The sequence below is a fragment of the Parabacteroides sp. AF14-59 genome (assembly GCF_003479515.1).
Lineage (GTDB): Bacteria > Bacteroidota > Bacteroidia > Bacteroidales > Tannerellaceae > Parabacteroides > Parabacteroides faecis.
The window spans coordinates 66,757-124,427 of the sequence record NZ_QUHH01000016.1; the positions used below are offsets into that span (position 1 = coordinate 66,757).

54 protein-coding genes and 1 pseudogene (2 of these 55 only partly in view) are annotated in these 57,671 nt (G+C 46.6%); 21 read left to right on the top strand and 34 right to left on the bottom strand.

Features of this window, described 5'->3' with window-relative positions; all coding sequences use genetic code 11:
- From lpdA to DWW23_RS16965, 5 genes are all read left to right on the top strand, one after another.
- A protein-coding gene (lpdA, locus tag DWW23_RS16945) for a dihydrolipoyl dehydrogenase (RefSeq protein ID WP_122354453.1) crosses the window boundary here: on the top strand, positions 1–302 show its final stretch. 1,048 nt of this gene lie to the left of the window's left edge; the window shows 302 of its 1,350 coding nt (coding positions 1,049–1,350); its start codon lies beyond the left edge, outside the window; it ends in the stop codon at positions 300–302.
- Positions 302–1,045 carry a biotin/lipoate A/B protein ligase family protein gene (locus DWW23_RS16950; RefSeq protein WP_122354454.1) on the top strand — a complete coding sequence of 248 codons (744 nt, stop codon included), beginning with the start codon at positions 302–304 and terminating at the stop codon, positions 1,043–1,045. Before lpdA ends, DWW23_RS16950 begins: the two co-directional genes overlap by 1 nt.
- 113 nt (positions 1,046–1,158) lie before the next feature.
- On the top strand, positions 1,159–2,535 hold the full coding sequence (locus DWW23_RS16955) for a dihydrolipoamide acetyltransferase family protein (protein WP_122354455.1): 1,377 nt from the start codon (positions 1,159–1,161) through the stop codon (positions 2,533–2,535).
- Between the two features lie 18 nt (positions 2,536–2,553).
- Complete coding sequence (locus DWW23_RS16960) at positions 2,554–4,584, top strand: thiamine pyrophosphate-dependent enzyme (protein ID WP_122354456.1); 2,031 nt, start codon at positions 2,554–2,556, stop codon at positions 4,582–4,584.
- A 190-nt stretch (positions 4,585–4,774) separates the two neighbouring features.
- Positions 4,775–5,317 (top strand): flavodoxin, encoded by a 543-nt coding sequence (locus DWW23_RS16965; RefSeq protein ID WP_122354457.1) that lies wholly within the window; start codon positions 4,775–4,777, stop codon positions 5,315–5,317.
- Positions 5,318–5,386: 69 nt separating this feature from the next.
- Here DWW23_RS16965 and DWW23_RS16970 read toward each other — a convergent pair whose 3' ends face one another.
- Together DWW23_RS16970 and DWW23_RS16975 are read right to left on the bottom strand one after the other, a co-directional pair.
- Positions 5,387–6,913, bottom strand: coding sequence for an alpha-L-fucosidase (locus tag DWW23_RS16970; protein ID WP_199664154.1), 1,527 nt, complete (start codon positions 6,911–6,913; stop codon positions 5,387–5,389).
- Between the two features lie 15 nt (positions 6,914–6,928).
- On the bottom strand, positions 6,929–7,936 hold the full coding sequence (locus tag DWW23_RS16975; RefSeq protein WP_147382626.1) for an alpha-L-fucosidase: 1,008 nt from the start codon (positions 7,934–7,936) through the stop codon (positions 6,929–6,931).
- A 108-nt stretch (positions 7,937–8,044) separates the two neighbouring features.
- Here DWW23_RS16975 and DWW23_RS16980 point away from each other — a divergent pair, with 108 nt between their 5' ends.
- Positions 8,045–8,863, top strand: coding sequence for an AraC family transcriptional regulator (locus tag DWW23_RS16980; protein WP_122354459.1), 819 nt, complete (start codon positions 8,045–8,047; stop codon positions 8,861–8,863).
- Positions 8,864–8,945: 82 nt separating this feature from the next.
- Here DWW23_RS16980 and DWW23_RS16985 read toward each other — a convergent pair whose 3' ends face one another.
- Genes DWW23_RS16985 through DWW23_RS17005 form a run of 5 tightly spaced genes read right to left on the bottom strand, consistent with a single transcriptional unit; the run spans position 8,946 to position 14,047 of the window.
- Positions 8,946–9,317, bottom strand: a complete 372-nt coding sequence (locus DWW23_RS16985) for a YbaN family protein (RefSeq protein WP_122354522.1) — start codon at positions 9,315–9,317, stop codon at positions 8,946–8,948.
- 2 nt (positions 9,318–9,319) lie between these two features.
- The gene (gene fmt, locus DWW23_RS16990) at positions 9,320–10,294 is read right to left on the bottom strand and encodes a methionyl-tRNA formyltransferase (protein ID WP_122354460.1); all 975 of its coding nucleotides are present in this window, start codon (positions 10,292–10,294) and stop codon (positions 9,320–9,322) included.
- A 3-nt stretch (positions 10,295–10,297) separates the two neighbouring features.
- Positions 10,298–12,082, bottom strand: coding sequence for a chloride channel protein (locus DWW23_RS16995; RefSeq protein WP_122354461.1), 1,785 nt, complete (start codon positions 12,080–12,082; stop codon positions 10,298–10,300).
- Position 12,083: 1 nt separating this feature from the next.
- Positions 12,084–13,484: a sugar transferase gene (locus DWW23_RS17000; RefSeq protein WP_122354462.1), complete on the bottom strand. Its 1,401-nt coding sequence runs from the start codon at positions 13,482–13,484 to the stop codon at positions 12,084–12,086.
- 2 nt (positions 13,485–13,486) lie between these two features.
- On the bottom strand, positions 13,487–14,047 hold the full coding sequence (locus DWW23_RS17005) for an L-threonylcarbamoyladenylate synthase (protein ID WP_122354463.1): 561 nt from the start codon (positions 14,045–14,047) through the stop codon (positions 13,487–13,489).
- Between the two features lie 328 nt (positions 14,048–14,375).
- On the opposite strand from DWW23_RS17005, the gene recJ reads away from it, so the two are divergent.
- The 4 genes from recJ (at position 14,376) to DWW23_RS17025 (ending at position 20,705) form a co-directional block, all read left to right on the top strand.
- Positions 14,376–16,100, top strand: coding sequence for a single-stranded-DNA-specific exonuclease RecJ (recJ, locus tag DWW23_RS17010; protein WP_122354464.1), 1,725 nt, complete (start codon positions 14,376–14,378; stop codon positions 16,098–16,100).
- A gap of 9 nt (positions 16,101–16,109) precedes the next feature.
- A complete protein-coding gene (locus DWW23_RS17015; RefSeq protein ID WP_122354465.1) occupies positions 16,110–18,065 on the top strand; it encodes an ATP-dependent DNA helicase RecQ in 1,956 nt (651 codons plus the stop codon).
- 67 nt (positions 18,066–18,132) lie between these two features.
- Positions 18,133–19,434 (top strand): ABC transporter permease, encoded by a 1,302-nt coding sequence (locus DWW23_RS17020; protein ID WP_122354466.1) that lies wholly within the window; start codon positions 18,133–18,135, stop codon positions 19,432–19,434.
- Positions 19,435–19,442: 8 nt separating this feature from the next.
- Positions 19,443–20,705, top strand: coding sequence for an ABC transporter permease (locus DWW23_RS17025; protein WP_122354467.1), 1,263 nt, complete (start codon positions 19,443–19,445; stop codon positions 20,703–20,705).
- A gap of 147 nt (positions 20,706–20,852) precedes the next feature.
- On the opposite strand, the gene DWW23_RS17030 is transcribed toward DWW23_RS17025, so the two are convergent.
- A complete protein-coding gene (locus tag DWW23_RS17030) occupies positions 20,853–21,770 on the bottom strand; it encodes a ThuA domain-containing protein (protein ID WP_122354468.1) in 918 nt (305 codons plus the stop codon).
- Positions 21,771–21,962: 192 nt separating this feature from the next.
- On the opposite strand from DWW23_RS17030, the gene DWW23_RS17035 reads away from it, so the two are divergent.
- Together DWW23_RS17035 and DWW23_RS17040 are read left to right on the top strand one after the other, a co-directional pair.
- On the top strand, positions 21,963–22,688 hold the full coding sequence (locus DWW23_RS17035; protein WP_122354469.1) for an SDR family oxidoreductase: 726 nt from the start codon (positions 21,963–21,965) through the stop codon (positions 22,686–22,688).
- Between the two features lie 112 nt (positions 22,689–22,800).
- Positions 22,801–24,453, top strand: coding sequence for an amino acid permease (locus DWW23_RS17040; protein ID WP_122354470.1), 1,653 nt, complete (start codon positions 22,801–22,803; stop codon positions 24,451–24,453).
- A gap of 3 nt (positions 24,454–24,456) precedes the next feature.
- Here DWW23_RS17040 and DWW23_RS17045 read toward each other — a convergent pair whose 3' ends face one another.
- The 16 genes and pseudogenes from DWW23_RS17045 to DWW23_RS17115 form a co-directional block, all read right to left on the bottom strand.
- Positions 24,457–24,846 (bottom strand): GtrA family protein, encoded by a 390-nt coding sequence (locus tag DWW23_RS17045; protein ID WP_122354471.1) that lies wholly within the window; start codon positions 24,844–24,846, stop codon positions 24,457–24,459.
- Between the two features lie 32 nt (positions 24,847–24,878).
- A complete protein-coding gene (locus DWW23_RS17050) occupies positions 24,879–25,262 on the bottom strand; it encodes a DUF3859 domain-containing protein (RefSeq protein ID WP_122354472.1) in 384 nt (127 codons plus the stop codon).
- 61 nt (positions 25,263–25,323) lie between these two features.
- A complete protein-coding gene (locus DWW23_RS17055; RefSeq protein WP_122354473.1) occupies positions 25,324–26,046 on the bottom strand; it encodes a LytTR family DNA-binding domain-containing protein in 723 nt (240 codons plus the stop codon).
- A 7-nt stretch (positions 26,047–26,053) separates the two neighbouring features.
- Complete coding sequence (locus DWW23_RS17060) at positions 26,054–27,100, bottom strand: sensor histidine kinase (protein ID WP_187576727.1); 1,047 nt, start codon at positions 27,098–27,100, stop codon at positions 26,054–26,056.
- Entirely contained in the window at positions 27,097–28,185 is a 1,089-nt protein-coding gene (locus DWW23_RS17065) for a sensor histidine kinase (RefSeq protein WP_122354474.1), read from the bottom strand. The genes DWW23_RS17060 and DWW23_RS17065 overlap by 4 nt, the downstream gene beginning before the upstream one ends.
- A 94-nt stretch (positions 28,186–28,279) precedes the next feature.
- Entirely contained in the window at positions 28,280–29,182 is a 903-nt protein-coding gene (locus DWW23_RS17070) for a DUF6268 family outer membrane beta-barrel protein (protein WP_122354475.1), read from the bottom strand.
- A gap of 127 nt (positions 29,183–29,309) precedes the next feature.
- A complete protein-coding gene (locus DWW23_RS17075; RefSeq protein ID WP_122354476.1) occupies positions 29,310–30,077 on the bottom strand; it encodes a LytTR family DNA-binding domain-containing protein in 768 nt (255 codons plus the stop codon).
- The gene (locus DWW23_RS17080) at positions 30,074–31,111 is read right to left on the bottom strand and encodes a sensor histidine kinase (RefSeq protein WP_122354477.1); all 1,038 of its coding nucleotides are present in this window, start codon (positions 31,109–31,111) and stop codon (positions 30,074–30,076) included. Before DWW23_RS17080 ends, DWW23_RS17075 begins: the two co-directional genes overlap by 4 nt.
- 13 nt (positions 31,112–31,124) lie before the next feature.
- On the bottom strand, positions 31,125–32,042 hold the full coding sequence (locus DWW23_RS17085) for an efflux RND transporter periplasmic adaptor subunit (protein WP_122354478.1): 918 nt from the start codon (positions 32,040–32,042) through the stop codon (positions 31,125–31,127).
- Between the two features lie 135 nt (positions 32,043–32,177).
- Positions 32,178–32,657: a TolC family protein gene (locus DWW23_RS27060; RefSeq protein WP_370449294.1), complete on the bottom strand. Its 480-nt coding sequence runs from the start codon at positions 32,655–32,657 to the stop codon at positions 32,178–32,180.
- Between the two features lie 80 nt (positions 32,658–32,737).
- Positions 32,738–36,545, bottom strand: a pseudogene (locus DWW23_RS17090) (CusA/CzcA family heavy metal efflux RND transporter); the annotation flags it as partial.
- 271 nt (positions 36,546–36,816) lie between these two features.
- A complete protein-coding gene (locus tag DWW23_RS17095; RefSeq protein WP_122354480.1) occupies positions 36,817–36,999 on the bottom strand; it encodes a hypothetical protein in 183 nt (60 codons plus the stop codon).
- Positions 37,000–37,127: 128 nt separating this feature from the next.
- Positions 37,128–37,829, bottom strand: a complete 702-nt coding sequence (gene pgl, locus DWW23_RS17100) for a 6-phosphogluconolactonase (protein ID WP_122354481.1) — start codon at positions 37,827–37,829, stop codon at positions 37,128–37,130.
- A 46-nt stretch (positions 37,830–37,875) separates the two neighbouring features.
- The gene (gene zwf, locus DWW23_RS17105) at positions 37,876–39,345 is read right to left on the bottom strand and encodes a glucose-6-phosphate dehydrogenase (RefSeq protein ID WP_122354482.1); all 1,470 of its coding nucleotides are present in this window, start codon (positions 39,343–39,345) and stop codon (positions 37,876–37,878) included.
- 18 nt (positions 39,346–39,363) lie between these two features.
- Positions 39,364–40,818, bottom strand: a complete 1,455-nt coding sequence (gnd, locus tag DWW23_RS17110; RefSeq protein WP_122354483.1) for a decarboxylating NADP(+)-dependent phosphogluconate dehydrogenase — start codon at positions 40,816–40,818, stop codon at positions 39,364–39,366.
- A gap of 23 nt (positions 40,819–40,841) precedes the next feature.
- Positions 40,842–42,218 carry an FAD-dependent oxidoreductase gene (locus tag DWW23_RS17115; protein WP_122354484.1) on the bottom strand — a complete coding sequence of 459 codons (1,377 nt, stop codon included), beginning with the start codon at positions 42,216–42,218 and terminating at the stop codon, positions 40,842–40,844.
- Between the two features lie 502 nt (positions 42,219–42,720).
- Between DWW23_RS17115 and DWW23_RS17120 the strand changes: the two genes are divergently transcribed.
- Positions 42,721–43,152, top strand: coding sequence for a transposase (locus DWW23_RS17120; RefSeq protein ID WP_122354485.1), 432 nt, complete (start codon positions 42,721–42,723; stop codon positions 43,150–43,152).
- 244 nt (positions 43,153–43,396) lie between these two features.
- Here the strand turns inward: DWW23_RS17120 and DWW23_RS17125 are convergent, their stop codons facing one another.
- The 4 genes from DWW23_RS17125 to DWW23_RS17145 all read right to left on the bottom strand — a co-directional run bounded on the left by DWW23_RS17125 (position 43,397) and on the right by DWW23_RS17145 (position 46,702).
- Positions 43,397–44,242, bottom strand: a complete 846-nt coding sequence (locus DWW23_RS17125) for a helix-turn-helix transcriptional regulator (RefSeq protein ID WP_122354486.1) — start codon at positions 44,240–44,242, stop codon at positions 43,397–43,399.
- Positions 44,243–44,257: 15 nt separating this feature from the next.
- Positions 44,258–45,070 (bottom strand): helix-turn-helix domain-containing protein, encoded by an 813-nt coding sequence (locus tag DWW23_RS17130; RefSeq protein ID WP_122354487.1) that lies wholly within the window; start codon positions 45,068–45,070, stop codon positions 44,258–44,260.
- 681 nt (positions 45,071–45,751) lie between these two features.
- Positions 45,752–46,219 (bottom strand): glucosaminidase domain-containing protein, encoded by a 468-nt coding sequence (locus tag DWW23_RS17140; protein WP_122354524.1) that lies wholly within the window; start codon positions 46,217–46,219, stop codon positions 45,752–45,754.
- Positions 46,220–46,243: 24 nt separating this feature from the next.
- Positions 46,244–46,702, bottom strand: coding sequence for an HU family DNA-binding protein (locus tag DWW23_RS17145; protein ID WP_122354489.1), 459 nt, complete (start codon positions 46,700–46,702; stop codon positions 46,244–46,246).
- Positions 46,703–46,905: 203 nt separating this feature from the next.
- On the opposite strand from DWW23_RS17145, the gene DWW23_RS17150 reads away from it, so the two are divergent.
- The 5 genes from DWW23_RS17150 to DWW23_RS17170 all read left to right on the top strand — a co-directional run bounded on the left by DWW23_RS17150 (position 46,906) and on the right by DWW23_RS17170 (position 51,418).
- Positions 46,906–47,130: a DUF4248 domain-containing protein gene (locus tag DWW23_RS17150; RefSeq protein ID WP_122354490.1), complete on the top strand. Its 225-nt coding sequence runs from the start codon at positions 46,906–46,908 to the stop codon at positions 47,128–47,130.
- 33 nt (positions 47,131–47,163) lie between these two features.
- On the top strand, positions 47,164–49,548 hold the full coding sequence (locus DWW23_RS17155) for a DUF3987 domain-containing protein (protein ID WP_122354491.1): 2,385 nt from the start codon (positions 47,164–47,166) through the stop codon (positions 49,546–49,548).
- Positions 49,549–49,715: 167 nt separating this feature from the next.
- Positions 49,716–50,030 (top strand): nucleotidyltransferase domain-containing protein, encoded by a 315-nt coding sequence (locus tag DWW23_RS17160; protein ID WP_122354492.1) that lies wholly within the window; start codon positions 49,716–49,718, stop codon positions 50,028–50,030.
- Positions 50,027–50,431: a HEPN domain-containing protein gene (locus DWW23_RS17165; protein ID WP_122354493.1), complete on the top strand. Its 405-nt coding sequence runs from the start codon at positions 50,027–50,029 to the stop codon at positions 50,429–50,431. The genes DWW23_RS17160 and DWW23_RS17165 overlap by 4 nt, the downstream gene beginning before the upstream one ends.
- A gap of 111 nt (positions 50,432–50,542) precedes the next feature.
- The gene (locus tag DWW23_RS17170; protein ID WP_122354494.1) at positions 50,543–51,418 is read left to right on the top strand and encodes an arginase family protein; all 876 of its coding nucleotides are present in this window, start codon (positions 50,543–50,545) and stop codon (positions 51,416–51,418) included.
- A gap of 83 nt (positions 51,419–51,501) precedes the next feature.
- On the opposite strand, the gene DWW23_RS17175 is transcribed toward DWW23_RS17170, so the two are convergent.
- The 3 genes from DWW23_RS17175 to DWW23_RS17185 form a co-directional block, all read right to left on the bottom strand.
- The gene (locus DWW23_RS17175) at positions 51,502–52,461 is read right to left on the bottom strand and encodes a ketopantoate reductase family protein (RefSeq protein WP_122354495.1); all 960 of its coding nucleotides are present in this window, start codon (positions 52,459–52,461) and stop codon (positions 51,502–51,504) included.
- A 22-nt stretch (positions 52,462–52,483) separates the two neighbouring features.
- Positions 52,484–53,317 (bottom strand): helix-turn-helix domain-containing protein, encoded by an 834-nt coding sequence (locus tag DWW23_RS17180; protein WP_122354496.1) that lies wholly within the window; start codon positions 53,315–53,317, stop codon positions 52,484–52,486.
- Between the two features lie 100 nt (positions 53,318–53,417).
- The gene (locus tag DWW23_RS17185) at positions 53,418–53,798 is read right to left on the bottom strand and encodes a DUF6463 family protein (protein WP_122354497.1); all 381 of its coding nucleotides are present in this window, start codon (positions 53,796–53,798) and stop codon (positions 53,418–53,420) included.
- A gap of 77 nt (positions 53,799–53,875) precedes the next feature.
- Here DWW23_RS17185 and DWW23_RS17190 point away from each other — a divergent pair, with 77 nt between their 5' ends.
- Positions 53,876–54,148 (top strand): helix-turn-helix transcriptional regulator, encoded by a 273-nt coding sequence (locus tag DWW23_RS17190; protein WP_233564373.1) that lies wholly within the window; start codon positions 53,876–53,878, stop codon positions 54,146–54,148.
- Between the two features lie 37 nt (positions 54,149–54,185).
- Here the strand turns inward: DWW23_RS17190 and DWW23_RS17195 are convergent, their stop codons facing one another.
- Positions 54,186–54,404: a hypothetical protein gene (locus DWW23_RS17195; protein WP_122354525.1), complete on the bottom strand. Its 219-nt coding sequence runs from the start codon at positions 54,402–54,404 to the stop codon at positions 54,186–54,188.
- Positions 54,405–54,671: 267 nt separating this feature from the next.
- On the opposite strand from DWW23_RS17195, the gene DWW23_RS17200 reads away from it, so the two are divergent.
- Complete coding sequence (locus tag DWW23_RS17200; RefSeq protein WP_122354526.1) at positions 54,672–55,373, top strand: carboxylesterase; 702 nt, start codon at positions 54,672–54,674, stop codon at positions 55,371–55,373.
- Between the two features lie 15 nt (positions 55,374–55,388).
- Positions 55,389–56,126 carry a carbon-nitrogen hydrolase family protein gene (locus DWW23_RS17205; RefSeq protein WP_122354498.1) on the top strand — a complete coding sequence of 246 codons (738 nt, stop codon included), beginning with the start codon at positions 55,389–55,391 and terminating at the stop codon, positions 56,124–56,126.
- A 235-nt stretch (positions 56,127–56,361) separates the two neighbouring features.
- On the opposite strand, the gene DWW23_RS17210 is transcribed toward DWW23_RS17205, so the two are convergent.
- Both DWW23_RS17210 and DWW23_RS17215 read right to left on the bottom strand, forming a co-directional pair.
- Positions 56,362–57,357, bottom strand: a complete 996-nt coding sequence (locus DWW23_RS17210) for a BF3164 family lipoprotein (RefSeq protein ID WP_122354499.1) — start codon at positions 57,355–57,357, stop codon at positions 56,362–56,364.
- 29 nt (positions 57,358–57,386) lie between these two features.
- Positions 57,387–57,671: the end of a slipin family protein gene (locus DWW23_RS17215; RefSeq protein ID WP_122354500.1), read on the bottom strand. 606 nt of this gene lie beyond the right edge of the window; only the last 285 of its 891 coding nucleotides appear in the window; the start codon falls outside the window, past its right edge — the gene reads right to left on this strand; it ends in the stop codon at positions 57,387–57,389.

Here is a 57,671-nt window from a genome sequence, read left to right on the forward strand (position 1 = left end):
GTGTCGGGAAAACGGAAGAAGAGTTGCAGGCTACCGGCAGTATATATAATGTAGTAAAGATACCGATGACCTATTCCGGCCGTTTTATGGCAGAGAACGAAGGAATCACCGGTTTATGCAAACTGATCACCGATACGGACGACCGTATCATCGGTTGCCAACTGCTGGGAAACCCGGCTTCCGAAATCATTATTATAGCCGGTATCGCTATCGAAAACGGTTTCACGACGGAAGAGTTCAAAAAGAATATCTTTCCCCATCCGACAGTCGGGGAAGTCATTCACGAAAGTTTATATATGTAATGCTCTGCATTCACAACACCCATACAGACGCCTGGTTCAATCTGGCAGCAGAAGAGTATCTTCTGAAGAATTTCTCTGAAGACATTTTCATGTTATGGCAGAATGAACCGGCCGTCGTTATCGGTAAATATCAAAATATATGGGCGGAAGCAGATCTTGAATATGCCGGACAAAAGCAAATCAAACTGGCGCGCCGTTACTCCGGCGGAGGTGCCGTATATCACGACATGGGCAATCTGAACCTTTCTTTTATCGAAAACAGCAGTCAGATCCGCCCGACCGGATTTACCAACAACATCATAGATTTCCTGGAGACTTACGGTTTGCATGCCTACTCCGACGAAAGACAGGGCTTGACTATCGACGGTCTGAAAGTATCCGGTAGCGCACAAGCCATCCATAAACGGAGGATGCTGCACCATGCCACTCTTTTGTTTTCCACCGATCTGGAAACGCTCGAACATGTGCTTTGTCCATCGATAGAATATACTACCGGACATGATACGGCAGCCCGTCCCTATTTCGTTCCGTCGGTAAAAAGTCCGGTGACCAATCTGTGCGGCAAACTGCCTGTCCCCATCACCATCGACAAATTCAAGCAGTCTTTGCTGGCTTATTTCTCTGCGCGCAGCACAGCCTTCCGACCATACAAATTCACAGACCAGGACCTGGAGGAGATTCGGTTGTTAAGGAATAAAAAATATGCTGACGAAAACTGGATATTCAATACTTACACCCTGTAATATAGAACTTTCCGTATCTCTTCCTTGTTCCATTATAACAATAGAACAGACCGAAATATTCACGGTCGATTTATTTATCCGGCGATAACAAAAAGAAATAAATTAATTATACTATGGCTACATTCGAAATAAAAATGCCCAAACTGGGCGAAAGTATTACAGAAGGAACCATTATTTCCTGGTCTGTAAAAACAGGTGATTTCATCAAAGAAGACGATGTACTTTTCGAAGTAAGTACGGCAAAGGTCAGTGCGGAAATACCTTCCCCCGTTGCCGGAAAAGTACTTGAAATATTATTCCAGGAAGGCGACACGGTTGCAGTAGGTACAACAGTCGCAGTAATCCTGCTGGAAGGTTCGGAAGAAGAGGAAGCACCCGATCATACAGCTTCAGAACAAAAAGTTGAAAAAGAAACGACAGCCGCTGCTCCTGCCGGGAATAGCAACACGATATCTTCGGCACCGGTGCCTAAAGCACAAGCCGCCCAGGAAGACGGGAGATGGTATTCGCCTGTCGTACTCCAAATGGCCCGCGAAGCCAATTTGTCGCAAGAGGAACTGGATCAGATTCCCGGAACAGGTTACATGGGACGTTTGAGCAAAAAAGATATGAAAGATTACCTCTCCGGAAAGAAAAATACCGCTTCGGGAACGAAAGTGCAGCAGCCCTCACAGGCAGTATCGGCCAGCAAACCGGAACCTGCTCCACAAAGCAAAGCAGCTTCTGCAACTCCGGTTACTTCTGCCCCATCCGCTCCGGCTTCTGCTCCGTCAATACCCGTATCGGCAAACGGCGAGGACAAAATAGTCGAGATGGATCGTGTCGGCCGGATCATTGCTGATCATATGGTCATGTCGAAGAACGTCTCACCTCATGTCACAACGGTTGTGGAAGTAGATGTAACCAAACTGGTTCAATGGCGCTCCCGCACAAAGGATGTATTCCGGAAACGCGAAGGTATCAGTCTGACCTATATGCCGGCCATCACGGAAGCGACAGCTAAAGCTCTAGCCGAATTTCCGCAGGTTAACGCCTCTGTCAACGGCTATCAGATCATTCTGAAAAAGCATATCAATGTAGGAATAGCAGTTTCACTGGATGACGGCAATCTGATTGTCCCGGTCGTACGTGATGCCGACAAGCTGAATCTGAACGGCCTTGCCGTTGCCATCGATTCTCTGGCCAATAAAGCACGTGCCAATAAACTTGCGCCGGATGATATACAAGGAGGAACTTTCACGATCACTAACTTCGGTACATTCAAGAACCTGTTTGCCACTCCGATCATCAATCAACCGCAGGTGGCCATCCTGGGTGTCGGTTATATAGAAAAGAAACCGGCTGTCATTGAAACACCTGAAGGCGACACGATCGGAATACGCCATAAGATGTATCTGTCCCTGTCATACGACCATCGTCTTATCAACGGTGCTTTGGGCGGTGCTTTCCTGCGCTACATTGCCGATTATCTGGAAAACTGGAATCTTTAATAATTAAATTACTCAAACATGAAAAAGTACGATATAAAGACTACGGATAAAGAAACCCTGAAAAAGTGGTTCTATCTGATGACACTTGGCCGGGCTCTCGACGAAAAGGCCCCTGCCTACCTGCTACAATCGTTAGGTTGGTCATATCATGCTCCATACGCCGGACATGACGGGATTCAACTTGCGATCGGGCAGGTTTTCAAAAAGGGAGAAGATTTCCTGTTCCCCTATTACCGGGACATGCTCACGGTATTATCGGCCGGAATGACTCCTGAAGAAATTATACTGAACGGTATCTCTAAGGCGACCGACCTGACTGGTGCCGGACGGCATATGTCGAACCACTTCGCCAAAACGGAGTGGAATATAGAAAATATCTCTTCCGCAACAGGTACACACGACCTGCATGCGGCTGGTGTCGGACGTGCGATGGTTTACTACAAACACAAAGGAGTTGCTATCACTTCCCACGGTGAATCCGCCACTTCCGAAGGTTTCGTGTATGAAGCGATAAACGGTGCCAGCACGGAACGCCTGCCGGTTATCTTTGTTATTCAGGACAACGGGTACGGCATTTCTGTTCCGAAGGAGGATCAGACAGCTAATCGAAAGGTGGCTGATAACTTCTCCGGTTTCAAAAACCTGAGGATTATCCATTGTAACGGTAAGGACGTATTCGACTCCATGAATGCCATGACGGAAGCAAAAGAATATGCCCTGAACCGTACACCGGTAATCGTACAGGCAAACTGTGTCCGTATCGGTTCACATTCCAATTCGGATAAACATACTTTATACCGCGATGAAAACGAGCTGAACTATGTAAAGGCAGCCGACCCTTTGTACAAATTCCGCCGTATGCTTCTCCGTTACAAACGATTTACGGAAGAAGAATTGAAGGAGATAGAAGACAAAGCAAAGAAAGACCTGAGCGCAGCCAACCGGAAAGCATTGGCCGCACCCGATCCGGATCCTGTCACCGTCACTGACTTTGTTTTGCCCGAGCCTTATATCCCTACCAAATATACGAACGGCATACACGATGAAAACGGAGAAAAAGAAACATTGGTCACCGCCATCAACAAAACACTGAAAGCAGAATTCCGTCACAACCCGGACACGTTCATCTGGGGACAGGATATTGCCAACAAAGAGAAAGGCGGCGTTTTCAATATCTCAAAAGGAATGCAGCAAGAGTTCGGCGATGCCCGTGTCTTCAATGCCCCGATTGCCGAAGACTATATCGTCGGTACGGCCAATGGTATGTGCCGCTTCGATCCTAAAATCCATGTTGTAATAGAAGGGGCCGAATTTGCCGATTACTTCTGGCCCGCAGTAGAACAGTATGTGGAATGTACCCACGAATACTGGAGAAGCTACGGACGGTTCACTCCCAACATCACGCTTCGTCTGGCTTCCGGAGGTTATATCGGAGGAGGTTTATATCACTCCCAGACTATCGAAGGGGCGCTGACTACGTTGCCCGGTGCACGGATCGTCTATCCTTCTTTTGCCGATGATGCTGCCGGTTTACTCCGGACGAGCATGCGGTCGAAAGGCTTCACCTTGTTTCTCGAACCGAAAGCTTTATATAATGCAGTTGAAGCATCTGCCGTCGTTCCCGATGATTTTGAAGTCCCATTCGGCAAGGCACGCATCCGCCGGGCAGGCGACGATATGAGTATCATTACATATGGTAATACCACTCATCTCTGCCTGAATGTTGCCGAACGGTTACAGAAAGAGCATAACAGGAATGTCGAAGTGATCGATCTCCGTTCGCTTATTCCGTTGGATAAAGAGACTATTTTTGAATCCGTTAAAAAGACCAGTAAAGTACTGATCGTACATGAAGACAAAGTGTTCTCCGGTTTTGGAGCCGAAATTGCCAGTATGATCGGTGCCGAGTTGTTCCAATATCTGGATGCCCCGATACAGCGTGTCGGTTCGATCTTTACCCCCGTCGGATTCAATCCGATACTCGAGAAGGCTATCCTTCCCAATGAGGAGAAGATATATAAGGCGGCTAAAGAACTATTGGAGTATTAAGATAACAGAAAGGCAGTGTCTGGTAATGCCACTATTATGGCACGACTCTGCCAAGGTAATGGCATAACTCTGCCATAGGTATGGCACAACTCTGCCAATACAGTGGCAGAGTCTTTTGGTCAGGACAAAACCAATCCTTTGTTACGGGTTCAGGTCTGATAAGATTAGAAACAATTAATAAAAACAAGCAATGAAAAAGATAGGATTATTTTACGGGACTGCTACAGCTAAGACTGCTGCAGTTGCCCAAAAGATAAAGGAAGCGTTCGGAGAAGATATTGTCGATATAATTCCGGTAGAACGTTCCGATGAAAAGGAGTTTAATGCATACGACCATATCATTGCAGGCTCATCCACTTGGTTTGACGGAGAACTGCCGACATACTGGGACGAGACCCTCCCCGAACTGGCAACGCTCGACCTGCAAGGGAAGAAAGTCGCCCTCTTCGGACTGGGTGACCAAAAGAAATATCCGGATAATTTTGCCGATGGAATCGGTATTCTGGCAAGAGCATTTACCGAACGAGGGGCTACCCTGATCGGTAAAACATCGACAGATGGTTATCATTTCAGCCGTTCCGAAGCCGTCGAGAACGGACAATTCCTCGGCCTGGTGATAGATATAGAAAACCAATCCGATAAAACGAACGAAAGGATACGGAAATGGGTGAAACAAATAAAGACAGAGTTCGAGAAAGGCGCACCTTCTTCCGATGAAGAATTTAATTGTTGAGCCGATAAAATAAATCTCCCGGTGAATGTTCTCTTTACGGGAACAATCAACCGGGAGATCATTATTTAATTATTCTTGTTCTTCTTCAGAAGCCTTATAGAATCCGATCTCCGATAACTGAGGAAGATCTCTCGACTCCGAAACCACAATCCGGACTTTATTGCATCGGACAGGGGCAAACCGTAGAATCCGTTTATATCCGACAGTTGTCCCTTCTGTTATCATTTGCCAGGTATCGCCTACCTGACATTCCAGTGTAAAGCGTTCGATCCGTTGACCTTCCGTTATATTTTCCTGTAAAAGAAGGCGGTCGAACTCCTCTTCCCCTTCAAAGGATATTTCTATCGTATTTGTTTTTCCGGAACCTTGCCAATAGGTTTCCAGCCTGCCATCAGTTAAATCTCCGATTTCACCGATAGACGAAACAGCATTCTCCAACAGATTTTTTTCAAATGTCTTTCCCAGTATCCGCTTCATATTCATTAATGAAGAAATGTCATTCTCATGGATCAATCCCCGTTTGTCAGGAGGCAGGTTCAATAGCAGCAATGAGTTCTTCCCTATCGAACTGTAATAGATATCGATCAACTTTTGAGGTGTTTTCACCGAAGTATCTTCCGATGCATGGTAATACCAGCCCGGACGGATCGAAACGTCTACTTCGGATGGATACCAGATCACTCCCCTGGCGTCAGCCAATAAAGTACGGCTTCCCAAATCCTGTGCCATCTTATCTCCTTCCGGCAGGAAAGTACCGCTGCCGGTTTCTTGCTGGGACGACTCCGCAATAGCTGTCAGGCTGGATACTGCTGCCGGCAATACACTCCACTCCGTATCACGTCCGTAACCGCTTTCCGTTCCTACCCATCTCACATCCGGCCCCATAACAGCAATGACAGCCTGAGGTTGCAAGCGACGGATCAGTTCATAATAACGCATGAAATCATATTCCTGTTTTTTCCCGTTCGGCCCTTCACCACAGGCTCCGTCAAACCATACTTCGTCAACACGGCCATATTGCGTCAACAACTCTGTAAGCTGGTTGACAAAATAATCATTATATTGCTCCGTTCCATAATCCGGATGATTCATATCCCAGGGAGAAAGATAAACGGCAAACTTCAGGCCGTATTCCTTACAGGCATCAGCTACTTCACGAACCAGGTCACCCTGCCCGTCTTTCCAGGGAGTAGATGCTACCGAGAAATCGGTATATGCCGAAGGCCATAGACAGAAACCATCGTGATGCTTGCAGGTTAGCAGAATCATTTTCATGCCCGCATCTTTCGCTGTCCGTGCCCATTGCCTGGCATCGAGTTCTGTCGGATTGAAGACAGACGGATCTTCTTTCCCCGTTCCCCACTCTGCATCGGTAAAGGTATTTACACCATAGCAGATGAAACAGGTAAACTCCATCTGCTGCCATTCCAGCTGACGTTCGGAAGGTACGACATGAGCTGCTAAACGGGCCTTTTCATCCGCCGTAACTCCTTCCGGGAACAGGCAGGAGGTGACATATATTTCTTTCTGTTGGTTCCCGCAGGATAATAAAGAACAGAAAGCAAGTCCCAATAATAAGTTATTCAAATTCTTCATATAGTAATTTCCGGTTCATTTGTTATTCCTGATCATCTCTCCTACTTCCTGAAGTACCTTCCGGTCTGTTTCTCGGATATTACCATTATAATCCGGTCCCACATTCAGGGAAAAGATATTGCCGTATTTGACTGCTTCCTTATAATCATCATATATCTTTTCTGCCGGATAACACAAGGAATCGTGTTCAGGCAACGAATAGAACCAGTCTGCTCCCCCTTTATGAGGCGGTAACAGCGGATAAGTAAATTCAGCCACCAGATAGCCATCATACGACTTCTCATTCTTTCCGGCATCTTCTACCCATGTCAGGTCGTCGCCTCCCAACGGACCGGCACATCCTCGTTCACGTAAACTCAAACGTCCCGAAGGAGCACCATGATTGTAACCAGCAAAACAATCCGGCTGGAACTGATGTACCCATTCAGTCGTTTCCTCATGTGATAAACCTCCGTCCCCTACAGCATGGTCGAACCATATAAACTCGATCGGACCATAACGGGTCAGCAATTCTTTCAGTTGAGCTTTTTTCATTTCCGGGTCACTTCCGCCTTTCTGACTTTGTCCCCGTTCGGCTCCCGGCCAGTTCCAGTCTCCTTCAGAGAAATAAAGAGCCAGTTTGATCCCATATTTATCGCAGGAAGCACGCAGTTGTTGTAAAACATCTGTCTTTAACGGAGCATTGGTCACTTTCAGTTCGGTTGTTTGTGTATCCCAAAGACAAAAGCCGTCGTGATGCTTGGTCAGAAATAGGATATAATTCATTCCGGCCTCTTTTGCCGTCCTGGCCCACTGGTCCGTATTGCAGGATGTGGCTCTGAAGAATGAGACATCATGGGGTTCGCCCGTCCATTCTTTTCCGGAAAACGTACTGTACGACCAACAGATAAACATACCGAAACGGAGTTCCGATACTTCTTTTGCCCGGACAGAATCGGGCAAGGCTTTCTTCCGGCCACAACCACTGAACAGTAAAGACAAGATCATACACCAGAGATACAGATTCCCAACTATTGTTTTCATGATGTTAGAATTAGAATTTAGTACCGGCAAAAATAAATAATCCGTTTTATATACTCATTGTATAATTTTTGGCTATTATTGTAGAATCTTATTCCAGACTATAACATTATGATCCATTTAAACCATACAATCGATGTGCTTACCGGAGGAACTTATTCAGGCAACAGTTCATGGAATAAAAAGCATTCGGACATAGATAACTGTTTCAAGCTATACCAGATCACAGACGGAGAACTGTTCCTTACCGATGAAAACGAGGAATTTCTACTGGAAAGCGGAAATCTATACTTTATTAACGGTAGTAAACTGGTATCGCAACAATGCAGGAAATCGTTCTCTACGCATTGGCTGCATTTTATTCCCAAAGATATAATTCTTCATCATAGTCTGCTGGCAATGCCTTTAGTCGTTAATTTCGCGGATACATTGGAAATGGTTGCCGGGGCATTACCCCATATAGAAATACTGATCTCCTCCGCACATACCTCCGGCAGAGAATATCTTCTGGAATCATTACGCATGCAAACCGGTATTCAGGCAATGATCGTATCTTTGCTGGAGCAGCATTCATGGACTTCTCCCCGCGAGATTTATTCTATCCATACGATAGAACCGGCCATTTCATATATCAAGGAACATTTCACCGAACCAATTCGCTTAAAGCAACTGGCCAATTGTTGTAATATCTCACCGAACTACTTCCATAAGATATTTTCAAAGGCATTGCAGACGACTCCGGCAAACTATATTTCTTTATTACGGATGAATGCGGCACTCCCTCTGTTGCTCAACAATGAATATAATATAAAAGAGATCGCTTACCGGTTAGGATTCTATGACGATGCTTACTTCTCACGTGTGTTCAAAAATCATTATGGCATAACACCCGGTGAATACAGGAAAAGAAGAAAAGAATTATTATTCTGAAACAACGGTATGATGTCCGTTCTGAAAACATATATGGTTTGAAGGCAAAACACCTATGTTTTAGAAGCGAATCATATATGTTTTATTTCTTGGTAGGGAATGACAGGATATGCCAACTGACTCCGATACTGATCAGGATCAGCAGGATCTTCACCCAAAGAATATCGACGAGAAAAAGAGAGGTAAAAATAGCAGACAGCCACATCACTGCTACGGAAATGATCTTTGAACGTAACGGGATTGCCTTATCTACCATATAATTCCGGATGTAAGGTCCGAAATGGCGGTTGCTCATCACCCTGTTGTATAACTTCTCGGAACTCCGGATATAAAACCAACAAGTGAGCAACCAGAAAGGAGTAGTCGGGAGCAACGGAACGAATATGCCTATTGCTCCCAGTATCAGGAAAAAAGAACCCAGTATTATATAGATAATGCGTCTGGTTCCTTTCATCATTATTCTACGGTATAATCCCCGATTTGTTTGAATCCGTTCAGGAAGTCTTTTACTTCCATCCGTTTTTTACCCGCTAATTGCACCGCCAACAGACGGATGTAACCATCTTCTACGGCGACATCGATATAGCTTTTGGCATCCGTATGTATCGTACCGGTGACCAGATCGTGCGAAGCCGGATGCTTTTCAGTCTTATAAACTTTCAATGCCATACGGCTTCCATCGGGAGCTACCAGCTCTGTCCATGCTGCAGGATACGGAGAAAGACCACGGATAAAATCATATATCTTCTTCAACGGCTGGTTCCAATTGATCCGGCAGGTATCCTTGAATATCTTCGGGGCCGGGCGCAGTTCGGCTGCATCCTTAAAGAACTCTTCCTGGGGAACGGCATCTACTTTCCCTTCCAGCAGCAGATCTACCGTTTCTGTTACCAGGCCGGCACCTATGGCCATCAAAGCATCGTGTACGACATCGACATCATCCGTATCGGCAATCGGCAGATGTTTCTGGCGGATGATTTTTCCTGTATCTATTTCATGCGTCAGGAAAAAAGTTGTCACACCTGTTTCCGTATCGCCGTTAATCACAGCCCAGTTGATCGGAGCCGCCCCGCGGTATTGCGGCAGCAAAGAAGCATGCAGATTGAATGTGCCGAAACGAGGCATATCCCAAACAACTTCCGGCAACATACGGAAAGCTACCACGATCTGCAAATCTGCATTCAATGCACGCAGCGCATCGAGAAAAGCTTCATCTTTCAGTTTCTCCGGTTGTAACACGGGAAGATTCTGCGACAAAGCATATTCTTTCACCGGACTTGCCTGCAGGACACTTCCATGACGTCCGACCGGTTTATCCGGCATAGTGATTACTCCTACTACATTATATCCGCCTTCCACCAAGGCACGCAGGCTCTCCACGGCGAAATCGGGAGTGCCCATATACACAATCCGTAACTCTTTTTTTTCCATCTTTTAATCTCCTGAAAAGTTTTCTACCAATACTTCGCGGTATGAATTAAATATCTTTGATTTCGACATAAAGCCGACATAACGTCCTTCTTCATCCACTACCGGCAAGTTCCATGCTTTCGTATCGTCAAAGATACCCATGATTTGTTCCATCGGTGTCCCGATCTGTATCTTTGCCGGAGCCGATACCATGAACTTAGAGACATGAAATCTGTTATATAACTCCGGACGGAACATAATGTTGCGAATGTTATCCAATAATACAATTCCCAGCAAAACACCCTTTTCATCGACAACCGGGAATGTATTTCGTCCGCTCTTTGCAATCACCTTGACCATATCACCCAATGACATCTCCGGTGAAACGACCTGAAAGTCTTTCTCTATTACACTGTCCGTATTCAATAAAGTCAGGACGGCACGGTCTTTATGATGGGTAAGCAATTCGCCCTTTTGTGCCAGACGCATTGAATAGATACTATGAGGTTCAAACATGAGAATTGTCAGATACGAGCTGATAGAAACGATCATTAACGGAAGAAAAAGATCGTATCCACCGGTAAGTTCCGCAATCAGGAACACACCTGTTAGCGGAGCATGCATGACTCCCGACATGATTCCGGCCATCCCCAGCAGGGCAAAATTCTTTTCTGAAATATACATGGTGAACGGAAAGTAATTGGAGGTATGTGCAAAGAGAAAACCGGAAATACATCCCAGGTACAAGCTAGGTGCAAAAATACCACCACATCCGCCACCGGCATTAGTCGCACTGGAGGCGAACACCTTTGTCAGCAGGATCAGGAACAGAAACACGATAATTCCCCAATAAGTATCATTCAGGTCATAAAACAAACTTTTGTCCATGATATGGGAAAATTGTCCGTTCAGCAGTGAACCGATCGTATCGTACCCTTCACCGTATAACGGCGGGAACAGGAAGATAAGTACGCTCAGCATGACACCGCCCAGCAGGAACTTCTTCCAGTAAACACCCAGTTTACGGTACATACCTTCCACCCGGTTCATCACCCGTGTAAAATACAAAGAAACCAATCCACAGAAAACTCCCAGTAACAATACATACGGAATACGTTCTATCTCAAACACTTCTGTCTGCGAGAATTTAAACATGGCCTCCGTACCTGTAAAGATATAGGAAACCGTAGCCGCTGTCACTGAAGAGATCAGCAAAGGCAACACCGATGTCATGGTCAGGTCGAGCAATAACACCTCGATCACAAATACCAATCCCGCGATCGGGGCCTTAAAGATACCGGCAATCGCACCGGCTGCTCCACAACCGACCAACAGCATCAACGTCTTCTGCTCCATACGGAACAGACGCCCCAGATTGGAACCGATAGCCGCTCCCGTCAATACGATCGGGGCCTCCGCTCCTACTGATCCACCGAAACCGATCGTGACCGAACTGGCTACAATGGAAGTCCAGGTGTTATGTGGCTTGATGCGGCTCTTACGCTGCGAAATGGCATACAGGATCTTTGTCACCCCATGACTGATATCGTCACGTACGATGTATTTTACGAATAATCCTGCCAGCAATATACCGATCACCGGATAAAGCAGATACAGGTAGTTCACTCCGCTCACATCGAAATTGCCGGTAAGAAGATGTTGTATCAGATGAATTAACTGTTTCAGGATAATTGCGGACGCAGCCGTACATATCCCGACCAGAAAACTGATCACCAAAATAAAATGCTTTTCTTTTATATGCTTGTCCCGCCAGAGCAGGAACCTGTAAAATAAACCTTCTTTTGCCATTTCAAATACCTTTACCTGTAAACACCGTTTTCACCGTATAAATCAAAATTGTTATATCCAGCACTAACGACATATTTTCGTAATATAATATATCATATCTTAAACGTTCTATCATCTTATCGACATCATTGGCATAACCGTATTTCACCATTCCCAACGAGGTAATACCTGGCTTTACGTTATGCAACAAATAGTAATAAGGCGCTTTTTTCACGATTTGATCGATAAAATACTTTCTCTCCGGACGCGGACCGACAATCGACATATCGCCTTTCAGTACATTCCAGAACTGGGGGAACTCATCCAACCGATATTTCCTTAAAAGATGACCGAACGGAGTGATCCGTTTGTCTTTTTCCGATGAAAGCAAAGGGCCGTTATCTTCCGCATCGGTATACATTGTCCGGAATTTATAGATATAAAAAGGCTTCCCCATATATCCGATCCGTTCCTGCCGGAAGAACACCGGTCCTGGTGAATCTTTCTTCACCCGCCAGGCTATGTAAAGATACATCGGCGAGAGTATCAACAGTACCAATACAGACAATACTTTGTCCATCACAAACTTAATGTTCTTTTCAACCGACGACAGGTTATTCTCTGTCACGTTCACCAACGGGATGCCTCTGATCGTCTTTATCTTCACTTGCGACAACATGCTCAACTTATCTGCCAGCACCTTGATCGGCAATTTGTAATGATAAAGCGAATACAGGATCGTAAGTTGCTTTTTGTCGTCTTCCGTTTCAGCAGCCAGTACCAGTTCATCGATCTTTTTGTCGGTTACGACCGACGGCAAATCAGATAACTCTCCGGCAATCTCATTCTTTTCCACAAGTACAGGAGTCGTATCGTCTTCGGGGATAAAACCTGATATATGGTATCCCAACCGATAAAGATCACCCGCAATATGGGCCGCTCTCTTTCCTGCACCGATAATCAAAACTTTCGTTGCCCATTTCCGGCTATTTATCTTTCGTATGCCACTTTGTGTAATTACCAGACGTGGTATATAGGTCATCAGAAACTGTAATCCGAAGAGAGAGAAAAACAGTTCATAATAAACATGGAAAGAACGCGGTAGGTCATTCAACACCACCACAAAGAAAATAAATACCACCCCGATCAGCACTGTCACAAAAGTCGAGAACAACTCTGTTAATCTTGACTTGGCCAGCCATTTATTGTAATAACCCGAGAAATAATACAAAGCCAGCCAAAAGAACGGAATGATCAACTGTCCTTTTATAACCGGAGTATAACTCAGATAGTTAGCAAAAGAGGTTGCCCCCTCATACACAGCCATCTCTTCATAGCGAAGCCAGTTAAATAAAAACCAGGCGACCGCTGCCGATACAAAATCCGATAATATGTATTTTGCTGCCTGTCTGCTTCTTTTCATTATTACCTGATCACCTGAATAAGACCTCCGGCACCCAACTTAAGTATGTTCGACGGTTGCGCCTTGCTCATATCATCCTGACGGTAAGAAACGATGTAATCGACGCCATTCTTTACCACCTCGGACACTTCAGAGAAATTAGCTGGAGAAAGATCTCCGCTCACATTGGCAGAAGTAGAGACCAACGGTTTACGGAAGCGTTCACATAACTGACGCGAAAAATCTTCATTAGTTATACGTATGCCGACACTGCCGTCATCTGCCAACAGGTTTTTTGCCAGATTCTTCGCATTGGAATAAATGATTGTCAGCGGCTTATCTGCCACTTCGATCAGATCCCAGGCAATATCCGGAATATCGTTCACGTACATATTTAATTTGGCTGAACTATCCATCAGGACCAGCATAGCCTTATTGTCTGCTCTTTTCTTTAATTCGTACACACGTTGCACGGCCTTCTCATTGGTCGCATCGCAACCAATTCCCCAGATTGTATCTGTCGGATAGAGAATTATCCCTCCCGCCTGCATTACTTCACAGGCTTTTTTAATATCTTCCGTCATTGTTTTTTAAAATATTGTGACAAATATACAGGTTTATTTTCCAACTAACGATATAAACCGAAAATAATTATATATCACCTTCACTGCTTTCTGTTTATCACAGAGACGGTACGAATCTACGGAAGAAAACATAAACCTGCCATTCTTCATATCCTGAAAGGAAAGTCAGTTTTTTTATTGTTAATATTTCATCGTACCCACCGATATTCTCCATTTTAATTTCTAACTTTACGGGTTCAAAAGAAACAGGGAGTTAACCCCGATGATAATGTGATTCAATCGACACATTATCTGTGATAAGAGAGAAAAAAGAAAAAAACAATATATAATGATTAACAGATGGAATTTTCAAACCCCTACAGAAGAAGAATTACGTAAGAGAGATGCACTGGCAGCCGAAATCGGCTTCAGCCCGGTCATCTGCCTGCTGCTTGTTCAGAGAGGGATCACGACGGCTGAAGAGGCCAGAAAATTCTTTAAACCCAGCTTGAACGACCTGCACGACCCGTTCCTTATGCCGGATATGGATAAGGCGGTGAAACGGTTGAACAGGGCATTGGGAAATAAAGAGAAGATTCTGATTTACGGCGATTATGATGTGGACGGTACAACAGCCGTATCACTTGTGTACAAGTATCTAAGACCCTATTCTTCGTCCCTGGATTATTATATCCCGGACCGTTACGATGAAGGATACGGCATTTCTTACAAGGGGATCGATTATGCCTCCGAAAACGGAGTCTCATTAATTATTTCACTCGATTGCGGAATCAAGGCAATCGAAAAGATTGAATATGCCAAAGGCAAAGGTATCGATTTTATCATCTGCGACCACCATATGCCAGATGATACACTGCCGGATGCTGTGGCTGTGCTGGATGCAAAACGGGTGGATTCGATCTATCCGTATGATCATCTGTCGGGTTGCGGCGTAGGTTTCAAATTCATGCAGGCTTTTGCCAAAAGCAATAATTTCCCTTTCTCGGAACTGGAAAAACTACTGGAGTTGACAGCTGTCAGCATAGCCTCCGATATCGTGCCTATCACCGGCGAAAATCGTATCCTGGCTTATTACGGACTAAAGCAACTGAACAGTAATCCGAGCCTGGGACTGAAAGGTATCATCGATATCTGCGGACTTACCGGAAAAGATATAACGATCAGCGACATCGTTTTCAAGATCGGCCCACGTATCAACGCATCCGGACGCATGATGAACGGAAAGGAAGCTGTAGACCTGTTACTGGCGAAAGATGTGGAATCGGCCCGTGAAAAGAGCGAAAACATCAATCAATACAATGACGAACGCCGGGAACTGGATAAAAAGATTACCGACGAAGCGAATGCTATCATCGATGATTTCGCCAATATGGAAGACCGGAAGGCAATCGTCGTTTATAATCGCGGTTGGCATAAAGGCGTGATCGGTATCGTCGCTTCCCGCCTGACGGAAAAATACTACCGCCCGGCAGTCGTTCTGACCAAATCATCCGAACTGATCACCGGTTCCGCCCGTTCGGTTACGGGTTTCGATATCTACAAGGCTATTGAGAATTGCCGTGACCTGCTGGAGAATTTCGGAGGACACACATACGCCGCCGGTCTTTCCCTGAAAGAGGAAAACCTGGATGCCTTTACCGAACGTTTCCTGAAACTGGCTGCCGATGAAATCATTCCGGAACAGATGACACCGCAAATCGATATCGATGCGGTACTGGACCTGAAAGATATCAATACCAAGTTTATGAGTGAACTAAAGAAAATGAATCCTTTCGGTCCGGACAACCAGAAACCGGTGTTTTGCTCGCTGAACGTGAAAGATTACGGAACAAGCAAACTGGTCGGAAAGGAACTGGAGCACATCAAACTGGAACTGATAGACGACAAGTCGAACACACCGATCCACGGTATCGCTTTCGGAATGCATCAACACAGTACCCATATTAAAGGAATGAAGCCTTTCAATATCTGCTACACGATCGAGGAAAATACGTATAACGGTAACACGACCTTACAACTCATGGTTAAAGACATAAAGGTCGATGACATATGAAGGAAACCGGTGGACGTCTACCATAAGATATTAGAGAAGTATTGGGGATACCCTGCTTTTCGTCCTTTACAGGAAGATATTATTCACTCCGTTTGCGAGGGAAAGGATACCCTTGGACTCATGCCGACAGGTGGAGGTAAGTCGATTACCTTCCAGGTGCCGGCATTGGTCATGGAAGGGATATGCATTGTCGTGACTCCTTTGATCGCCCTGATGAAAGACCAGGTCGACAATCTTCGCAGGCTGGGGATCAAAGCGACTGCCGTTTATTCGGGAATGACGCGACAGGAGATTATCGCCCAACTGGAGAATTGTATCTTCGGCGATTATAAGTTCCTGTATGTCTCTCCCGAACGGTTAGGTACCGATATATTCAAAAGTAAACTTCAGGCGATGAATGTCAACCTGTTGGTCATCGACGAAAGTCATTGTATCTCACAATGGGGATATGACTTCCGTCCCTCCTACCTGAGTATTGCCGATATTCGTGAAGAACTTCCCGGAGTACCGGTACTAGCCCTGACAGCAACAGCAACTCCGGAGGTAGTTAACGACATTCAGGAACGGCTGCATTTTAAAGAAAAGAATGTATTCCGAAAAAGTTTCGTGCGTAAAAATCTATCATACATCGTACGGCAGACAGAGGATAAGTTGAACTCTCTGATTTACATTCTGGGGAAAGTGCCCGGAACGGCAATCGTTTATGTGCGTAACCGGAAACGGACCAAAGAAGTGGCAGTCATGCTCCAACAAGCAGGTATTTCGGCAGACTTCTTCCATGCCGGACTCAACCGGGATGAAAAGAACCTGCGTCAAAGCCGTTGGAAAAACAATGAATGCCGGGTAATCGTATCGACAAACGCATTCGGTATGGGTATCGATAAACCGGACGTACGCCTGGTAGTCCATCTGGATATGCCCGGATCGCTGGAGGAATATTACCAGGAAGCGGGACGCGCCGGACGGGATGAACAAAGGGCTTATGCAGTCGCATTATGTTCTAATATAGATTGTACGAAACTAAAGAAACGGCTGGCCGACGAGTTCCCCGACAGGGATTTTATAAGCCGGGTCTATGATGCTTTAGGTAATTATTACCAGATAGCGATGGGCTTCGGACTGGATACGGTACACGACTTCTCGCTCGTCGATTTCTGCACGGCTTATAAGTTCTCGCATTTACAGGCACACCATGCTTTAAAAATACTGGAACTGGCCGGTTATATAGAATACACGGAAGAACAGGAGAATGCTTCGCGCCTTGTATTTACGGCTACACGTGACGAGCTTTACAGATATCTGCATCAGGATAAGAAAACGGACGAAGTAATACAATGTATCCTCCGTTCCTATACCGGGCTATTTTCTGATTATGTCTATATCAATGAGGGACTGATCTCTACGCGTACCGGATTGAGTCAACAGGATATTTACGATGTACTGGTCGGACTATCCAAATACAGGATCGTAAATTATATCCCGCACAAGAAAACGCCGCTAATCATTTATACCCGGACCCGTGAAGAGGTCAAATACCTCTCCATCCCCCGGTCGGCTTATGAAGAGCGAAAGGAACGTTTTGAGAGCCGTATCAGCCGGGTTATGGCGTATATCAATGAAAACCGGATCTGCCGGAGCCGGATGCTGATCTCCTACTTCGGTGAAGAGGACCCTTCTGATTGCGGTTGTTGCGATGTCTGCCTGGCTAAAAACGATTCCGGCCTGAACAATCATACATTCAATGCCATTCGTGATGCCTTACTGGAAGCTTTGGCTGACGGCCCGGCAGAAGCCAAAAAGTTGATGGAAAACATCTCTTTTCCTTCTGACAAGATTATAACCGTAATTCGTTTCCTGGCTGACCATGATGATCGTTTTTCGCTGGAAGACGGTATATTAAGCCTTACGAAAATGAACACTCTGTCCGATAACGAACACTACGAAGCACAGCCTGAAGCTGAATAACAAGCTTTTATCTTTATGGCACAAACTTTGCTATTATGGATCGAGAACAATAATAACAAAGTCTTTTATGTATAAAGTCTATTTCAGGCAGGCAATGCAGATGCTAAGGCAAAACAAGTTCTTCAGCATCGTTTATATAACCGGTACCGGCCTGGCCATTACAATGGTCATGGTACTGGCTATTTTATATTATTTCCGCACAGCCGATATTGCCCCGGAAACCAATCGTGACCGGATGATGATCGTACAGCACGGAAAAGTAAATAATAAAAAAGGCCAGGGATACGGAAGCAGCAAACTGTCTTACCCGACCATTAAAGAATGCTTTTACCGGATGCAGACACCGGAAGCTGTCACCGCCATTCTTCCTATAGGCGAACAAAGTGAATTCATACAGGTACAAGGAAACAATGATGTTTACAACGGACTTGTTATGGGTACGGATGCTGCTTTCTGGAAAGTTTTCCAGTTTAGCTTCTTGTCAGGGACACCCTACACGGAAGAAGAGTTCATCTCCGGAATTAAAAAGGCAGTGTTGAATGAATCACTTGCACGCAGACTGTTCAACACCTCCGACGCGGCAGGGAAAACATTTATGCTGAACTTTGAAGAATATATAGTCTCCGGCGTAGTAAAAGACATACCCTCCATCGCAAAATACAGTTACGCTGAGATGTGGATACCTTTTACTACCCGACCTTTACAAATTCAGGGAGGTAGTTGGTGCGATTATATATTGGGACATATGAAAGTTTGCATACTGGCAAAAAAGCCCGGTGACTTCGATGCCATCCGGCAGGAAGCCAAAGAACTTTGCCGCCGTTACAATACCACTACGGTTCAATACGACTTTGTTTTAAACAATCAGCCGGATACCGTATTCCATGCCTGGATGAGTGAAGGAGACTCCTTTAACAGTCCGGAATTATTGAAGATCTACCTGCAAATCATACTGATCATACTTCTGTTGTTGTTAGTGCCCTCCATTAACCTGACGGGCATGACTGCCTCACGGATGAAAAAGCGCATGGAAGAACTGGGTATCCGTAAGGCTTTCGGAGCTGAAAACAGAACATTACTTATGCAGATATTATATGAGAACCTGCTGCTTACTTTCCTGGGAGGACTGGCAGGGTTATTGGGATCTTATAGCCTGATCTATTTATTGAAAGGATGGTTGCTCGGCAATTATAACTGGGACGGCAGCTCGCTGACCGCTTCTATCGACCTTTCTCCCGGCATGTTGATCAATCCGGCTATTTTCGGATACACATTGATCTTCTGCCTGGTCTTAAACCTGATGTCGGCCCTTGTCCCGGCCTGGCGTGCACTCAGACGACCGATTGTTGATGCTATAAACGATAAATAAACAGAACCATGATACAGCACCTTTTTAAACTAATATGGAAACAGCGCAGGCAAAACGCCTGGATCGCTGCCGAATTATTCCTGGTATTCATGTTACTATGGTATATCATGGATTACTTCATTACAATCGGATATACAGCATCCATTGAGAATGCCTACCATATCGAAGATACATATCAGGTACAACTTGCAACAGTTCCGGCAAGCAGTCCGAAATACATTCATTATGAAGAAGGAGAACAGATTGCTGCCGAACAGTATCTTTCCATTATCGAACGTATCCGGCAATATCCCCAGGTAGAAGCCGTCTGCCTGGGGAATATGAGTGTTCCTTACTGTCCGAGCTACAGAAATTTACCGATGGGGCCAGACACGACAAGTTTAAAGAACTGTCAATACCTGCAAGTCACCCCATCTTATTTCGAAGTATTCCGCATCGAACCTTTGAACGGAGGGGAACCATCTTCCCTGAAAGATGCCCTGACAGAAAAGAGCATCGTCATATCCCGTTTGATGGCAGAAAAAGTATTTCCAAAAGAACAAAATCCTAAAGGCAAGTCTGTTTTATGCGGAGGAAACGACGAATATTACCAGATAGGAGGCGTCTGCGGAGCAGTAAAACGAGATGACTACAGCCGGGAAGAAAGAGCCAATTACTTCTTATTATCAAACTCCGATATTGTCGACTGGGGAGAAATGGCACTGGCAGACCTGGAGATAAGCATACGGGTTAAACCGGGATTGAACAAGCATAATTTCATCGAGAACTTCCAAAAGGATATGCGGGAACAACTGAATACCGGGAATTTCGTATTATACAAGGTTTCATCGTTTGAAGATTTGAGAGATACGCTCTATCTGACCAATGGGGTTACTGATGCCATTCGGTACCGGATAGCATTTATGGCATTCCTTATCTTTAATATATTCCTGGGGATCATCGGAACGTTCTGGTTCCGCAACGAATACAGAAAGCCGGAAATAGGTTTGCGTATAGCGATCGGTTCCACACGTCGTCAGATATTACAAATGATGATCGGCGAAGGATGGCTGTTAGTAAGCCTGGTGGGTATTCCGGCTGCCATCATCTGCATCAATATAGCAAAGATGGAGTTTATCGGTACGAATATCATGCCGGTCACTTTCTTCCGCATCTTTGCCAGTCTGATATCAACCTATCTCATCATGGTCGTCTTTATCACACTGGGAGCCTGGTATCCGGCCTACCTGTCGTCAAGAATAGCTCCGGCGGATACGCTACGGAGCGAATAAAGGATAAGATATTTTACCTGCCGGTCACCATCGTTTACCTTAACGATGACGGTCGGCAGGTTTTATAAAAAACGTCGGCAGATTTTCCGAAAAACATCGGCAGTTTGAACAAGCACCGACACAAAGCTCTACAGTAGGGTATCTATCTTATTTCTTTTCTTTATAATCTTTCCGGTAACTGCATTGCGTTTCAGTCGGGAAATCTTTCGGGACTTTCTGGGTCACTTTTCCTGTTGCTGCCCATTCAGCCCCCCGTAGTAACAAGACCTGAAAACCTGTGCATTGCATAGCGGTATTATCTTCTACAGTAGCACCGGCATGTCCGAGCATCGTATGGAAGATACGGGCATTTCCATAATCGACGGTAAAGATCAACGGTTCCTCACGTCCCGAACCACCTGTTTCCTTATCGGAATAAGCCGTATAAAGCAAATCGCCTATATTACCGGGACCACGCATACGGTCGTACAATTCATCTTGTGTATGACGCCATTTTAACGGTAATCCCTTCATTATAGGATTCTCTTTATTACGTCCGTTCAATACATATTCATGCTGACGGCCATGCGAACCGCCGGGACCCGCCGAACTGTCTTTGATCAGCTTTCCATCCTGCCAGTAGACATAGGGACCGGAATCTTCATTGCGTCCTTCCCATCCGCCCAGGGCACAGATCTTATTAAATTCCGGCCATTTGGAGAAAGCATTATCTGCTGCATGGTAAACAACCACTCCTCCGCCGTTCTGTACAAATTCCAGAAAACGCTTGTTTGTTTCTTCCGGCCATGAATCGCCGTTATAATCCAGCACGACCAATTCGTACGGGGTAAAATCCAGTACAAACCCCGACATGTCCTTCCCTTGAGAAGGCGACACAGCAAAATCAACGGAGAAACGACCGGAGTTTTCCAGTATCTGTTTTAACACGACATGGCTCACCTGCCAGTTATGATTGTTCTGCCCGGTGATCAGCAACGTTTTGATTGGTTTGCGTGCAGACACTGAACAAACACAGAAAAAGGAGAGCAACACAACCAATAACTTTCCTAAGAATAAATGTTTCATGGTATAAAAATGGTTTAAAGATTTAGAACACAAATATAGTAATTATTGTATTAATGCCAATAAGTAATAGTTACTGATAACGAATGTATTTATTCTTTCAACAGGATAATCCCCTGCTATAAATAAAGAATGACTTTGAATTAATAAAGTTTTAGTTACATTTGTCTATCTATTATTTAAATAAAAGAAATCGTGAAAAGGATTGTGATCATCGGGGCAACTTCCGGTATCGGTTATGAAGTGGCAAAGATATACCGTCAGCTGGGTTGGCGTGTCGGAGTGGCAGGCCGTCGTTTGGAACTGCTTGAGAAATTTAAAGAACAGGCACCCGAACAGATAGAAATACAAGAACTTGATGTGACCCGGGCCGACGCTGTGGACAAGCTCCGTCAATTGATCGTAAAGTTGGGAGGCATGGACTTATTCCTTCTCAGCACGGGCATTGGAAGTCAGAATAGAGCATTAAATCCGGAGATAGAACTGGCAACCGTAAACACCAACGCCATCGGTTTCACCCGTATGGTCACTGCCGCTTTCAATTATTTCCGGGAAGAAGGCAAAGGGCATCTGGCTGTGATCAGCTCTATTGCCGGGACGAAAGGTCTGGGCGCCGCTCCTGCCTATTCTGCTACCAAACGTTTTCAGAATACCTATATCGATGCCCTGGCACAATTGGCAAAGATGGAGAAACTGCAGATCGATTTCACCGACATACGCCCCGGTTTTGTCAAAACAGATCTATTGAAGAACGATAAATATCCTCTATTGATGCGCCCGGAACGGGTAGCCCGGCGGATAGTACGGGCCTTGCAGCGGAAAAAACGTAGTGCTATTATCGACTGGCGATATGTAGTCCTCGTCTTTTTCTGGAAGATGATCCCCGAGTCTATCTGGGAACGTTTGTCCATTCAGAACTGAATTTGTATATTTTTCCTGTAATCCCTACCTTTGTCGCCAATTATCAAAAACAGAAGGAGAGCATTTCTTAATACATACTTTTGATATATCTTCTTATTAAACAAATTGAAAAATGGGATTATTTATAAAGAAACCGTTAGCCGCCTTGCAGGCGGAAGCCAACGAATCGGGTAGTAAAACACTTAAACGTGTACTAGGCCCCTGGAGCCTGGTTGCCCTGGGCGTTGGGGTTATTATCGGAGCCGGGCTATTCTCTATTACCGGGACCGTTGCTGCCGGATATACCGGACCTGCCATCACCTTATCATTCGCTATAGCTGCTCTAGGCTGCTGTTTTGCCGGATTATGCTATGCAGAATTTGCCTCCATGATTCCGGTTGCAGGAAGTGCCTACACCTATTCATATGCCACTATGGGAGAATTGATCGCCTGGATCATCGGCTGGGACCTGGTACTAGAATATACGGTAGCGGCCACAACGGTCAGCATCAGTTGGAGCCGCTATCTGGTTGTATTCCTCGAAGGACTGGGGATTCATCTGCCGCATGCTTTAACGGCTTGTCCGTGGGATGGCGGTATTGTCAATATCCCGGCTTTCCTGATCGTTGTCCTGATGAGCATTTTCCTGATCCGGGGAACGGAAGGAAGTTCTATCTTCAATGGGATTATCGTATTTCTGAAAGTATCGGTCGTGTTGGTCTTTGTCGCTTTAGGATGGAAGTATATTCAGACAGACAATTACGTTCCTTATATTCCGGCCAATACCGGCACTTTGGGAGAATATGGATTTTCAGGAGTTCTGCGTGGAGCTGCTATCGTATTCTTTGCCTTCCTCGGCTTCGATGCCGTATCGACTGCTGCACAGGAAGCTAAAAATCCGAAACGGGATATGCCTATCGGTATTCTTGTTTCGTTACTGGTCTGTACGATCCTTTACATGCTCTTTGCACATGTGATGACCGGAGTGGCGCACTACAGCCAGTTCAGCGGGCAGGAAGGTATCGCACCTGTTGCCGTAGCGATCTCTCACATGGGACATGCGGACGCTGCCGGAGTGATACAGCCGGATTATCCGTGGTTGAATAAGGCGATCGTACTGGCTATCCTGTTCGGTTACTGTTCGGTTATCATGGTTACGTTATTGGGGCAAAGCCGTGTATTCCTGAGTATGAGCCGCGACGGGTTGTTACCTCCGTTCTTCTCGCATATCAATGAAAAATTCCGCACTCCGGCACGCAGTAATTTTCTGTTTATGCTGCTGGTCGGATTGCTTGCCGCATTCGTTCCTGCACAGGTTGCTGGAGAAATGACAAGTATCGGAACATTGTTCGCTTTTACTTTGGTTTGTGCCGGTGTATTAGTGGTAAGAAAGACGATGCCGGATGTGCAGCGGGCTTTCAAGACACCGCTCGTACCGTTCGTGCCGGTAGCGGGTATCGTCACCTGTCTTTGTATGATGCTTTTCCTGCCTGCCGATACCTGGATACGTTTGGTGTTATGGATGCTTATCGGACTTGACATCTATGCTTGCTACGGTATCAAGCATAGCAAACTGGAATATATGCAACAGCATCGTAAAGGGAATCTGTCACTTAATATGATTGGGATAACATTGTCGGTATTATGCGTGATTACCGGGTTATGGCATCAGCAGACCGTCGGTTGGAATGAAAGCAAGGTTTTGCTGATCATTTCATTTGTCTTTGCTTTTACCCATTTGCCATTCTATATGATCAGGATATGGAAAGGGACGACACAAGCGTAAGACTTATTTCTCTTTTTTTCTAAAGGTAAGCCGTCTGTTCATCGTGAAATTGACGGCTCCGTAAACAAACATGCCCAGGAATTGTGCCAGGTATTCATTCATGTCTCCGATCTCTACCATCAACAGCAGAGACAGGAACTGAAGGCCATAGGCACATCCGAAAGCAACGAGGAAAAGAGGAATCTCCCGCTCGAACTTTCCGCTACGGGAAGAGAATATCCAGTACTTACTCCAGCAAAAGTTATTGATCAATGCAGCTACATATCCGGCAATGTTCGACCATAAGTAATTACAGCCGATACCACTCATCAGCACCCAGATAACCAAGGCGGTAATAAGTGCATTCAGTGTCCCCACAATGATAAAACGAAATATCCGTACCGATTCTTTCATATCAATTTCCCACAGGCCAGTTCAGCCATCTATCAGAATATATTAAAACATTTACGAGCTACTTCCTTCCCCTTATAACTGACCACAAGCGTCCAGGTCCCCCGTTTATCATCGGCAGGTTCCCAGATCGTATCTCCCAGAAAAAACTCGAAATCGTTACTGTTCACAAAATAAGTACCCACAAACGGGGGCATCACCTTCCCATCTTCATCACAAAAAGGCGGATGATCTATACAATATTCCAGTATTTCACCTTTACCCTTTTTCACAGAAAGAATAAAACCAAACTCGACACCAAGCTCTGCCGGAATATCCAAAGTGTGTTTGATAATCTTAGGTAAATCCTTCGATCCACGATCCCAGGCTGTGTATAATCCATAACTCTTAATGGAGAAGACAGGAGCTATTTTAGGCATCTTACGTTAATTTTATTCATTTTTCCACCACAAATATACGTGATTTTAAAGAGAACGAAGCCTAATCCGCGGAATTATTCTTCATAAAAAACTTCTCGAAAAAGGCATCCCGGTAACTGTTGCCTATCGAAATTTCATACTTTCCGATGAACACGTCATTATTATCAAACGAATCAATATGGTCGGAATTAACGATATACGACTTGTTTGTCCGTAGAAAAACATCCTTCGGGAGCATCTCATGGATCGACTTCAGATTCATTTTCGTCACGATCCGCTGTTCGGGTGTCTGTATCACGACATAATCTTTCAGACCTTCGATGAACAGGATATTTTTCAGTTGTATCCTGAAATAACGCCGCTCCGCTTTCACAAAGATATAATCGGCAGAGACCGATTCCACCTGGTTTTTGCTGTTGTCCGTTTTCAATAAAGAATGATAGGCATGGGCTTTCTGTACTGCCCGTTTGAAACGTTCGATCTCGATCGGCTTCACCAAATAGTCGATCGCATCCACTTCATAACTGTCGAGGGCATATTCCGCATAGGCGGTAATGAAGATCACGAGTGTTTCAGACGGGATTGTTCGGGCAAACTCCAAGCCGTTCACGCCGGGCATCTTGATATCGAGAAAGACTAGGTCGACCGGGCTCGCCTGCATAAACTTACCCGCAGAAACAGCATCCCCGAAACTCCCGCACAAAGACAACGCCGGTGTATCCTGTACCAACAGTTGGATGGCCTTGCGACCCAATGGTTCATCATCTACAATGATACAATTCATATAATATCTATTTTAGTTTTAAACGGAGATTTATTGTATATGTTATATCGGTTTCATCTATTTCCAGAGAACAATCCGTATCGTACATAAGTTGCAGGCGACGGCGGATATTGGCAAGCCCTATCCCACCGTCTGCCGCCTTTTCTTTCTGTTCCGCCGGTTTGGAGTTGAGACAGATAAAAATGAGTGTAGCTTCCTCCACCTTGAAATAAAGATGCACATAAGACAGCTTCTCATTATCGTTATTATGTTTCACGGCATTCTCTACAAAGGGGATGAACAATAAAGGAGGAACGGTTATATCCGCAATCTCCCCTTCCGTCGAGATGATAAAGTCGAAATTATCACGCCGTATCTTTTCCAGATTGAGATAATCGTTCAGGAAATGGATGTCATCTGCCAGGAACACCTTCTCTGAAGTGCTGTCCTTTAACTGATATTTCAGCAGATCTTTCAGCTTGGACAGGACATGTACTGCCTCCACCGGGTTTTCCCGGATCAGGACATTCGCATTATTCAGCATATTGAACAGGAAATGCGGATTGATCTGATTCTTCAACTGTTCCAGTTCCGACTGCATCGTCGCATTCTTCAGTTCGTCGATCCGCTGCCCGTATTTCACATAATCCTGGAAGACGATCACAGCCGAAGCACCGGCAATGATCAGGCACAATTGAATAATGGACGAGATGAAAAAGAAAGCAGCCAACCAGAATTGGAACAACTCATATTCTTCCTCAATCGCTTCTTTCCGCAATATATAGGAGAACAAAAGTGCCAAAAGAATCACCAACACAACAGAAATTACATAAGTTCCAACCTTATTTTTCAGCAATAAACGGGGTGTGAGGACAAATACGCTCAAATAGATCGGGACGAGCAACAAAGCACTCTGAATGACATTGCTTACCAGGAAGCGGCTGTCTTCTATTACATCGACATAAAAATTTACGGACAGAATGATTACGCTCAGAGCGAACAGCAGGAAATGCCGGCAAATCCTGTAACGAGGATCGACCAGTAAGCGTAACAGAAAACCAGATGTATTCTTCATAGCTTTATATACAAATTCGTTCTACAAATAGTTCCCTCATCCACCGTATCCAGCGTATAGGATTCTTTAAACAACAAGTCCAAACGATGCCTTATATCTTCCAGCTCCCGACCGTTTTCCGGATCTTTATCCGTTATTCCCGGAGCAAAACAGATACAGGAAAAGAATAGCTCCTTTTCCCCGGCACGGAAAGTGAAATGAATATCCATCGGTGAACTTACCGACGGCAACAGTTTCACATAATAGATAGCAAACGGGATAAATAGCAAAGGCGGCACCAGTTTACGACTAAGTTTCCCCTCCTTCGTCACTGTAAAGTTCAAGCCCGTGTAACGAACCTTCGCCAGATCAAGAAAGTTTTCGATAAATGAAATTTCAGAGATAAGCAGTACCTTCTCCCGCTTTCCGTCATACAGCTGATAACGAAGCAATTTACTCAATTTCATCAATACCATAGATGCCCGTTCAGGGTCATTGGGTGTTTGCTCCCCAGCTTCGTCAAGCATATTGAAAAGGAACTCCGGATTTATCTGATCCTTCAAAGATTCCAGTTCCGTCTTCAGGTTCTCCTTCTCCAGTTCGTTCTTCCGTTTGCTGAACTGCATCCAACGGCGCAGCAGAATCGTAATGGATGTCCCGGCAATCAGAAGTGCATACAGGAAAAAGTTTCCAGCTATTTCTATCGCCGGTATCCGGTCTTTATAGAAATAAGAATAATGTGTCGGTTCCTGGTCGTAATACCGTGTTACTCCATAATCAGCCCCCAAGGAGATCAGTATCATCAGGAAGATGAGCAGAGAGACAGTAATCGTGTAAAGCACATACCGGTTCTTCAACAGCAGCTCCGGCAACAAAACATACAAATGCAGATAAACTCCTCCCAGATAAGAAACAAGTAATGCCAGACTAATATACCAAACCATATGATCCACCTGATCCAGAAAAACCGCGCAGGTAAGAAAAGGCAGATTGAACGACACGAAAACGAAAAACAGTATAAGCAGCAAATGTCTCGCTACCCTGTATTTCCTGTCGATCAGAAAATTGATCATAAAACTATTATAGGTCCCTTCCGACTTCGGCATAACACGAACTTAATTTATATATGAGAAGTAAAGGTGGTACATTTCCCGGTAATAACAAAACGATCCCACCCGGTTTATCAGAAACGTCATCGACTTAGAAACCATATTTCAAGGCTACACTTGCATAAAAAGAAGGCATGAAATGTGGATCATATTCATCTCCTTTGAAGAATGCTTTCAATGTCCGGTCGCTATAATAAGCGGCACGGTAAGCCGATACTCCGACCGTCAGCGGGATGGAGAACGATTTCGACAAGACCAGTTCGGGTTGAAGTCCGCAGACGACATACTGCTGCGTAAATATCTGATCTTTCCCGCCATGCTCCACCAAAGCCATCATTCCGCCCATCGAAGCGACCAGCTTCAGGCGCATCAACTTATGCAGCTGGATACCACCCGATAGCTCGATCCCGTCCATCATCGAGACATTCACCATATAACGTCCCTCGATCCGCCAATCCACGAAAGCTGCCGGAAAGACCATCGGATAACCGAACGTCGTATTCAACGCCAGTCCCATCCCCACATCGAGGTTCTCCCGCAGATGCCAGATCGCAGCAGCCATGCCTATTCCCATAAGATTATTGAAACGGATATACGACAGGTTGGGCGTATCCATGAATGTCCCCACCCCGACACTTGCCAGCAGCGACCATTTTTTATTCAACGGGCGGATATACGACACTGCCAGTTGGGCATTGAATATCTCTTTTAGATCGACATACCCCGCCAGGTTCTTGTTATTCATCGATGCGTACGTTGCGCCCACTCCCACCATCCAGGCGGTCGGGTGGTTATTTTCATCCATCTTCATAGACAGGGGAATATTCACGCCTCCCTGTATCACTTTCATATCCCCTTTGCCGCCAACTTTTTGGTTATCCGCATCGCGGAAGCCGGAAGAGCCGATATACTCAGTCTTCAGCCAAACCTGGGCATTTACACCCTGACATACAGAAACAAACAGTAAAATCATCCACAACCATGCAGTCTTCATACCTTATTCACTTTAAGTTTACAGTTTAATACGCTGCAAAACTATTCGAACAAAGCATGCCGCTAGAGATTAATAGACAAACACGGGGATAATAATAGACCAAACGCAGGTTTCAGTATATAACAGACTACAAACGACCCGTAAACCACTCCTTAAACTCGGACACACGCGCTTTGCTGACCAGTATCTTGTCCTGTACAGGGAATTTGAGGTTCACAGACAGGCGTCCGTTAAACCAAAGGTCGATATCTAATATGGCTTTCCGGGAAATAAGATACTGGCGGTTCACCCGGAAGAAGAGATTCGGATTCAGGCAATCGGACAACTCATCGAGCGTTTGGGTAAAAGTATATTCCTTGCTGTCGCCGACTACCGCTTTCACAAGTCCGTCGTTGATATAAAAGAACAAGATCATATCGACCGATAAAGGGAATAACTTATCTCCTTTCACCGGAACCAGAAAATGCGTCTTATAACTCTCCTGGCGTTTCAGGAGATGGACGAGGCGGCTATAGTCGAACTCTTTCGCCGGAGTTTCCGAACGTAAAAGTTTTAGCTTTCCGATCGCTTTCCGGATATCGCTCTGCCCGATCGGCTTCAGCAGGTAATCGATACTGTTCACTTTAAATGCGCGCAAAGCATACTCGTCGTAGGCTGTCGTGAAAATGATCGGACAGGAAATATCCACCTGCTCGAATATCTCGAAAGAAGAGCCGTCCGCCAGATGAATATCCAGGAATACCAGGTTGGGAGCCTCATGGATACGGAACCAGTTGACGCTCTCCGCGATACTGTCCAATACTGCCACGACCTCTATATCCGGAGCCACCTCCGAAAGCAACGCCACCAGATTGCGTACGGCAGCCTTTTCGTCTTCTATGATCACTGCATTCATATCAATGGAATAGTTACGATAAATGTATTATTGTCTTCACGCACCTCTATCTCCTCTTTGAACAGGAGGCTGTAGCGTTTGGCCAGGTTGGCCAGTCCGATCTGCAAACCGCCGCTTGCCGTCTTCTTGCGCTGGATCGGATTGCTGACTGTCAGTTGTTTCCCTGTAGTACAGACCCGGATGACCAGCGGATGCCGGTTACTGATCTCATTATGCTTGACCGCGTTCTCTATCAACAACTGGACAGACATCGGGGGAAGCTGAAGCGTCTCCGCCTCTTCTTCTATCCGGATATCGAACTCCAGATTCTCTTCATAACGCATCTTCAACAGGAAGTTGTAAGCATTGACAAACTCCATTTCCTCCCGCAAAGTCACGCTCATGCACTCGTTTCCCTGCAAGGTATAGCGAAGGACGCGTGACAGCTCCTGCAAATAATCCTGTGCATTGTCCGGTGTTTCGCGGATCAGCGAGCGCAAGGTATTCAGCGAGTTGAACAACATGTGCGGATTCAGCTGGTTCTTCAGTGCCTCAAACTGATTGACCAGATTCTCGCTGCGGAGTTGCTCGTTCTCGACCGACACTAGCTGGCTTTTTCGGATCAAATGGATCATATAGCAACTTCCCGTAACGATACAGGTGATGATGAAATCGCGCAACGGATGCAGATAATGATGTACCATCGCATCGATGGCGGGAATATCGAACTGATGGTGCAGAAAGACAAAACCCTGTCCCATCAGATTGCTGGCAAAGCCCGTCAGGACAAACGACAAGATCATCTTCCCCCACGTGATCCGTGCCGTCGGACGGTTGAAGCCGAACAGAACCGTATTCATGGCAAACAGGATCAGCAACGAGACGAAAGTAAAAAAAATCTCGTTGGCCACATCTGCCATGCTCATTCCCGAAAACAAACTGTTCTGCCCCGAATGGTCGAATAAAGAGATCAGTTCCGGGAAATGAGTCAGGAACGCCACCACAACGGAGATGACGACGACTGCCAATACATATTTATCTATATTTACTTTCATGCCACAAAGATACTTATTTCTTTTCTACACGCGCCGTTACATACATGCCCGGACGGAAACGTTCGTTATTTCCTTTTACCCTTGCATAGATTTCGAGGGAACGGTTGACTGCATCCACCTCCTGCCCGATCGACAGCAGAGTTGCATCGAACGTCTTTTCTCCCATACCGTTCACACGGAACCGGACACGGCTGCCGGGAGTCAGGTCGTCCAGATCTTTCTCATAAGCGGTCAGGCAAAGAAGCGTTTCTCCTTTGTCGATCACTTCGCAAACAGGCTCACCGGCAGGGATGTATTTCCCCAGATTCACCGGCATTCCGGCAATATAGCCGTTCAGTGGCGATTGGATCTCCAGATAGGGACGGATACCGTTTTTGAGCAGGTCTTCGGGCACGACTTTCAACAGAGTCAGTTGCGCCGCGGCAGCTTCCAGGCGGCTTTTCATGGAGAGATAATCGGCCTTGCTCTGCTGGAACCGTTTCTGTGAAGCGGCTTCCTGCGAACTCAGCCGTTCTTGGCGATGATATTCGGCTGCCAGATATTCCGTCTGTGCGTGCGCATCCAAATACGTTTGCTGCAAGAGGATAAAGTCCGGATTTTCGAGCGTGACCAGGACAGTTCCTTTCTTTACATAATCACCCGGCAGCAACGAGGTCGCGTGTACAGTACCTCCCATAGTCAGGGTGACGGTGGCATGGCGCTGGGGAGGGACGATCATTTTTCCGTTGAAAGAAGAATGGTTCGCCATGGCCGTAGCCGACGTGACGGCATCCACTCCTGTGGAATCTTCAGTAACCGGAGTGGTTTCCTCTACAGATTCAATGGCAACCGGATGAACGCCTTCATCCGGCTCTACGTTTTCATTGTTTTTGACTGGTGCATTGCAGGCCACCAACAATAAGGTTGTTATCGGTATTAAGATTGTTTTCATTTTGTCTGTTTATCTATCTAATTGTATTATTTATTTCATCACCTATAAATACATCCGAATAAGATTTATTTTTCTTTCGGAAGGAATCCGGATTTCTCTCGGAAGAAAATATAATTTCTCCTGGAAGGAATTTTTTCAACGAGTATAAAGCTCTAGTTCCAATGCGGAGATATTGTAATTATACACTGCTTCGATATACCCTCTCCGAATCTCGCGGGCGCTGTTCAGACTCTGCACGAACTGCATGATATCCGTTTCACTCTCCTTGAATTGTATCTCGGCACTCTTTACCAGCGCATCGGCTTCGGGCAAGGCACCGGTCGTATAATAACGGATGCTTTCCCCCTGGCGGCGAAGCATCGTCTGCAACTCATCCACTTTATTACTTAGCTGACGCGTATTGGCTTCCGCCTCCGTCCGTGCGATATAGGCATCTATCCGTGCCTGTTTCGCACGGCTTTGTTGCGGGAAAAACAAGACAGGGAAAGAGACTCCGACCATCCAGGAGTTCAATCCGGACAGCGGCGCGATCTTCTGCCGGACATAGCCTACCGACAATTCCGGAAAGAAACGGCTGCGCTCCACTTGCAGCACCGCCTTCTTCTCGTCCGCCATGCTCCGGAAATAATCCCGATAGACATCCGCCAATTCCACCTCCGCTGTCTCCGCCGGGAATAACGCCAGCGTACTGTCTTCCGGAACAACCGGACGATCCGCATAACAAGCCCATGTAAAACGACGGACAGCCAGTTGCAGCTCCTCTTCCGCCTGCATCAGCCGGGTACGCAGGTCGGCAGCCAGCGTAGTTGCCATATTCCGCTCCAGCAAAGTGATGTCGCCCTGTTCATACCGGAGCTTTCCCGCCTCCTGCAAACGGAGCGCCCATTCGTTCTGTTCGCGGTAAAGCGAGCAAAGATTGGCGGCATACTGGTAATAAGCCCAGGCACGTTTCACCTCTGCGACGATCTCTTTTTTTACCATTTCACGATAATGTTCACCTGTCGCGATCTGCTTATTGACCAGCGCATTCTTATAGAACGGTGTGAGCAAAGAACCCAGCGATTGGGTCACTTCTATCTGGTTGTCGCTGCGGGTCTCCCCGTTGAGCTGTCCCCAAGAATAATTGACGGAGGTCGCACCCGGCTCCCAGACTTCACCTTTGGAAGCTTTCGAGCGGTCTATGGCTGCGGAGGCTGTCTTCAAACGGGGATGATTTTCCAACGCCACAGAAAGCGCCTCGTTCAATCTCAGGACGGTTGGCTGTGTCGCATCTTCCATCGCAGGATGTCTTGTTGCATTTCCTTCAGCCCAGACAGGCGATGACAGCGCAAAAAGCAAAACGATCAAGAAGACACCTTTTATGGGGCTACTTTTTCTTATTCTCTTCCACATCAGCGGGAAGGCATTGACAATCCAGTAAAATACCGGGATAATCAGTAAAGTCAATATGGTGGAAACAATCAGTCCGCCGATCACGACCGTCGCCAACGGACGCTGCACTTCCGCTCCTGCCGATCTCGCGATCGCCATCGGGACAAATCCCAACGAGGCAACCAACCCGGTCAGAAAGACCGGACGCAGCAGATGCGGACAACCTTTCGCTATAATACGATTCGTAGTCATTCTATAGATGCCCTTTTTACGTAAATCATTAAAGTGATTGATCATCAGGATACCGTTCAGCACCGCCACACCGAACAGGGCAATAAACCCCACTCCCGCCGAGATACTGAAAGGCAAACCGCGCAGCCAAAGCGCCACGATACCGCCTATCAGCGACAGAGGAACCGTCGAGAATACGACCAGCGTATAAGTCACGCTCTTGAAGGCGAAGAACAACAACAGCAGGATCAAAGCCAGTGCCACCGGGATCACGATCAACAACGTATTGATTGCATTCTGCAAATTCTCGAACTGCCCTCCGTATTCAAAATAATAACCGGGCTTCAGCTTGATATGCTTATCCAACGTATCCTGTATCTGCGAAACGACCTGCTGGATATCGGCATCACGCACATTCACACCGATGACGATGCGGCGTTTTGTCGCATCCCGATTGATCTGTAGCGGACCGTTTACCAGTTCGATACTGGCTACTTCGCTTACCGGAATCTGGATGCCTTCGGCCGTCCAGACAAAGAGTTTATCCAGATTAAGGTCGGAGACTTTCTCGTGATCCAGCCGCAGCACCAGTTCAAAACGGCGTTCGTTCTCAAAGATCACGCCTGCCGCCTCACCAGCGTATGCTGTCCGGATGATCGTATTCAGTTCTTCTATGTTCATACCGTAACGGGCTATCTTCCCACGGTTATATTTCACTACCAGCTGCGGAAGTCCCATTGCCTGTTCGACGATCACGTCGGCTGCCCCGGGCACTTTCTCCACATAGGTCGCCACCTCTTTCGCCTTGCTGTAGAGTTCTTCCATATCTTCCCCGTAGAGCTTGATGGCGATATCCGCCTTGGCTCCCGTCATCAGTTCGTTGAAACGGAGTTGGATCGGCTGGCTGAAATTGAACTCTGCTCCAGTGATCGGCTCCAGTGCCTTCTTCATCTTCTCGACCATCTCCGCGCGGTTGCCTGCCGATGTCCATTCCTTGAACGGCTTCATTATGATCATCACGTCGGCATCCTCCACAGCCATCGGGTCTGTCGGGACTTCTGCCGTACCGATCTTGGCAACTACATGTTTGATTTCGGGAAACTGGTCCATCAATGTTTTCTCGGCCTGCCGGGAAAGTTCGATACTCTGCGTCAGCGAGCTTCCTGCGGGAAGCGTCATCTGCATGGCAAAGTCACCTTCATCGAGTGTGGGGATGAACTCCGCACCCAGACGGGTGAAGAGAAGCAAAGAAGCGGCCAGCAGTGCGAAGGCAGAACAAACGGTCGCCCAGATATGGTGCAGGCAAAACGTCAGACAAGATTTATAGAGACGGTTCAACCGCCCGAAGAAACGGTCGGCCAGCGTCGGCTTCGGAGAGATCGTCCGCTTCAGGAACAGTGAAGCCATCATCGGCACATAAGTCAGCGACAAGATCAGGGCACCGATAATACAGAAGACGAGCGTCTTCGCCATCGGTGTAAAATATTTGCCTTCGATGCCGGTCAGCGTCAGGATCGGGAAAAACACGATCAGGATAATCAATACGGCAAAGGTGGCACTGCGCACTACCCTGCTTGCCCCTTTCTCCACCTCGCGGTCCATTTCTTCTTTCGTCAGTGTCCGCCCGGCAAGCCGTTTGGTATATATATGAGCCAGAACCCCTTCCAGGATAACGATCGAACCGTCCACGACGATACCGAAGTCGATCGCCCCCAGGCTCATCAGATTCGCCGACACACTGAACAACCGCATCATAATAAAACCGAACAACATCGCCAACGGAATGACTGAAGCCACGATCAGACCGGCACGCACATTACCCAGGAAGACAATCAGCACCAGAAAGACGATCAAAGCCCCTTCTATCAGGTTGCGGACTACCGTCGAGATATTCCGGTTCACCAGCTCCGAACGGTTCAGGTAAGGTTCCACGCTGATGCCTTCGGGCAACATCTTCTGCACTTTGTCCACCCGCGCTTCCAGTTCTTTGGTCACCACGTTGGCATTCGCCCCTTTCAGCATCATGGCTATACCGCCCACGCATTCGCCCTCACCGTCTTTGGTCATAGCTCCGAAACGTTTCGGAGCACCGAAGCGCACCGTGCCGACATCGCTGATATGTACCGGTATGCCACCGCGGTTCGTTATCACGATGCGTTCGATATCTTTCGTTTCGCTGATCATTCCTTCGGAACGGATATAGTATGCCCGGTCGACTTTCTCTATATAACTGCCTCCCGTATTCTGGTTATTGCTGCTCAAAGCGGCATAGACATCGCCGATCGTAATATTCAGCGAATACAGGGCATCAGGGTCGACCGCCACTTCATACTGTTTCATGTATCCTCCGAAGCTATTGATCTCCACAATTCCCGGAATACCGGAAAGCTGCCGCTTGACGATCCAATCCTGTATCGTGCGCAGCTCCATCGCATCGTATTTATCCTCATAACCGGGAGCCACCTTCAATACATACTGATAAATCTCGCCCAGCCCGGTTGTGATCGGCATCAGCTCGGGCGTCCCCAACTCCGTGGGAATCTCACCGGCTACGGTCTGTATCTGTTCATTGATCAATTGCCGGGCATCCAGTGTCGGTACGCTCTCCTTGAAGACCACCGTCACGAGCGACAACCCGAAACGGGAGACGGAACGTATCTCCTCCACATTCATAATATTACTCATGGCAATTTCGATAGGGAAAGTAATCAGCTGCTCGACTTCCTGCGGGGCAAGGGTCGGCGAGACGGTCACGATCTGTACCTGATTATTGGTGATATCGGGCACGGCATCGATAGGCAACGTCAACATCGCGTAAATCCCTCCGGCAAGCAGGAACAAGGTGGTGAGTGCGACAAACAGCTTTTTGCGGATCGAAAAATGTACTATAGCTTTAAACATCACTTTGTAATTTTAAATAACATTACAAAGCTAACGACCTCAAAAAAGTTTACATATAATAAAAGAGTGAAGCTGACAGATTGGGAGTTGAAGCGTACTTATCAGCCTTTAAAGGAAAAGGGAAAAAGAGATGAAAGGAGCGAATAAAAAAATCCCGGGAAAGATCAGAGCTTCGTTTTTTTAAAAGGGGATACATGTTGTAATTAAAAGGGGTACATGTGTTTGCGTAAGAACAAGCTCTTAGTGCGCGATCTTTCCCGGAATTAGTATGTCAGGGGACGTCATTTTCTTCGTTCAGGTCATCAGCTTCCTGATTGCCGCCCTCTATTGTTTCCGTAACATCTTTGATGTCGCCGGTTGTATATCCGTCAGACAGGACAGAAGCGTCCGAAGCCATCGCTTCGTCAGTCAGTTCTGCACTTTCGTCAAACAAGGTTTTCATTATCTTCGTCATAACCGTTGATTTTATTGTTGATACACTATTCTAACAACTCGCAGACGATAATTGTTGACAGAAACAGGTAAAAGGTTGAAGAAAAAATCCATTTCTCACTGAAGGATCTTTTGAGTCAGCCCAAATAATCAGAGCGTCGTATAAACGATCGAATCTACCGCATGCGACAGGATATACGCAGCCGGCGTCGCATTCGCCAGCGAATACCCCCGCTTCAACTCCTCTATCGCAGCCGCCTTACCTTTACCCAACACAGGGACAAGCAGCGGCGAACCGTTCAGGATAAGCGGCCCCGTCATCGTAATACGGAACTGTCCCGATTCCGGATGCTGCGATACGGCATAATTCCGGCTGTCCGTCAGCAACGGCAGATTATCCGGGAAGATGGATGCCGTATGCGAATCGCCTCCTATCCCCAGGATGATACAATCGAAATACGGGAACTGCCCGTGACGGGGCAGATATTCCTTCACGATACGCGAATAACGCATCGCCTCCGTGCCGGGCTCTCCTTCGCCGTGGATCCGGTGAATATGATCTTTAGGTATCTGCAGGGGTTCGAACAATAACTTGTTCGCATGCCCGAAATTACTCTCCGCATCTGTCGGCGGCACACAACGCTCGTCCACCCAGAAGAAACGCATGTTCTCCCAGTCGATCTTATCTTTATACTCATCCGCCCATAGAGCAAACATCTGTTTGGCCGTCTCGCCACCCGACAAAGCCAGGTTGAACGGCGTCTGCTCTTCTTTACGGGCCATATAATCCATCAATTGGCTGGTCAAAGCCCGCAAAGCCTCCTTGTTGTCTTTGTAATTCTCTATTTTCATATGTTTCTCATTTGAGGGGGCGGTTCACGAACCGCCCCTACGTTGTTCAACCGCAGGAATCGCAGGGAGTCCCCATCGAGTCTGCGCCTAACATCATTCTTTCCAATGGCCCGTTCTGTCCCGGTTCGTAAAAGAAAAGATTCTTCGAACCTTCCTCTTTCCAGTGATGCAGGATCGGGTCGATAAAGCGCCAGCTGGCTTCCAAAGCGTCGCTACGAGCATACAAGGTCGAATCACCCAGCATGGCATCCAGCAACAGACGCTCGTAAGCATCCGGCAAATGGGTCTTTGACAGTGAATCGTAGCGGAACTCCATCCCTACCTGCTTCACTGTGAATCCGGCACCCGGCATCTTCAAGCCGAAACGCAGCGTGATGCTCTCGTCCGGCTGGATACGGATCACCAGCTTGTTACATGAACTGCCCGAGCATTGTCCGGCAAAAAGCTGATGGGGTGTCGATTTGAAATGGATAACGATCTCCGACGACTTCTCCGGCAGTTTCTTCCCCGTAAAGAAGTAGAACGGCACACCGCTCCAACGCCAGTTGTCGATGAAGAACTTCATACCGACATAGGTTTCCGTATTCGAATCCGGCGCGACATTCTTCTCTTCACGATAGCCGTCGTACTGCCCGCGGACCACCTGTTCGTTGATCTCGCGGATCGTATAAGGACGGATGGCACGGAAGACCTTCACGATTTCGTCGCGGATAGGTTCAGGATCGAACACGGCGGGCGATTCCATAGCGGCAAACGCCATCAGCTGCATGAGGTGATTCTGAATCATATCACGCAGAGCCCCTGCCCCGTCATAGTATTTACCGCGGTTCTCCACGCCCAATGTTTCGGATGCGCTGATCTCCACCGAATCGACATAATTACGGTTCCATAACGGTTCGAAAATACCGTTGGAGAAGCGGAGTACCAGGATGTTCTGCACCGTCTCCTTGCCCAGGTAATGGTCGATACGGTAAATCTCGTTCTCGTCGAAGATGCGGCAGAGATGCTTGTTCAGCTCCTGCGCCGTCTCCAGGCTTGTACCGAAAGGCTTCTCGACGATCACGCGACGCCAGCCGTCTTCCGATTCCGCCACGTTCATGCCGTTTTCCTGCAGGTACTTCGGTACCAGCTCGTACATCAGCGGCGGTGTAGCCAGATAATACATGATCCTGTCCGGGATATTCTCCTGTTGCAGCAACAGGTGTACACGGTCTTTCAGTTTCACATATTCGGCGGATTTGGTCGAATCGAATGCCAGGTAGAACAGTATCTGGAGGAATCTATCCAGATCTGCGCTGTTTGTTTCCTTATTTCCCCGTGCTTCCAGGATATGTTTACGTTGTTCGGCACGGAACTCATCATCCGTAAACGCTGTACGTGCAGCTCCCAGTATGGCAAAATGTTCGGGCAACATATCGCCGATGAACAATTCAAAAAGTGCGGGCAGCAACTTGCGGCCCGTCAGGTCGCCCGATGCCCCGAAAATAACAAGTAGTTGATCGTTTGCTCTTTTCATTCTCCGGTCCTCCACTTGTTAAACTGTATAGGTTCCTGAAACCGTATTACCCCCTTCGCCCGTCCAGTTGGTGTGGAAGAAAATACCCCGGTCGCGGTCTGTCCGTTCATACGTGTGAGCACCGAAATAGTCACGCTGCGCCTGTATCAGGTTGGCTGCCGAGCTCTGGGTACGCAACCCGTCGAAATAACTAAGGGCGGAACTCATGGCCGGCAGGGCGACACCGCTCAGGGCACCTTCCGCAACGACTTTACGCCAGGAAGGTAAAGCAGACTGTATCTTGGTGCGGAAGAAATCGTCGAACAACAGGTTTTCGAGTTCCGGATTCTTCCGGTAAGCCTCCGTGATCTTCTGCAGGAAAACGGAGCGGATGATGCAGCCCTTACGCCAGATCTGTGCGATCGTCCCGAAATCCAGTTTCCAGCCATAACGTTCGGAAGCACGGCGGATCAGGGAGAATCCCTGCGCATAAGAGATCAGCTTGGCAGCATACAATGCCTGGCGTATCTCTTCCACATACAGGTTTTCACCCAACTGCACCGGTTCCGGATACAAGCCGGAAGCCTTTTCGCGTTCGTCAGAGAGGGCGGACAGCATACGGGCGTACACGGCCTCGGTAATCAGCGTCAACGGATCGTTCTCGTCCATCGCGGCGATGGCACTCCATTTTCCCGTTCCTTTCTGACCGGCAACGTCGAGTATCTTATCCAGCAACGGCTTGCCGTCTTCGTCGCGGAAGCGGAGTATATTCGTGGTGATCTCGATCAGGAAACTATCCAGTTCGCCCTTGTTCCATTCTTCAAAGACGACGGACATTTCATCATTGTCCAGGCCTTTCCGGTTCTTCAACAGGGAATAGGCTTCGGAGATCAGCTGCATGTCACCGTACTCGATGCCGTTGTGCACCATCTTGACAAAGTGCCCGGCACCGCCTTCGCCGATCCATTGGCAACAAGGCTTACCGTCATCCAGCTTGGCTGCGATACTCTGTAAAATATCCTTTACGATGGGCCATGCTTCGGGAGATCCTCCGGGCATGATAGACGGGCCGTGCAAGGCACCTTCCTCACCTCCCGAAATACCTGATCCGACAAAATACAGACCTTTGGCTTCCACCTCTTTCACACGGCGTTCCGTATCATGGAAGTCGGAGTTGCCGCCGTCGATGATCACGTCGCCGGGCGACATATGAGGCAAGAGCTGTTCGATCATTTCGTCGACCGGAGCACCGGCCTTGATCATCATCATAATGATTCGGGGACTCTTCACGGCATCCACCAGTTCTTCGATCGAATGGGTAGCGATAAAATTCTTTCCTTTTCCACGGCCATTCACGAAGCGGTCCACCACTCCTTCTTCGCCGGGGAAACTACGGTTATATACTGCAACGGTAAAACCTTTGCTTTCCATATTTAGAGCCAGGTTCTCACCCATCACGGCGAGACCAATCAGTCCGATATCAGCTTTCTTCATGTTTTGTTCTATTTTATATTTCGTTATTTTATTAATGCAAACAAATCGTTCAACGATTCACTCATCGACGGGTGCGTATAAATACTGTCCCGAAGGAATGTATAGTCTTTTCCGGCACGTATGGCCAGCGATACGGTGTTGATCACCTCGGTCGACTCGGCACAGAAAAGGGTACATCCCAGTATCTCGCCTGTTTCCGTATCGACGATCGCTTTCAGCAGTCCGTCCGTCTGTTCGAAGGTACGTGTCCGCGGGAATGCAGCAGCCGGCATCCGTGCAATGCTTATTTTCCTTCCGGAACGCAGCGCCTCTTCCTCTCCCATCCCGATGCGTGACAGCGGGGGATCGATGAATACGGAATAGGCAACCGCCACACGGTCATCCTTCGTTCGCCGCCCGTTACCGAACAGCTGGTCTTTTATCACACGATAATCGTCCAGAGAGATGTAGGTAAATTGAAGACCACCCGTCACATCGCCCATTGCCCAGATATTCGGGACATTGGTGCGCAGATGGCCGTCCACGATGACGGCTCCCCGGTCGGAGATCTTTATCCCCGCAGCTTCCGGATGCAGGTCTGTGGTGTTCGGACGGCGTCCGGTTGCCAGCAGCACAGCGTCGGCGGGAAGTTGTACTTCGTTCCCTTCTTTCTCTTTATATGTTATAACAGCTCCGGAGCCATTGTGTTCAATCGACTGTACCGAAGCGTTCAGACGGATGGTGATTCCTTTCTTTTCGAGTACCGTTTTTACCGCATCGGCAATGTCGCGGTCTTCGCGGGCAATGAACTTGTCTCCCCCTTCCAGCACGATCACTTCCGAACCGAAACCGGCAAACATGGAGGCGAATTCCAGGCCGATATAGCCGCCGCCTACAATCACCAGCCGACGGGGTAGTTTGTCCAGTTCCATGATCGAGGTACTGGTGTAGACAAACGGATTTTCTTCTATACCTTTGATGGGCGGGATGATGGTAGATGCTCCCGTATTGATGAATATCTTTTTACCTTCCAGGAGGAGGGTTTCGTTACCTGCTTTTACTTCTATTTCGTAAGGAGAACGGAAAGAGGCGATGCCTGTATAGACAGTCACGGTATCTTTTGAGTCGAGGTTGTCGAAATTCTTTTTACGTAGCAGCGAAGTCAGTTCCCTTTTCCCGGCAATCGCCTGGCGGAACTCTTCGGCATACTGTTCGAAGGAAGAAGGTTTGCGGTAGGAAATGACTTTCGACATATGCACCAGCCTTTTTGTCGGGATACAACCGATATTGATACAGGTTCCTCCGTACATACCGGACGAACGCTCGATAATAGCGACATTCCAGCCTCTGTTTCCCAACTCTGCGGCAAGTGTTTTACCGGCTTTACCAAACCCAATGATAATTGCATCGTACTTTTTCATCCTACAATCCTCCTCTTTTTTTAGACTAAGTTATTAACAGAACAGCTGTTTTAACCTAATTGTTCGTAAAATTTTATCTATATTCTGATAATTGTTATCTATCCCCCGCCCTAATAGCAAAGGTCGACGATACAAAAGTAAAGAATGCAGACGGTTAAGAGGATATCTATTTTTCCTGAAAAGTTGGCGATTTGGCTAAATAAGAAAAAATGTGAAACATTTTTTCAGTTGACAGTTGACAGTTGACAGTTGACAGTTGACAGTTGACAGTTGAGAGTTAGTCTTCGCTATCGAATATAGAAATAATTAGGTCTATCCGAGCATAAGCGATCGTTTATAAACAAGGCTGGCTTAGTTACAGGTTCATTTGCCGTCAGTTTTAACTGACGGATAGTTAATGGATATATTATTCCTGGACTTTAGTCCCATTTCTCTTTAATAATATTACCTTTGTAAAGAATGTCGATTTAACCGGGGAAATCCCCCTTAACAAAAGAAATATATGAGCTATGTAAAAATTATCTTACACTGTGTCTGGAGTACCAGAAACCGTCGACCTTTACTGTCCGACTGCAGTCAGCGTAAAACTCTTTTTGCCCATATCTGTGCCAATGCCAAAGAGAAAGGTATATGGGTTAGTTTGGTTGGAGGTTATGTAGACCATCTACATCTTATACTCTATCTGGGAAAAGATCAAATTCCGTCTAAAGTATTACAACTCATTAAAGGTGAAGCTTCTCACTGGTTTAATAAACAATATGGGCAACGTCTGGAATGGCAGGATGATTATTTTTCTGTCTCCATCGGAGAAAGCCAGCTTGCAGCAGTTAGTAATTATATACTTAATCAGGAAGAACATCATCGTCATAAAAGCTTTCAGGAAGAGTATGAGGAGTTTATGCGTGTATATAAATTCAAGAAGAAATGTGACTAAAGTCAAAGAATAATATACACATTAACTATCCGTCAGTTGAAACTGACGGCAAATAGACCTGTAATAGCTGAGTTACTTTGATTACGGGTAGTTTATTTATTGATAAAATTTGAAGGGACCGTCTAAAAAGTATTTTTGACTCTGTTTTATTCGAATACCTATCTGAGATTGATTTCAAATATTCAATTCTCAAGGAGAATGAGTGACTTTTTAGACAACCTCTTCACATCGGATAAGACATCTACTATTCTTTAATAATCTTATTCTTCTTCCTGTACTCGGTTGCACTCATTCCGGTTGCGTTCTTGAAGAAGCGGCTGAAGGTGGCCTGGTCTTCGAAGCCCAGCATCAGGGCGATCTCTTTGGAGCTTTTGGAGGAGTAGAGTAACAGGCGTTCGGCTTCTGCCTGAATGCGGTTGTGGATGATGCGTATGGCAGAGGGTTGCTGGTAGGTGGAAAGGAGGTTTGCCAACGTCTTCGGCGATTTGTTCAGCATATCGGCATATTCCTGCACCTGCTTCTTTTCCTTGAACCAGGTATCGACCAGGACATAAAACTTACGGATCGTCTCAAACTGCATGCCGTTTTCCGTCCTCACCCCCTGCCGGTTCTCCGCGATGCGTGTACATAATATAATAAAACGTTTCAGTAACACACGGAGCATTTCATCCTGCAGGTGGTCGCGGCTTTCAAACTCCTCGCGCATGATGTCCGTTAAGGTCCGGATCTTCCGCTTCTCGTCGTCGGAGAGATCGAAAATCACCACATGCGAGGAACCATGAAACAACAGTCCGTTGCACGACACCTCATGGTCATTGCCATAGATACAATAGAAATTACCATTGAACAACAGCGAGAGATATTCGCCCTCCACCCGGACAAACTCCAGATGATGCAGATGCGATAAAGTCAGCAGCTGGCCTGCTTCCAGTACGACCGACTGATGATCGACATCCAGCTCCAACCGTCCTGACAGCACCCAGATAAACTTATACAAAGACTTGTCCTTCAACAATGCCGGACTTTCATGCAACGAATCCGATAAAACGACTTTCCCTTTAATCTTGCTGTTCTCAAATGATAAATTCATACTACCCAATTTATATTACCTCCATTCGGTTGGGATCTCGCCCGTATGCCTGCGGAACCAGCGTGAAAAAGTATCGTGGTTGGCAAAGCCCAGCATCGTGGCGATCTGCGAAGGACGCAGACGGGTCTTCGATAACAGGTCTTTTGCTTCCAGCAATACGAACTCGCTGATCCACTCGGCGGCGGATATTCCGGCACCTTGTTTACACCGGATATTCAGTTCCTGCGAGGTGATCCCTAGTTTCTCCGCGTAAAAGTACGCAGGAGAATGGTGATATCTGCTAATTAAGGTCGCAAATTGTTGAAAAAAGAGTGAATTTTCTGTTTTCGGCGCGTCGATGATCGTTTTTCCCTGCTGTAAGTTTATGATTAGAGCCCGGAGCAACGATTCGACCACCTTCGCACGCATCTCTTTCATCTGTTCGATCTGCGATTCGATCAGGCGCAGATAAATGCGTGTTTCCTCGACCTCGTCCGAAGGGATATCGCGGTAGACGAGACGTTGCCGGTTGATCAGCAACTCTTCCGAAACGTAAACGATGATCCCTGTAAACCCGGTATCATGAAAAGGCTTTACCTCCGTCACATCATCGCTCGCCAGCAGAAGGAGTTGCCCGGGAGCCACTTCATACAGGTGATGCAAAGCCTTGCAACGAAAAGTACCTCCGGTACAGATCACGACCAATGTTCCCGAATCCAGCGGTAGTAATTTATCGTCTTCACCCTCTTTCACATAGAGGATCTTCAGCGAACTTTCAAGTTTCAGTTCCGGTGTCGACACGGAATTATAAAGATCCACAGGTAAGATTCTTTCTGTTTTTATCATCATGTTTTTTGTCTGTATTTTAATTTCCGGGTAAACATAAAAAGGTGTCTTTTAGTTTATTATGTTGTGTGATTTTATCTTTAGTTAAAAGAATAAGACATATTCTGTAAACAAAATCCCCGTCATGAAGAACAACGGTTCATTCTTCGTGACGGGGATGGCGGTCAGCGGAAACGTATCCTAAGGGATAGTTTCAAACAGAGGATCAGTCCGTGTTTCAGGAGACCGCACAGCAGGCGGTACAGGAGACGGATACGGGTTGGCCATGTTGGGAGTTTCGTCATCAGGTATAGATTTAAAGTGAAACAAAAAGTTAAGCAGGGCCAGGATAAATTCGATGATTCGTTTGAGTTTGGACATAGATTATTGTTTAATAATTAATTATTTAGGTTCTTATTCACTTTTGATGAATGAATGGAAATAGTATTTCACTATTTATCAGAATTGAGCTATCCCTTTATCAATGTGACTTCGCCATTACAGGTTCATTTGCCGTCAGTTTTAACTGACGGTTTACAAGTTGCTTCTCCTTATTGGCTTCAGCCACATTTCTCTGAAACTGTTTAAATGGGACTAAAGTCCAAATAGATAGAGCATTTACTAATCCGTCGGTTAAAACCGACGGCAAATGGACCTGTAACTATACCAGCCCTATTGATGACTGATGGTTTATAGCTGAATAGTTCAATTCAAAAGCAACACAACCGCCTGGATCGTACGCTCGATACTGATCAGGCTGCATCGGTAAGCCTCCCGGTCGTCTCCGTTCAGTTCGCTGATATACGGGCTGTAAGCGATCTCTTTGGCATAGGCCGCTATGTCATTGCTTACCGACCAGGCCGGGCGATAGCTGTTGCGGATCAGGCGGGCGAAGTCGAGGAAAGAATTTTCAGCCGTATCATACCGGCGGAAATCCAACGAATAGCCCCTGGCCTGCACCGTCGTTCGTCCCCCGTGCCAGTATTCGTTGCTGGCACCGTAGGCCGTCAGACCGAAGAAGTTGCGGCTGTTCATCGACAGGCTACTGGTTCCCCAGCCACTCTCGAAAGCCGCCTGCGAAAGGATGGCCATCGGATTCAGGTGAAAGGCTGCCCCTGCCGCCACTGCGGCCGGCAGGAAACTCTTTACGAATTTGATTTGTTGTGCTGTCATACTCATCTCATTTAATTGTCAATTTTACTCGATTTCGGGACGATCTCCCGAATTGCCGCCACCGGAGTTACCCCCGTCGGCAGAACTGCCCTCCGCATCGATACGCTCGAAACTCACCTTATCGAGGATATCCTTCAGCTCCACGCTCGGACGGAAGACGATGCGGGGCTTGCGGATAAGAGCCGCCTTGAACTCCTTCGCCGTAGCCGTTCCCGTACTGCCGACGTTTATCTGGAAGTTCCCGATCTCGCCCAACTGCACGATCTCGCCGCGCAACAGAGCGTCTTTCATGAAAAACAGCAGTCCGTCGATCACCACATGCACATCGCCCGGAGAAGCCGTCGAATAGGCTGCGATCGACTGGCACATCTGCTTGTAGGGCAACGTTCCGTTGTTGTTGACGGACGCATAATACTTTTGCGCTCCCGAGGGAGCATCTTTCGACAGGTCCTTGCGTAAGACCAATTTGTACCTTACTGACATAATTTTAGATTTTAAGGGTTAGTGATTACGATACAAAGATACGACCGCCCATCCCCTCCATCCGGACCAAAAAAGACAGAAACGGACGAAGTGCGGCATTCAGGGATAAAACGGGATATAAACCATGAATTTCAAGTTATTATTATTTGTTGTTCTCAGCTTTTATACCTACCTTACAGGAACAAATAAACACAGAAACAACCATGGAAGAAAAGCGAAACTATTGCCGGGTATGGGCATTTTACGAGCTGGCACTATGCTATTTCCCCGAATCGACACCTAAGATGGCCAGTGAGAAACTCACGCGATGGATCAGGCTTTCGGGTAACCTCCGCGAGAAACTGATTGCCCTGGACTGGAAACCGGGGCAGAAACTGCTCACTCCCAAACAAGCGATGTGTATAGTCAATCACCTGGGCGAACCTTAACGATCCGCCGGGCATCTACAAATTTTACTGCTTATGATGAATAAGAAAGAACAAGAGTTTTCCTGGTACGGCAGTCTGTTCAAGACCAGGGAAGAGAAAAGAGTGACACTCGGCTGGCTCAGCGGGTACATTCGAAGCGACTGCCTTAAATTTATTACGAAAGAAATCCGCCGACTGACCGCCGAAAAACGCTGTAAAGAAGCCAAACAACTGAAAATGCAACTGCCGGCCATTGCCGTTTCGGTCTTGTTCCCCGGCGAACGGCTGACGGAACAGGCAGGCGGACACACCGGCTATGTGCTGGTGGACGTAGACGGTATGAAGACGCCCGCGACCGAATACATCGGGCGATGCAAAGGTTTCCCCTGGCTGGCACTGGCCTATATCAGCGCACGCGGAGCCGGTGTGCACCTGTTTTTCAGGGTGGAGACCGACACGGAGCAGCACGAGGAAGTCTGCCGCGCGCTGTACGACATTGTCGAAACGACGCTCGGGGAAGCACCCGACAGGATCTGCACCGATATCACGCGGACCAGCTTGATATGCTGGGATGCGGACTGTTATTACAATCCGGACGCGGAGGTGTTCAGGCTCCGCATCGAGCCATCCGGCGGGCAAGCCTCCGCCATACCGCCTGCCCCTTCACGGGAGGGGAAAAGCTTCCCGGCGACTCAACAGCGGGGATATCAGGAGATGACGGAAAGAGAACGGTTGGATCTGTATCTGGATCAGGCGGATCGCGGAACGTGCCGGGTGAAAGGCCAGCGCCATGCCCGGCTGGTCAGCCTCGCCTTCAGCCTGAACCGGGCCGGATTCGGACAGGAGGCGGTGGAAAACGAATGCGTGAGGCGTTATGCCGAGCGTGATTTCGATGCGAAGGAAATTACAAAAACTATCGCTTCGGTATACGCCAAAGCACGGGTGGAACATGGCACGAACCGGTATAGGAAAGATGTTGCGGATGGCCCGAAGTACGCCACTTCCGCCAGTTACGCCACTAAAGTTCCGGAAAAACGACAAACCCGCGAAGAAGAAAACAAGGAGGTTGATAAAGAAGACTTCGACGTTTCCCTCCCCGTTTTCGACCGTGCGTTTATCGATGCCCTCCCGCCGCTTTTACGAGATATGGTGCACCCCACCCTCAAAGATGAGGAGGCCGACATGGCACTGGTAGGCGGACTGACGATGTTATCGACAATAACCCCCAACGTAAGCGGGCGTTATCACAACCGCAGCATCTCCCCGCCTCTCTACCTCTATATCGTGGCACGCGCCGGTTCGGGCAAGGGCATACTCAACAGCATGCGCCCTTCGACGGAACACTGGCACAGGTCTGTGGCCGACCGTTCACGTAACCAGGTAATGGAATATGAGAAGGACGAACTCTACTACCAGGCACAGGTGGCCAAAGCCAAACGGTCAGGCAAAAAACTGACCGAAAATCCGCCTGCCGTGGTGCGTCAGATGAACCTGAACATCCCCGGCAGTATCACGCAGGCCAAGCTGACCGTCCAGCTCTCCACCAACAGGCATTACCCGGCACTGATGCACGAATCGGAGATCGGCGTACTGAGCGAAGCCATCAACCAGGAGCATGGTAAGTATGTGCCGCAGCTCAACAAGATCGCCCATCAGGAGGAGATCGGGCGCGACTCGCTGGCCAACGGCTACGAACATTGTGCGCGTCCGCTGATGGGTATCCTGCTCTCGGGTACTTTCGGACAGTTCACCCGTTTCATCCCTTCGGCCGACGACGGTCTTTTCAGCCGCTTCCTGGCCTACACCGTCGACAAACCGGTGGAATGGAAAGACCTGACCGACGAAGACAATAGTCCGTCGTCGAACAACTACTACCATGATCTGGGCCTGCGCGTGCTCGAGATGGGAAACTTCCTGGATAAGTATCCTACCTTCGTATGCTACACCAAGAAGCAGCGCGACCGCATGAATGCCCGGTTCCGCTACCTTTCGGAAAAGGCGAAGTTGTATGGCGACGAGGACCGGCAGAGCATCGTGAACCGTCTCGGCCGCAGTCATTTCTGTATCTGCATGACACTGGCGGCCATACGCAAGGCGGAGGCGCAATGTACGGACAAGACGGTCGTGGTATCCGATGCCGACTTCGACTTGGCGATGACCTTCATCCTGCTTTTCCACGAGCATGTCCTCCGGCTGAGTACACGTTTGAGGAAGAACGATAGTTATCTCCCCTCGTCCGACCCGAACATTTACGAGCGTCTTTTCCGCGAGTTGCCGCCGCAGTTCCGGACGGCCGAAGCGGTCTCGCTTTCCACCTCGCTCGGACTGCCCGAACGGAGTGTTTCGCGTCGTATAAAGGCGTGGGTCGAACGTGGATTAATCTCCCGTATATCAGCGGGTAAGTATATCAAGAACAAGCCCCCCGAAGAGGTGGTGTAAATTTCAGGAACTTTAGTGGCGCAACTGGCGGAAGTGGCGTACTTTTCCGAAAAAAGGCTTACGTATTTGTTGGAAAATATGTAAGCTTTTTTCGGAAAATACGTAACTGTTTTCCGAATAATTCCGGATATTTTACGTACATTTGTTTACCAATTAAAAAGATTGATATGAATCGTCCGCAAATAGTAGAACGAATACGAACTGCCTTGATGCAGGTAGCTCCGGGAGCACAAGCCATATTATATGGCAGCGAAGCACGGGGAGATGCACGTCCTGACAGCGATATAGACTTGCTGGTATTAGTCGACGGAAATAAACTGACCGTCAAGGAAGAAGACCGTATCATCACCCCGCTTTACGATATCGAAATAGAAACCGGTGTACAGATAAATGCACGCGTTTTGCTAAAGAAGATTTGGGAAAACCGCCCTTTCCAGACTCCCTTTGGAATAAATGTAGCAAAAGAAGGAATTGTATTATGAAAGAGCAGTTGAACCGTGAAAGTATCGAGGCATTGTCGGCTTATCGTTTTCGGCGTGCCGAAGAAACGTTGAAAGAGATACCCTTTCTGAAGGGACAAGGGTATTATAACACAGCAATAAATCGCCTTTATTATGCTTGTTATTATGCTGCGGTTGCTTTGCTCATTAAGTATGAGATAAATCCAGGTACCCATGCAGGTGTGAAGCAGATGTTAGGCTTACATTTCGTTGCTTCCGGTCGTTTGTCACGTGAGTTGGGACGTACTTTTTCTCTGCTTTTCGAGCGTCGACACAGTAGCGATTATGACGATTTCGTCTATTCGAGTAATGAAGATATAGAAGAACTGATGCCTAAAGCGCAGGCTTTTATTGAAGCAATAGGGATTTTGCTGAAAGAATAATGATTTGTATAGTATCCTGAATGATACAACTCTTCCATTTCGATCCTATCACTTCCATGGTGATTTTTATGCTACGCACACGGCGATAAAGTATTTACAAATAATCAGAATATGGAAAATAAAACATCAACACTTCGTTTGATCTACCCGCAATGGCAGGGTGGAATTGTGGATCACTGGATGCCCGATATTCCGGCAGACGATGCTTCAAGAGGGTATTATTTAGGAGCTCAGTTACTGAACTTCCTGGCTCCCGAGAGTTCGCAAAAGACAGTGGAAGTACCGGTTTCACTGGATATAAACGACCGGAAAACGGAAAAAGGGGTCAGTGCCCGAAATGTAATCCTGAAGCAGACGAAAGCCGCCCTCGGAATAATCGGGGAAAACGCTCCGGAAAAGATCGTTACGCTCGGTGGCGAATGTTCGGTGAGTGTCGTGCCGTTTACTTATCTGGCTGCGAAATATCCGGATGATGTGGCGATTGTCTGGATCGATGCCCATCCCGATATAAATCTGCCTTACGATGACTATAAAGGCTATCATGCCATGGCTTTAGCCGCCTGCCTGGGGATGGGTGACGAGGAAATTATCGGCACGCTGCCCGGAAAGGTCGATGCTTCGAAAGCGCTGCTCGTGGGATTGCGCTCATGGGATAAAGGCATGCAGGAACGTCAGAAAGAACTGGGGATAAAGGGCCTTTCACCGGAAGAGGTTGCCAATAACAGCGCGGCGGTCATGGAATGGCTGAAAGGGACCGGCGCCTCGAAGGTCGTTGTTCATTTCGACCTGGACGTGCTGGACCCTGCCGAAATCATTGCCGGTGTCGGTGTCGAACCTGACGGGATGAAAATGGATGAAGTGATCCGTGTGATAAATGATATTGCCTCCGGCTATGACCTGATAAGCCTGACCATAGCCGAACCGATGCCACGCATCGCCATCAAACTAAGAAATATGCTCAACCAATTGCCATTGTTGAAAGAGTAACGGGAATATCTGTTTTTCGTATGTGCATTTATGAACACAGACCGTATCCGCACATACGAAAAACAACTGGAAAGAGAAGCGGGTCAGCTAAAAATATCCTGTTGTAATCCTCTTAATGACACAGTCTTAACCCCTTGCAGCTCTCCTGATAAGAGAATATCGCCCAACATTCTGCTCACGTCTTTTGCCGAATTCCGCAGATAGCCATCGAACATAGCCTGCATCGCTTCATCACTAAAAACTTTCCGTACGATTGGAATGCAAATAAACAAAGGCAGATAATAGAGTTTGTTCACTTTCTCTTTTTTAGGATCGGTTCCCATCGCAGAACAGACATGGAAACCCTCTCTGACAGCCATTATTGCCTCCCTGACAATCTCCCGTTTTTTAAGAAAAGCCTCCATCGTGCCCCCGGCTTTCAGAACTCCGGCCGAAAGCCCGGCTATAAACGCACAATGAGGAAGAAGCCATGTGATGATCTGACCGGATATAAATGGTTTCATGTCGGCATCGTCCATTGCATCCGCTATTTTCCGTACACGCGGCGTTATTTCACCGGATACTTCGCCCAGCATTGTTTTCGAATATCCGGAGCCGGAAATAATCGTATCGAGTCCTTTTTCATTCCGGCCTCCACCAGCCATAAAAGGAAAACCGAAGAAATATTGTCCGGGCGATATGTATTTACTTATTCTCTCCAGATCATCATACCATATATTCTGAAAGAAAAGAATATGGGCCTTCCCCGCAGATTCTTTCAGGACAGACAAGACTTCTTCGGGATGGAGATTATTTGTCGCAACGATGATATACTCAAAATCATTGTCGGCCGAAAGAATATCCAGGACCTTTGGACGGAAAACGGTCTCCGCTTTCACCTTTCCTCCATTCCTGTAATCCGTACAATGGATATGAATACCCTGTTCTTCAATCGGCTTCTTTTTTCCCTTTCTAACCAGAAAACTGATGTCGTGCCCGGCCTCGGCCAGTTGCCAGCCATAGGTGCAGCCAATCACGCCCGCGCCAAAAATAAGAATCTTCATAATAAAATATATTTATTGTTTGCTATTCGGGAGGAAGATCGATAAACGCCGAGCGGAACAATCCGTGATATCCGGAATATACCGGTTCGCAGGCATTGAACAGCTGGGCCGGTGTAAATCCGGAAAAATCTTTCAGTTCCTTTATCAGGTGCGATTTGTCGTAGTAACCACATTCATAAGCCAGTTCTGCCAATGTCATACATGTATGCAACTGCATCAAATGGTGCAGCTTCTGGAAACGCACGATTTGCAGGAAATCTTTCGGGTTTGCTCCGATCTTTTCACTAAAAACACGTTTGAACTGCTTGTAACTCAGGCAGGCGGTTTGCGCCAGACTATCCACATCTGTATTTCCCTGCCGGATAGCGTCTATTACCGCATGAATCCGTTTGTCATCCTGTTTGCCGAGCCGACACATACGGCTGAACAGAAATTTTTCTATAAGGCCGACACAGGCTAAATCATCAGCCGTCTCGTTCAAACGTTGCTCCAACTCAAGCAATTCCGGGTCGTCCAATACATCGAGCGAGGTCTGCCGGTCCTTCAGTTCACCGGGGGGTATTGGGAAGAATCGACAGGTTCCCGCAGGCTGAAAAACAATGCTGATAAAATCAATACAGCCGGAAAAGACAAGGTCTGTATAACCGGCCGTTATGCCATAGAGATGCGACCGGGGCAAGCACCCTTTTTCCTGTGATGAATACGCAAAGTTCCCCCGATGAAAACTTAATGCCACACACTCCAACGGAACAAGGCGCTGTGAACTTCTCACAACGTCTTCCATCCGCAGAAACCAATATTGCTTTACATACGGAGCAAGTAACCCGGAAGGTTGTATAACTTTAAATTTATTCATACCGGTACAAAGTTAAGGTTATTACATGATCCGCCTGGTGTAAAAAAAGGACAAATCGTTTGGTATATCTTACAGGTATAGGCTAATCCTCTCTTTTCTTTTAAGCCTCAGGTTCATTCCCATATCTTTTACCTGAAAATAGTATAATGAATGCCTGGGGAAAGAAAAGCCAGAAACCGGAGACCGGTTCTATAAGACAACCGATTATGCTAATTAACAGAATTGAATAACCGAGAAACATCGGGGCAGGTTTCTGTTCCTTTTTGATATAGTGTTGAAGTGTCTGCCCCCAAAGGATAAGTAAAAATCCGCAGACTAAAAACCAGAGGGCAACACCACGCTCATAACTGTTGCCGATCGAATCGACCAGCCCGTCTTTAAGTATTTCCGCATAAACAGCCTTCCCGGTCAAAACCGCATAAATCGTATGGATGATTCCCGTTAGAGTCAGGAACGTCCCGCTATACTTCCAAAGTTTCATATTCTATTGTTTTTATGTACCGCAAAGATATACATGAAACAGGGCAAAATAACAGCCTGACCAGAACTGTCTACCTTATGCATAGTCTTTCTAATGCCGACCTGTCATTAAAACAGGTTGCAGCAAGATTCAATATGAGTGAACGCAATATTCAGAGAAGACTAAAGGCAGAAGGTACTTCTTATCAAAAGATACTGAATGATCTGCGTATGGAATTATCGCAAAAGTATCTGAAAGAAGAAATACCTTTACCGGAGATCGGCTTCCTGCTTGGTTTCGATAGCCAGAGTGCATTCAACAAATTCTTCAAAAAGCATTTCGGGACACAACCTTCTGCATATAAAAGTTAATAATCAGGTCCTGCAAAACAATCTCTGATATTGAATATCACTCTAATTCTGTTGCATAAATACAGATAGCCTGCAGCGCATCCGAAACATCAGTTGAAGTAATTCCCCGGGACTCTATCCGTAAGACTTTTTCCCAATCGTCAAAATCGACATTCCATTTATGGATCTGGGGGTATTGGGCAAATAACGTTTCTATTCTCTCCATATCTTGCTTCTTCGTTATAGAAGTTCTGAAAATCAAAATATCATCTTGCATTTTATTACTCTTTATACATAAAGCTAAACCCTGAAGCTGTTCCTCGCTTGTTTCATTCTCTTGGGATAAAGGTAGCCTAATTAGACGTTTGCCGAAACGTAAATAGACCAACCTCCCTGTTACAGATGACAAAACAGGGAATATAGTCGATCAACAGACTAATATATTCTTTACAAGGACACAACCGGCACAAAGATAGAACCTCCATATTTTGTCCGATTGAAAATTAAGCCATACTTTTGTCCAAACATGACAAATGTATTCATCATGCAAAAAACAACTCTCAGAATAAGTCATATACCAGCTATCATATGGGGCAGCAAATCCGAAAAAGTCATTATTGCCATTCATGGAAATAGATCGAATAAGGCAGATACTCCTATTGAGATCGTAGCCCAAAATACGCTGCCGAATGATTACCAGGTTTTGAGTTTTGACCTGCCGGAGCATGGGGATAGAATAAACGAAGGCATTCCCTGCAAAGTCCGGTCTTGTGTTAAGGATCTTATTACCGTTATGCAATATGCAAAAACGAACTGGAAGCATATCGATTTATTTGCAAACAGTATAGGAGCCTATTTCAGCTTATTGGCTTATCCGGAGGAGGTAATAGGAAAAGCATGGTTCCTCTCCCCGATCGTCGATATGCGACGCCTTATCGAAAATATGATGACCTGGTTTTCCATAACGGAAGAAGAGCTGAAAAGGCAACAGACCATATCCACGCCTATAGGACAAAAACTCTATTGGGATTATTACAGTTTCGTTAAGGATCATCCGATATCCCATTGGAATACCCCTACCCATATTCTATACGGCAGCAAAGATGAGCTATGCGAAAACGATGTCATATCCCGATTCGCCGAACAGTTTTCCTGCCAATTGGAGATTGTCGAAGGATCGGAACATTATTTCCATACACAAGAACAATTGACTGTTTTCAATGAATGGATAGGACGAACTTTATAAAGACACAGAAAATATATGAAAATAAGTATTGCACAAATAGAGCCGATAAAAGGTGATATCGAAAAAAATCTGAGTAAGCATTTGAAGTTTATTGAAGCCGCATCGTCCGGACGATCGGACCTGATAATGTTTCCCGAACTATCGCTGACGGGCTATGAACCTGAATTGGCAAAAGAGCTGGCGATATATTCACAGGATGAAAGACTGACCCCGTTGCAAGAAATTTGTGATAAAAAGAACCTGATCATAGGTGCAGGTCTGCCTACTAAAAAAGATGATAATTTATTTATCAGTATGGTTATTTTCCAGCCGGGAAAAGAGAGGGTCACCTATTCAAAACAATACCTCTATCCCACCGAGAAAGATATATTCACCCCCGGTAATACCCCTTGTGTAATCCCTTTTGACGAAGCGAATACCATTGCCCCTGCCATCTGCTACGAATTATCCAACGAAGAACATGCAGCCCATGCACATAAGATGAATGCAAACATCTATATGGCAAGTGTCCTCAATTCCGTCAACGGCGTAGATGCTGACATCGAAAAGCTTTCAAAAATAGCTTCAACATATAAAATGATAACGTTCATGTCCAACTATATCGGGACATCAGGCGGTTATGAATGTGCGGGCAAATCCTCTATATGGAACCAGGAGGGTGAATTAATAGCACAGTTCGACAGCCAGACTGAAGGCATACTGGTTTACGATACCTTAAGCAAATCTGTCGACACCATCTGTACGATCGTCTGAGCTTGTTTATCAGCAGTCTATTTGTTAAAAATGCGATTTTGTAAAAAATAATAAGAAAACCATGAGGTAGATAAGAAATAAGTTGTATCTTTACTGGTGAAAAACGTAAATTTTTTCATAGTTAAGGTTTTGGTTTAGAGATGGCCCCCTTGTGAAAGCAGGCCATTTCGTTTTTTTTATTCAACCCGAAACAATTTGTTCTTGTAATCAATGATCACCGGTATCGCTATCCCAATTAGGAAAGTCCTTTTAGTTTATACACCAGCAAATTATCTTCCGGATCTCCGTCCTCTATCGATCCGTAAAGCGTAAAGGTTTCTTCATCGACAGCAAATTGAACAGGCCGTTTGCCATCCAAATGATACCGGATAACCGGATTGCCATCCAGATCGAATACCTCAAGGATCGTTCCCCGCGTATTGTTTGCATTGTGTTCTTTCCATGATGTTCCGAAAAATAATGCGTACAGATAGCGTTTACCCAAATGACCATAAGCATAACTTACTTTTGCGTTTTCACTTGCCAGAACACTTACATCAGAAGCGTCAAAATCAAATGTCACCCTTTTGATAAGGTTAAAATTGACATCCATAAAATCAATCTGCTTCTTATATCCATAGCAAAATACTATACGACTTTCATTTGCATACACATTCCCCATATCCGGATCCAGTGAATAATCCATGATATCCGGACTCCTGTATGTCCATATTTTCCGCGGCAAAGAATCTTTTACAGCCAACACATAAAGGCTGGGGACTAACATATATTTAGGATCTGCAATATATAAGGAGTCATTAATAAAGGCTGCATCATATAAAGCATTGTCATAACCGAATGTTTTTGCATCTTTGAAAACAGGCTGTCCTTCTTTGTCGATAGCAAACCGGCTAATCTGATTCTTACCAAAATCACCAATCAGAAAATCGGAAAGCGGCCCCTGAAATAAGTATGAAGAAACAAACTCATCCGGACCTTGCCCCTCCACTCCAAAGGCACTTTTCAGTTCACGGCTTGTCAGATCATAGATGTGAAATATACTGTCACGACGCTTTACATTCTGAAAAATCAGGTAAGGCGGTTTCACTTCTACTTTCCAGGGATTGGTTATCCCCTGCAAGGGCATCAATTCCTGCACCAATGTCTCTTCACGAGGAAAATCAGGACCGGTAGAGCTACATGCTACAATTAAACCGCAACATAATACCAGCATTAAAGAATATATCCGCATAATCGCTAATTTATTGGGGCCTTAAACTATTACTTCACAGACTCTTCGTTACTTTTAGCCAACGATGCCAATCCTCCTATGGCACCCAGATTCATGGTGTCCAATGCCGAACTGGGAACAATAATCATAGATCCTTTCTCTTTCAATCCCTCAAACAGCATATTCATTCCTCTCAGGTGTAATGCTACAGGATTATCGGTATACTTTTTACTAGCCTGTTCAAACTTATCGGCAATCTCGGTTTCTGCCGTACCCAAAATAACACGGGCTCTTCTTTCACGTTCAGCCTGAGCTTCCTTACTCATCGCATCAGC

What these genes read in the sequence shown, in the direction of transcription:
- DWW23_RS16975 (WP_147382626.1), bottom strand. Translation starts at nt 7,936, where the DNA reads ATGAAAACAATAGTTGGGAATCTGTATCTCTGGTGTATGATCTTGTCT.
- DWW23_RS27060 (WP_370449294.1), bottom strand. Translation starts at nt 32,657, where the DNA reads ATGGCGGACGAGAAGAAGGCGGTGCTGCAAGTGGAGCGCAGCCGTTTC.
- DWW23_RS17030 (WP_122354468.1), bottom strand. Translation starts at nt 21,770, where the DNA reads ATGAAACATTTATTCTTAGGAAAGTTATTGGTTGTGTTGCTCTCCTTT.
- DWW23_RS17125 (WP_122354486.1), bottom strand. Translation starts at nt 44,242, where the DNA reads ATGAATTTATCATTTGAGAACAGCAAGATTAAAGGGAAAGTCGTTTTA.
- DWW23_RS16960 (WP_122354456.1), top strand. Translation starts at nt 2,554, where the DNA reads ATGAAAAAGTACGATATAAAGACTACGGATAAAGAAACCCTGAAAAAG.
- DWW23_RS16965 (WP_122354457.1), top strand. Translation starts at nt 4,775, where the DNA reads ATGAAAAAGATAGGATTATTTTACGGGACTGCTACAGCTAAGACTGCT.
- DWW23_RS17085 (WP_122354478.1), bottom strand. Translation starts at nt 32,042, where the DNA reads ATGAAAACAATCTTAATACCGATAACAACCTTATTGTTGGTGGCCTGC.
- DWW23_RS17185 (WP_122354497.1), bottom strand. Translation starts at nt 53,798, where the DNA reads ATGAAACTTTGGAAGTATAGCGGGACGTTCCTGACTCTAACGGGAATC.
- DWW23_RS17065 (WP_122354474.1), bottom strand. Translation starts at nt 28,185, where the DNA reads ATGCCGAAGTCGGAAGGGACCTATAATAGTTTTATGATCAATTTTCTG.
- DWW23_RS17205 (WP_122354498.1), top strand. Translation starts at nt 55,389, where the DNA reads ATGAAAATAAGTATTGCACAAATAGAGCCGATAAAAGGTGATATCGAA.
- DWW23_RS17050 (WP_122354472.1), bottom strand. Translation starts at nt 25,262, where the DNA reads ATGCCTAAAATAGCTCCTGTCTTCTCCATTAAGAGTTATGGATTATAC.
- DWW23_RS17180 (WP_122354496.1), bottom strand. Translation starts at nt 53,317, where the DNA reads ATGAATAAATTTAAAGTTATACAACCTTCCGGGTTACTTGCTCCGTAT.
- DWW23_RS16955 (WP_122354455.1), top strand. Translation starts at nt 1,159, where the DNA reads ATGGCTACATTCGAAATAAAAATGCCCAAACTGGGCGAAAGTATTACA.
- DWW23_RS17115 (WP_122354484.1), bottom strand. Translation starts at nt 42,218, where the DNA reads ATGAAAAAGTACGATGCAATTATCATTGGGTTTGGTAAAGCCGGTAAA.
- DWW23_RS17145 (WP_122354489.1), bottom strand. Translation starts at nt 46,702, where the DNA reads ATGTCAGTAAGGTACAAATTGGTCTTACGCAAGGACCTGTCGAAAGAT.
- DWW23_RS17165 (WP_122354493.1), top strand. Translation starts at nt 50,027, where the DNA reads ATGAAAGAGCAGTTGAACCGTGAAAGTATCGAGGCATTGTCGGCTTAT.
- DWW23_RS17045 (WP_122354471.1), bottom strand. Translation starts at nt 24,846, where the DNA reads ATGAAAGAATCGGTACGGATATTTCGTTTTATCATTGTGGGGACACTG.
- DWW23_RS17040 (WP_122354470.1), top strand. Translation starts at nt 22,801, where the DNA reads ATGGGATTATTTATAAAGAAACCGTTAGCCGCCTTGCAGGCGGAAGCC.
- DWW23_RS17175 (WP_122354495.1), bottom strand. Translation starts at nt 52,461, where the DNA reads ATGAAGATTCTTATTTTTGGCGCGGGCGTGATTGGCTGCACCTATGGC.
- DWW23_RS17055 (WP_122354473.1), bottom strand. Translation starts at nt 26,046, where the DNA reads ATGAATTGTATCATTGTAGATGATGAACCATTGGGTCGCAAGGCCATC.
- DWW23_RS17195 (WP_122354525.1), bottom strand. Translation starts at nt 54,404, where the DNA reads ATGCAAGATGATATTTTGATTTTCAGAACTTCTATAACGAAGAAGCAA.
- DWW23_RS16970 (WP_199664154.1), bottom strand. Translation starts at nt 6,913, where the DNA reads ATGAAGAATTTGAATAACTTATTATTGGGACTTGCTTTCTGTTCTTTA.
- DWW23_RS17005 (WP_122354463.1), bottom strand. Translation starts at nt 14,047, where the DNA reads ATGACGGAAGATATTAAAAAAGCCTGTGAAGTAATGCAGGCGGGAGGG.
- DWW23_RS17160 (WP_122354492.1), top strand. Translation starts at nt 49,716, where the DNA reads ATGAATCGTCCGCAAATAGTAGAACGAATACGAACTGCCTTGATGCAG.
- DWW23_RS17170 (WP_122354494.1), top strand. Translation starts at nt 50,543, where the DNA reads ATGGAAAATAAAACATCAACACTTCGTTTGATCTACCCGCAATGGCAG.
- DWW23_RS17140 (WP_122354524.1), bottom strand. Translation starts at nt 46,219, where the DNA reads ATGACAGCACAACAAATCAAATTCGTAAAGAGTTTCCTGCCGGCCGCA.
- DWW23_RS17060 (WP_187576727.1), bottom strand. Translation starts at nt 27,100, where the DNA reads ATGAAGAATACATCTGGTTTTCTGTTACGCTTACTGGTCGATCCTCGT.
- DWW23_RS17150 (WP_122354490.1), top strand. Translation starts at nt 46,906, where the DNA reads ATGGAAGAAAAGCGAAACTATTGCCGGGTATGGGCATTTTACGAGCTG.
- DWW23_RS16985 (WP_122354522.1), bottom strand. Translation starts at nt 9,317, where the DNA reads ATGAAAGGAACCAGACGCATTATCTATATAATACTGGGTTCTTTTTTC.
- DWW23_RS16950 (WP_122354454.1), top strand. Translation starts at nt 302, where the DNA reads ATGCTCTGCATTCACAACACCCATACAGACGCCTGGTTCAATCTGGCA.
- DWW23_RS17155 (WP_122354491.1), top strand. Translation starts at nt 47,164, where the DNA reads ATGATGAATAAGAAAGAACAAGAGTTTTCCTGGTACGGCAGTCTGTTC.
- DWW23_RS17000 (WP_122354462.1), bottom strand. Translation starts at nt 13,484, where the DNA reads ATGAAAAGAAGCAGACAGGCAGCAAAATACATATTATCGGATTTTGTA.
- DWW23_RS17210 (WP_122354499.1), bottom strand. Translation starts at nt 57,357, where the DNA reads ATGCGGATATATTCTTTAATGCTGGTATTATGTTGCGGTTTAATTGTA.
- DWW23_RS17120 (WP_122354485.1), top strand. Translation starts at nt 42,721, where the DNA reads ATGAGCTATGTAAAAATTATCTTACACTGTGTCTGGAGTACCAGAAAC.
- DWW23_RS16980 (WP_122354459.1), top strand. Translation starts at nt 8,045, where the DNA reads ATGATCCATTTAAACCATACAATCGATGTGCTTACCGGAGGAACTTAT.
- DWW23_RS17095 (WP_122354480.1), bottom strand. Translation starts at nt 36,999, where the DNA reads ATGACGAAGATAATGAAAACCTTGTTTGACGAAAGTGCAGAACTGACT.
- DWW23_RS17080 (WP_122354477.1), bottom strand. Translation starts at nt 31,111, where the DNA reads ATGAAAGTAAATATAGATAAATATGTATTGGCAGTCGTCGTCATCTCC.
- DWW23_RS16995 (WP_122354461.1), bottom strand. Translation starts at nt 12,082, where the DNA reads ATGGCAAAAGAAGGTTTATTTTACAGGTTCCTGCTCTGGCGGGACAAG.
- DWW23_RS17020 (WP_122354466.1), top strand. Translation starts at nt 18,133, where the DNA reads ATGTATAAAGTCTATTTCAGGCAGGCAATGCAGATGCTAAGGCAAAAC.
- DWW23_RS17190 (WP_233564373.1), top strand. Translation starts at nt 53,876, where the DNA reads ATGCATAGTCTTTCTAATGCCGACCTGTCATTAAAACAGGTTGCAGCA.
- fmt (WP_122354460.1), bottom strand. Translation starts at nt 10,294, where the DNA reads ATGGAAAAAAAAGAGTTACGGATTGTGTATATGGGCACTCCCGATTTC.
- DWW23_RS17070 (WP_122354475.1), bottom strand. Translation starts at nt 29,182, where the DNA reads ATGAAGACTGCATGGTTGTGGATGATTTTACTGTTTGTTTCTGTATGT.
- DWW23_RS17130 (WP_122354487.1), bottom strand. Translation starts at nt 45,070, where the DNA reads ATGATGATAAAAACAGAAAGAATCTTACCTGTGGATCTTTATAATTCC.
- recJ (WP_122354464.1), top strand. Translation starts at nt 14,376, where the DNA reads ATGATTAACAGATGGAATTTTCAAACCCCTACAGAAGAAGAATTACGT.
- DWW23_RS17075 (WP_122354476.1), bottom strand. Translation starts at nt 30,077, where the DNA reads ATGAATGCAGTGATCATAGAAGACGAAAAGGCTGCCGTACGCAATCTG.
- DWW23_RS17025 (WP_122354467.1), top strand. Translation starts at nt 19,443, where the DNA reads ATGATACAGCACCTTTTTAAACTAATATGGAAACAGCGCAGGCAAAAC.
- zwf (WP_122354482.1), bottom strand. Translation starts at nt 39,345, where the DNA reads ATGAAAAGAGCAAACGATCAACTACTTGTTATTTTCGGGGCATCGGGC.
- pgl (WP_122354481.1), bottom strand. Translation starts at nt 37,829, where the DNA reads ATGAAAATAGAGAATTACAAAGACAACAAGGAGGCTTTGCGGGCTTTG.
- DWW23_RS17200 (WP_122354526.1), top strand. Translation starts at nt 54,672, where the DNA reads ATGCAAAAAACAACTCTCAGAATAAGTCATATACCAGCTATCATATGG.
- gnd (WP_122354483.1), bottom strand. Translation starts at nt 40,818, where the DNA reads ATGAAGAAAGCTGATATCGGACTGATTGGTCTCGCCGTGATGGGTGAG.